The 55,341-nt window shown below is 71.4% G+C and carries 55 protein-coding genes and 1 tRNA gene (2 of these 56 only partly in view); 28 read left to right on the top strand and 28 right to left on the bottom strand.

The window, feature by feature from the left end; all coding sequences use genetic code 11:
• A protein-coding gene (locus IEX84_RS08770) for a CNNM domain-containing protein (RefSeq protein WP_188871928.1) crosses the window boundary here: on the top strand, positions 1-876 show its 3' portion. Its footprint begins 174 nt before the window's first position; only the last 876 of its 1,050 coding nucleotides appear in the window; its start codon lies beyond the left edge, outside the window; the stop codon is at positions 874-876.
• Positions 877-917: 41 nt separating this feature from the next.
• Here IEX84_RS08770 and IEX84_RS08765 read toward each other — a convergent pair whose 3' ends face one another.
• Both IEX84_RS08765 and IEX84_RS08760 read right to left on the bottom strand, forming a co-directional pair.
• A complete protein-coding gene (locus IEX84_RS08765; RefSeq protein WP_188871926.1) occupies positions 918-2,333 on the bottom strand; it encodes a receiver/sensor box histidine kinase in 1,416 nt (471 codons plus the stop codon).
• Positions 2,334-2,444: 111 nt separating this feature from the next.
• Positions 2,445-2,633, bottom strand: coding sequence for an HVO_2922 family protein (locus tag IEX84_RS08760; RefSeq protein ID WP_188871924.1), 189 nt, complete (start codon positions 2,631-2,633; stop codon positions 2,445-2,447).
• Between the two features lie 201 nt (positions 2,634-2,834).
• On the opposite strand from IEX84_RS08760, the gene IEX84_RS14720 reads away from it, so the two are divergent.
• Positions 2,835-2,960, top strand: coding sequence for a hypothetical protein (locus IEX84_RS14720; RefSeq protein WP_268237642.1), 126 nt, complete (start codon positions 2,835-2,837; stop codon positions 2,958-2,960).
• Positions 2,957-3,364 carry a metal-dependent transcriptional regulator gene (locus tag IEX84_RS08755; RefSeq protein WP_188871922.1) on the top strand — a complete coding sequence of 136 codons (408 nt, stop codon included), beginning with the start codon at positions 2,957-2,959 and terminating at the stop codon, positions 3,362-3,364. The genes IEX84_RS14720 and IEX84_RS08755 overlap by 4 nt, the downstream gene beginning before the upstream one ends.
• Positions 3,365-3,431: 67 nt before the next feature.
• Here the strand turns inward: IEX84_RS08755 and IEX84_RS08750 are convergent, their stop codons facing one another.
• The 3 genes from IEX84_RS08750 to IEX84_RS08740 form a co-directional block, all read right to left on the bottom strand.
• Positions 3,432-3,857, bottom strand: a complete 426-nt coding sequence (locus tag IEX84_RS08750) for a GtrA family protein (protein WP_188871920.1) — start codon at positions 3,855-3,857, stop codon at positions 3,432-3,434.
• Positions 3,858-5,300 carry a sulfatase gene (locus tag IEX84_RS08745; RefSeq protein WP_188871918.1) on the bottom strand — a complete coding sequence of 481 codons (1,443 nt, stop codon included), beginning with the start codon at positions 5,298-5,300 and terminating at the stop codon, positions 3,858-3,860.
• A gap of 286 nt (positions 5,301-5,586) precedes the next feature.
• Entirely contained in the window at positions 5,587-6,699 is a 1,113-nt protein-coding gene (locus IEX84_RS08740) for a pyridoxal-phosphate-dependent aminotransferase family protein (protein ID WP_188871981.1), read from the bottom strand.
• Between the two features lie 127 nt (positions 6,700-6,826).
• On the opposite strand from IEX84_RS08740, the gene IEX84_RS08735 reads away from it, so the two are divergent.
• The 8 genes from IEX84_RS08735 (at position 6,827) to IEX84_RS08700 (ending at position 16,429) form a co-directional block, all read left to right on the top strand.
• Positions 6,827-8,635: a vWA domain-containing protein gene (locus tag IEX84_RS08735; protein WP_188871916.1), complete on the top strand. Its 1,809-nt coding sequence runs from the start codon at positions 6,827-6,829 to the stop codon at positions 8,633-8,635.
• The gene (locus IEX84_RS08730; RefSeq protein WP_188871914.1) at positions 8,632-10,980 is read left to right on the top strand and encodes a vWA domain-containing protein; all 2,349 of its coding nucleotides are present in this window, start codon (positions 8,632-8,634) and stop codon (positions 10,978-10,980) included. Before IEX84_RS08735 ends, IEX84_RS08730 begins: the two co-directional genes overlap by 4 nt.
• On the top strand, positions 10,977-11,576 hold the full coding sequence (locus tag IEX84_RS08725; RefSeq protein ID WP_188871912.1) for a chromosome partitioning protein: 600 nt from the start codon (positions 10,977-10,979) through the stop codon (positions 11,574-11,576). Before IEX84_RS08730 ends, IEX84_RS08725 begins: the two co-directional genes overlap by 4 nt.
• 7 nt (positions 11,577-11,583) lie before the next feature.
• A complete protein-coding gene (locus tag IEX84_RS08720) occupies positions 11,584-12,510 on the top strand; it encodes a DUF7502 family protein (RefSeq protein WP_425342205.1) in 927 nt (308 codons plus the stop codon).
• On the top strand, positions 12,507-13,478 hold the full coding sequence (locus tag IEX84_RS08715) for an AAA family ATPase (RefSeq protein ID WP_188871909.1): 972 nt from the start codon (positions 12,507-12,509) through the stop codon (positions 13,476-13,478). Before IEX84_RS08720 ends, IEX84_RS08715 begins: the two co-directional genes overlap by 4 nt.
• Entirely contained in the window at positions 13,475-14,353 is an 879-nt protein-coding gene (locus tag IEX84_RS08710) for a DUF58 domain-containing protein (protein WP_188871907.1), read from the top strand. Before IEX84_RS08715 ends, IEX84_RS08710 begins: the two co-directional genes overlap by 4 nt.
• A 141-nt stretch (positions 14,354-14,494) precedes the next feature.
• Complete coding sequence (locus IEX84_RS08705) at positions 14,495-15,298, top strand: DUF7260 family protein (RefSeq protein ID WP_188871905.1); 804 nt, start codon at positions 14,495-14,497, stop codon at positions 15,296-15,298.
• 96 nt (positions 15,299-15,394) lie between these two features.
• Positions 15,395-16,429 (top strand): DHH family phosphoesterase, encoded by a 1,035-nt coding sequence (locus IEX84_RS08700; RefSeq protein ID WP_188871904.1) that lies wholly within the window; start codon positions 15,395-15,397, stop codon positions 16,427-16,429.
• 42 nt (positions 16,430-16,471) lie between these two features.
• Here IEX84_RS08700 and IEX84_RS08695 read toward each other — a convergent pair whose 3' ends face one another.
• Positions 16,472-17,833, bottom strand: coding sequence for a glutamate-5-semialdehyde dehydrogenase (locus IEX84_RS08695; protein ID WP_188871902.1), 1,362 nt, complete (start codon positions 17,831-17,833; stop codon positions 16,472-16,474).
• Positions 17,826-18,668: a glutamate 5-kinase gene (gene proB, locus IEX84_RS08690; protein WP_188871900.1), complete on the bottom strand. Its 843-nt coding sequence runs from the start codon at positions 18,666-18,668 to the stop codon at positions 17,826-17,828. The genes IEX84_RS08695 and proB overlap by 8 nt, the downstream gene beginning before the upstream one ends.
• A 132-nt stretch (positions 18,669-18,800) precedes the next feature.
• Here proB and IEX84_RS08685 point away from each other — a divergent pair, with 132 nt between their 5' ends.
• Positions 18,801-20,069: an outer membrane protein assembly factor BamB family protein gene (locus IEX84_RS08685; RefSeq protein ID WP_188871898.1), complete on the top strand. Its 1,269-nt coding sequence runs from the start codon at positions 18,801-18,803 to the stop codon at positions 20,067-20,069.
• Between the two features lie 61 nt (positions 20,070-20,130).
• Positions 20,131-21,324, top strand: coding sequence for a PQQ-binding-like beta-propeller repeat protein (locus IEX84_RS08680; protein ID WP_188871896.1), 1,194 nt, complete (start codon positions 20,131-20,133; stop codon positions 21,322-21,324).
• On the opposite strand, the gene IEX84_RS08675 is transcribed toward IEX84_RS08680, so the two are convergent.
• The 4 genes from IEX84_RS08675 to IEX84_RS08660 are packed head-to-tail and all read right to left on the bottom strand — an operon-like array spanning position 21,321 to position 25,158.
• Positions 21,321-22,349, bottom strand: a complete 1,029-nt coding sequence (locus IEX84_RS08675) for a presenilin family intramembrane aspartyl protease PSH (protein ID WP_188871893.1) — start codon at positions 22,347-22,349, stop codon at positions 21,321-21,323. The genes IEX84_RS08680 and IEX84_RS08675 overlap by 4 nt on opposite strands.
• Positions 22,350-22,389: 40 nt before the next feature.
• Entirely contained in the window at positions 22,390-22,614 is a 225-nt protein-coding gene (locus tag IEX84_RS08670; RefSeq protein ID WP_188871891.1) for an H/ACA ribonucleoprotein complex subunit GAR1, read from the bottom strand.
• On the bottom strand, positions 22,611-22,892 hold the full coding sequence (gene srp19, locus IEX84_RS08665; protein WP_188871889.1) for a signal recognition particle subunit SRP19: 282 nt from the start codon (positions 22,890-22,892) through the stop codon (positions 22,611-22,613). Before srp19 ends, IEX84_RS08670 begins: the two co-directional genes overlap by 4 nt.
• 46 nt (positions 22,893-22,938) lie before the next feature.
• Positions 22,939-25,158, bottom strand: coding sequence for a PGF-CTERM-anchored ABC transporter substrate-binding protein (locus IEX84_RS08660; RefSeq protein ID WP_188871887.1), 2,220 nt, complete (start codon positions 25,156-25,158; stop codon positions 22,939-22,941).
• A 59-nt stretch (positions 25,159-25,217) separates the two neighbouring features.
• Between IEX84_RS08660 and btuC the strand changes: the two genes are divergently transcribed.
• The 4 genes from btuC (at position 25,218) to IEX84_RS08640 (ending at position 30,816) form a co-directional block, all read left to right on the top strand.
• On the top strand, positions 25,218-26,237 hold the full coding sequence (gene btuC, locus IEX84_RS08655; protein ID WP_188871886.1) for a vitamin B12 ABC transporter permease BtuC: 1,020 nt from the start codon (positions 25,218-25,220) through the stop codon (positions 26,235-26,237).
• A complete protein-coding gene (locus IEX84_RS08650; RefSeq protein WP_188871885.1) occupies positions 26,238-27,404 on the top strand; it encodes a heme ABC transporter ATP-binding protein in 1,167 nt (388 codons plus the stop codon).
• 88 nt (positions 27,405-27,492) lie between these two features.
• Positions 27,493-29,718, top strand: coding sequence for a hypothetical protein (locus IEX84_RS08645; RefSeq protein ID WP_188871884.1), 2,226 nt, complete (start codon positions 27,493-27,495; stop codon positions 29,716-29,718).
• Between the two features lie 24 nt (positions 29,719-29,742).
• Positions 29,743-30,816, top strand: a complete 1,074-nt coding sequence (locus tag IEX84_RS08640; protein ID WP_188871883.1) for a lamin tail domain-containing protein — start codon at positions 29,743-29,745, stop codon at positions 30,814-30,816.
• Between the two features lie 891 nt (positions 30,817-31,707).
• On the opposite strand, the gene IEX84_RS08635 is transcribed toward IEX84_RS08640, so the two are convergent.
• Positions 31,708-32,952, bottom strand: coding sequence for an orc1/cdc6 family replication initiation protein (locus IEX84_RS08635; RefSeq protein ID WP_188871882.1), 1,245 nt, complete (start codon positions 32,950-32,952; stop codon positions 31,708-31,710).
• A gap of 663 nt (positions 32,953-33,615) precedes the next feature.
• Positions 33,616-35,010 carry an NAD-dependent succinate-semialdehyde dehydrogenase gene (locus tag IEX84_RS08630; protein ID WP_188871881.1) on the bottom strand — a complete coding sequence of 465 codons (1,395 nt, stop codon included), beginning with the start codon at positions 35,008-35,010 and terminating at the stop codon, positions 33,616-33,618.
• A gap of 162 nt (positions 35,011-35,172) precedes the next feature.
• On the opposite strand from IEX84_RS08630, the gene IEX84_RS08625 reads away from it, so the two are divergent.
• The gene (locus IEX84_RS08625) at positions 35,173-35,823 is read left to right on the top strand and encodes a nitroreductase family protein (RefSeq protein ID WP_188871880.1); all 651 of its coding nucleotides are present in this window, start codon (positions 35,173-35,175) and stop codon (positions 35,821-35,823) included.
• Between the two features lie 3 nt (positions 35,824-35,826).
• On the opposite strand, the gene IEX84_RS08620 is transcribed toward IEX84_RS08625, so the two are convergent.
• From IEX84_RS08620 to IEX84_RS08610, 3 genes are all read right to left on the bottom strand, one after another.
• Complete coding sequence (locus tag IEX84_RS08620; RefSeq protein ID WP_188871878.1) at positions 35,827-36,258, bottom strand: hypothetical protein; 432 nt, start codon at positions 36,256-36,258, stop codon at positions 35,827-35,829.
• Between the two features lie 115 nt (positions 36,259-36,373).
• Positions 36,374-36,446: transfer RNA gene (locus IEX84_RS08615), tRNA-Thr, on the bottom strand.
• Between the two features lie 302 nt (positions 36,447-36,748).
• Positions 36,749-37,732 carry a class I SAM-dependent methyltransferase gene (locus IEX84_RS08610; protein WP_188871876.1) on the bottom strand — a complete coding sequence of 328 codons (984 nt, stop codon included), beginning with the start codon at positions 37,730-37,732 and terminating at the stop codon, positions 36,749-36,751.
• A 146-nt stretch (positions 37,733-37,878) separates the two neighbouring features.
• Here IEX84_RS08610 and dph5 point away from each other — a divergent pair, with 146 nt between their 5' ends.
• Together dph5 and IEX84_RS08600 are read left to right on the top strand one after the other, a co-directional pair.
• Positions 37,879-38,688, top strand: a complete 810-nt coding sequence (gene dph5 / locus IEX84_RS08605; protein WP_188871874.1) for a diphthine synthase — start codon at positions 37,879-37,881, stop codon at positions 38,686-38,688.
• 96 nt (positions 38,689-38,784) lie between these two features.
• A complete protein-coding gene (locus IEX84_RS08600; RefSeq protein ID WP_188871872.1) occupies positions 38,785-39,081 on the top strand; it encodes a helix-turn-helix transcriptional regulator in 297 nt (98 codons plus the stop codon).
• Between the two features lie 78 nt (positions 39,082-39,159).
• On the opposite strand, the gene IEX84_RS08595 is transcribed toward IEX84_RS08600, so the two are convergent.
• The 3 genes from IEX84_RS08595 to IEX84_RS08585 form a co-directional block, all read right to left on the bottom strand.
• Entirely contained in the window at positions 39,160-39,945 is a 786-nt protein-coding gene (locus tag IEX84_RS08595) for a VOC family protein (RefSeq protein ID WP_188871870.1), read from the bottom strand.
• Between the two features lie 48 nt (positions 39,946-39,993).
• The gene (locus IEX84_RS08590; protein WP_188871868.1) at positions 39,994-40,470 is read right to left on the bottom strand and encodes a TIGR04206 family protein; all 477 of its coding nucleotides are present in this window, start codon (positions 40,468-40,470) and stop codon (positions 39,994-39,996) included.
• A 104-nt stretch (positions 40,471-40,574) separates the two neighbouring features.
• A complete protein-coding gene (locus IEX84_RS08585; RefSeq protein ID WP_188871866.1) occupies positions 40,575-41,690 on the bottom strand; it encodes an OBG GTPase family GTP-binding protein in 1,116 nt (371 codons plus the stop codon).
• 107 nt (positions 41,691-41,797) lie between these two features.
• Here IEX84_RS08585 and IEX84_RS08580 point away from each other — a divergent pair, with 107 nt between their 5' ends.
• Both IEX84_RS08580 and IEX84_RS08575 read left to right on the top strand, forming a co-directional pair.
• Positions 41,798-41,998, top strand: coding sequence for a VNG_1110C family protein (locus IEX84_RS08580; RefSeq protein WP_188871864.1), 201 nt, complete (start codon positions 41,798-41,800; stop codon positions 41,996-41,998).
• Positions 41,999-42,070: 72 nt separating this feature from the next.
• On the top strand, positions 42,071-42,550 hold the full coding sequence (locus tag IEX84_RS08575) for a 50S ribosomal protein L11 (RefSeq protein ID WP_188871862.1): 480 nt from the start codon (positions 42,071-42,073) through the stop codon (positions 42,548-42,550).
• A 334-nt stretch (positions 42,551-42,884) separates the two neighbouring features.
• Here the strand turns inward: IEX84_RS08575 and IEX84_RS08570 are convergent, their stop codons facing one another.
• The 4 genes from IEX84_RS08570 to IEX84_RS08555 all read right to left on the bottom strand — a co-directional run bounded on the left by IEX84_RS08570 (position 42,885) and on the right by IEX84_RS08555 (position 44,609).
• Complete coding sequence (locus IEX84_RS08570; RefSeq protein ID WP_188871860.1) at positions 42,885-43,223, bottom strand: CHY zinc finger protein; 339 nt, start codon at positions 43,221-43,223, stop codon at positions 42,885-42,887.
• Positions 43,223-43,879 (bottom strand): GTP cyclohydrolase I, encoded by a 657-nt coding sequence (gene folE, locus IEX84_RS08565; RefSeq protein WP_188871858.1) that lies wholly within the window; start codon positions 43,877-43,879, stop codon positions 43,223-43,225. The genes IEX84_RS08570 and folE overlap by 1 nt, the downstream gene beginning before the upstream one ends.
• A 77-nt stretch (positions 43,880-43,956) precedes the next feature.
• Positions 43,957-44,238, bottom strand: a complete 282-nt coding sequence (locus IEX84_RS08560) for a DUF7521 family protein (RefSeq protein WP_188871856.1) — start codon at positions 44,236-44,238, stop codon at positions 43,957-43,959.
• 5 nt (positions 44,239-44,243) lie between these two features.
• Positions 44,244-44,609, bottom strand: coding sequence for a winged helix-turn-helix domain-containing protein (locus tag IEX84_RS08555; protein ID WP_188871854.1), 366 nt, complete (start codon positions 44,607-44,609; stop codon positions 44,244-44,246).
• A 141-nt stretch (positions 44,610-44,750) separates the two neighbouring features.
• On the opposite strand from IEX84_RS08555, the gene IEX84_RS08550 reads away from it, so the two are divergent.
• Positions 44,751-46,205: an MFS transporter gene (locus tag IEX84_RS08550; RefSeq protein ID WP_188871852.1), complete on the top strand. Its 1,455-nt coding sequence runs from the start codon at positions 44,751-44,753 to the stop codon at positions 46,203-46,205.
• 29 nt (positions 46,206-46,234) lie between these two features.
• On the top strand, positions 46,235-46,465 hold the full coding sequence (locus IEX84_RS08545) for a ribbon-helix-helix domain-containing protein (RefSeq protein WP_188871985.1): 231 nt from the start codon (positions 46,235-46,237) through the stop codon (positions 46,463-46,465).
• Positions 46,466-46,508: 43 nt separating this feature from the next.
• On the opposite strand, the gene IEX84_RS08540 is transcribed toward IEX84_RS08545, so the two are convergent.
• Genes IEX84_RS08540 through IEX84_RS08530 form a run of 3 tightly spaced genes read right to left on the bottom strand, consistent with a single transcriptional unit; the run spans position 46,509 to position 48,894 of the window.
• A complete protein-coding gene (locus tag IEX84_RS08540) occupies positions 46,509-47,264 on the bottom strand; it encodes an SIR2 family NAD-dependent protein deacylase (protein ID WP_188871850.1) in 756 nt (251 codons plus the stop codon).
• Entirely contained in the window at positions 47,261-48,406 is a 1,146-nt protein-coding gene (locus IEX84_RS08535) for a pyridoxal phosphate-dependent aminotransferase (RefSeq protein ID WP_188871848.1), read from the bottom strand. Before IEX84_RS08535 ends, IEX84_RS08540 begins: the two co-directional genes overlap by 4 nt.
• A complete protein-coding gene (locus IEX84_RS08530; protein ID WP_188871846.1) occupies positions 48,403-48,894 on the bottom strand; it encodes an Lrp/AsnC family transcriptional regulator in 492 nt (163 codons plus the stop codon). The genes IEX84_RS08535 and IEX84_RS08530 overlap by 4 nt, the downstream gene beginning before the upstream one ends.
• A gap of 241 nt (positions 48,895-49,135) precedes the next feature.
• On the opposite strand from IEX84_RS08530, the gene IEX84_RS08525 reads away from it, so the two are divergent.
• Positions 49,136-49,441, top strand: coding sequence for a putative quinol monooxygenase (locus tag IEX84_RS08525; RefSeq protein ID WP_188871844.1), 306 nt, complete (start codon positions 49,136-49,138; stop codon positions 49,439-49,441).
• Positions 49,442-49,444: 3 nt separating this feature from the next.
• Here the strand turns inward: IEX84_RS08525 and IEX84_RS08520 are convergent, their stop codons facing one another.
• Both IEX84_RS08520 and IEX84_RS08515 read right to left on the bottom strand, forming a co-directional pair.
• A complete protein-coding gene (locus IEX84_RS08520; RefSeq protein WP_188871842.1) occupies positions 49,445-50,284 on the bottom strand; it encodes an NAD+ synthase in 840 nt (279 codons plus the stop codon).
• A 264-nt stretch (positions 50,285-50,548) separates the two neighbouring features.
• A complete protein-coding gene (locus IEX84_RS08515; protein ID WP_188871840.1) occupies positions 50,549-50,989 on the bottom strand; it encodes a GNAT family N-acetyltransferase in 441 nt (146 codons plus the stop codon).
• An 86-nt stretch (positions 50,990-51,075) separates the two neighbouring features.
• On the opposite strand from IEX84_RS08515, the gene IEX84_RS08510 reads away from it, so the two are divergent.
• The 3 genes from IEX84_RS08510 to IEX84_RS08500 all read left to right on the top strand — a co-directional run.
• Positions 51,076-51,237 (top strand): DUF7837 family putative zinc-binding protein, encoded by a 162-nt coding sequence (locus IEX84_RS08510; protein WP_188871837.1) that lies wholly within the window; start codon positions 51,076-51,078, stop codon positions 51,235-51,237.
• 76 nt (positions 51,238-51,313) lie between these two features.
• Complete coding sequence (locus IEX84_RS08505; RefSeq protein WP_188871835.1) at positions 51,314-52,939, top strand: Hvo_1808 family surface protein; 1,626 nt, start codon at positions 51,314-51,316, stop codon at positions 52,937-52,939.
• Between the two features lie 102 nt (positions 52,940-53,041).
• Positions 53,042-55,341, top strand: partial view of a glycoside hydrolase family 3 protein gene (locus IEX84_RS08500; protein ID WP_188871833.1) — the 5' portion only. The gene runs 43 nt beyond the window's last position; only the first 2,300 of its 2,343 coding nucleotides appear in the window; its start codon is at positions 53,042-53,044; its stop codon lies off the right edge, out of view.

The raw sequence follows: 55,341 nt of genomic DNA, 5'->3' as shown, positions 1-55,341 counted from the left end.
GAAGTCTACCTGACGACCTGTCAGGTCGGCATCACCGGCTCCAGTATCGCGGTCGGGATAGTCGCCGAGCCCGCGCTCGCCGCGCTCTTCGAGCCGTACGTCGCGGGGACGGCGCTCGCCTCGGTGGGTGCCGGGGCGATTCTCGCCTTCGCGCTCATCAACCTCCTCCACCTCACGCACGGTGAACAGACCCCGACCTACCTCGGCGTCGAGCGCTCGCGCACCGTCTGTCGGTACGGCGCGACGCCGCTCTACTGGTTCAATCGGCTCATCTCGCCGCTCATCACGCTCGGCGACTCGGTCGCCAAGGGGACGCTGAAGCTCTTCGGCGTCGAGATGACCGGCGCGTGGCTCGAAACCGAGGCGGACGTCCTGGAGTCCCGCGCGGACCTCCGCAACCGCCTCGACTCGCTCCTCACCCGCGGCGAGCTCCCGGAGGAGCGCCGCGAGGAGGTGATGAACGCGCTCGACGCGGACGAACTCGAAATCAGCGAAATCATGGTGCCGGCGTCGGATATCGTGGCGATCTCCGTGTCGGCGGACGTGGAGGAGAACCTCGAGCGAATCCGCAGTAGCCCGCACACGCGGTTCCCGCTCGTCGGCGACGACCTCACCGACTTCCACGGTATCGTCTATTCGCCGTCGATAATCGACCACTACGAGGGCCTGAAGGCGGGAACGACGTCGTTCGAGGAGATCGCGGCCCCGCCGATGACGCTCGCCGCGGACACGAGCGTCAGCGACGCGTTCGACCAGTTCCAAGCCGAGGACCAGGAGATCGCTCTCGTCCTCCGTGACGGGAGCGTCGTCGGCCTCCTCACCGCCACGGACGCGCTCGAAACCGTAATGGGGAACTTGGAGGACCCGCTCGACTGAGCCGCCGTCGTCCCCGTCCGCCGTCTCCGCCGCTCGTCACGCTACGCGTCGCCGACGACTATCTCGAAGCGCGCGCCGCCGTCCGTCCCCTCCCGAACGTCGAGCGACCAGCCGTGGCCGTCGACGATTCGCTCGACGATTGCCAGCCCGAAGCCGCTCCCAGTCTTCGCGGTCGTGTATCCCTTCTCGAAGACCCGTTCGCGCTCGCTCGCGGGGATGCCGGGGCCGTCGTCCTCGACGTAGACGCCGCGGTCGTCCGCGAGGACGCCGGCGGTAATCGTCACGTCGCTCGAACCGTGTTCGACCGCGTTCCGAATCAGGTTCTCGAAGGCCTCCATCACGCGCGTGACGTCGCAGTCGAGCGCGATGCTGCCCGTGACGTCGAGCGAGCTCCCGGGCGCGTGGACGTTCTCGTAGCTCCCGGTTATCAGCTCGGCGAACTCGGCGCACTGTCGCTCTCCGACCCGTTCGCCCTCGCGGGCGCGTTCGAGGAGGTCCTCGACCAACGCGTCCATGCGGCCGAGCGCGTCGAGCGCCGTCCACAGGCGCTCGTGGTCGTGTTCGTCCGCCACGAGGCGGACGTTCCCGTCCGCGACGTTCAGCGGGTTCCGCAGGTCGTGGGCGACGGTGCCCGCGAACTCCTCCAGCTGGTCGACCTTCTCGACCAGTTCGTGCTGGTACACCTTCCGGTCGGTGACGTCGCGCGAGAGCCCGACAATTGACACGACGTCGCCGTCGTCGTCCCGGATGGGGCGACAGCGCGACTCGACCCAGAGCTGGACGGCGTCGGACTTCTCGACGCGGTACTCGACGACCTGCGGTTCGCCGCCCGAGGCGTGCTCCATCGCCACCTGCACGCGCTCCGCGTCGTCGTCGTGGACCCGCTCCAGGAACGACGCCGGGTCGTCGCGGAGGGTCTCGGTCGACTGGCCGAACAGCGCCTCGTGTCGGTCGTTGATGAACTGGAGCTCCGACCAGTCCGCGGAGAACACCCACAGCACCTGCTCGGTGACGGAGACGATTTCGCGGAGTCGCCGGTCCGTCCGCTCGGCCTCGCGCTGCGCGCGGCGGTGCTCGACGGACGTGGTGATCTTCCGTGCGAGCAGCGGGGCCTGATTCCCCACGGCTTTCTGGATGACGTAGTCGGTGACGCCGGCCTCGATGCTCTCGCTGGCGACCGTCTCGTTTCCGGTCTCGGTGAAGAGAATGAAGGGGAGGTCTGGGTGCGTGTCGCGGACGTCGCGGAGGAACGCGACGCCGTTCGACGCTTCGAGGTGGTAGTCCGAGAGGACGCAGTCGACGGCCACGTCGTCGAGGAGCTCCCGCCCGCGAGCCGCCGTCTCCGCGGTGACGACGTCCAGACGGGGGTCCTCGTTGCGCAACTGGGTGTCGAGCAGGTCCAAGAGCTGCGGGTCGTCGTTCACGTACAGGACGGTGATACGGTCCTCGTCCGCCATGGATACTCCTTGGCGAAATGCGGGGTTAACGATTCCCCCTGCATCGACGCGACCACCGACGCCGAAGGTGGTCGCGGCTCACGGCCGGGGTCGAGTCCGCGCCACCCGCTCTCACCCGTCGACGTCGACCACCTCGGCGTCGGGTGCGTTTCGCTTGACGCTCTCGATACCCTGCGTCGCCTTCTGCCTGGAGGCGTACCCCTCGCCGGAGTCCGCGATGACGTTCCCGTTGTCGTGGACGAGACGCCAGCGCCACTCCCCCGCCGCGTCCGTGAAGACCTCGAAGGTCGCATTGCTCATCGGTACCACGTACCGAGCGAATCGGCAAAACGGTTCGGGCGACCCCGCCGCAACACCGCGCTCCCCGCGACGCGCGACCGTCGATTTTTAGGCCGTCCTAATAACCGAAGAGACTATATGGATTTAGGAGGGCCTAAAAATTATGCGTGACGACGGCGGGAGAAACGGGTCGAGACGACGCGAGCGCCTCGCTATGGGGGGATGACGGGACGACGTCGGCGCGACGGGCGACTCTGGGCCGCGCTCTTCTGCCGGCTGTTCGGCGACGGGAGCGAGGAGGCCGCGGACGACGACGCGACGACTGCGACGGCGGGTGACGGCGCGTGACGGTCGCCACGCGCTACCTGCTCGCGGTGTACGAGCTCGCGGGGACGACCGACGAGCGCGTCTCGACGAGCGCGCTCTCCGACGCCGTCGGTCGCTCCCGGCCGACGACGACGGAGGCCATCCAGCGGCTCGACGACCACGGTCTCGTGGAGTACGAGGCCTACCAGGGCGTTCGACTCACCGACGCCGGGCGCGAGCGGGCGGCGTCGCTCCACGAGGAGTACGAGGTGCTCAACCGATTCTTCGACGACGTGCTGGACATCGAGGACGCCGACGACGAGGCGGCCGAACTCGTCGGCATCGTCAGCCCGACCGTCCTCGCGCGCCTCGACGAGGCCGTCATCGCCCCCGTCGCGGACCGTGCGGACGCGGAGGACGTGGAGGACGTGGCGTCGTCGGAGTGACGACGGGGACGGGACGTGCCGGCTGCGAACCCCGACGCCGGGCGTCCCGTGGCGACTTCGCTCGCTCTCACGCGCCGCGCCACGTCAGTCGCGTGTCGAGGACGTACCGATAGAGACCGCTCACGAGGATGGCGACGACGTTCGCCCAGAGGTAGGTGACGCCGCGGAGTTCGACGAGGGCGGCGAGGACGCCGAGCTGGATGGGGATCGCCGTCCCGCGGATGACGTTCGTCGTGAGGAGCCCGCGGGCGTACTCGCGCAGCGTCGTGTGGCGGTGCTCGCGGAACGTCCAGGCGTTGTTGAGGACGTACGTGAGGAGGATCGTACACTCGATGGCGACGGTCGCGCCGACGAGGTAGTGCCACGCGAGGACGTCGACGAGCAGCCACAGGAGGACCAACTGGACGCCGGCGGCGAACGCGCCGACGGCGACGAACCGCCGGAGGCGGACGGCGTGTGGCCCCTGGGTGAGCCCGCGGAGGAGCGCGCGCATCTATCGGTAGCCGAGGGCTTCCAGGTGCGCTTCGAGGTCCGCGTCGGCGTCGCCCTCGGCGTCGCTCGCGTCGGCGCTCGCCTCGCGGAGCGATGCGGCGTGGTCCTCGACGGCGGGCCGGAGCCGCTCGATGGCGGCGGCGGCCTCGGGGGCCGGGTCGACGGACAGGTCCTCCCGCTGGTCGGGGTCGCTCGGCCGGTGATAGAGCTCGTCGGCGTCGGCGTCGGCGTCGCCCTCGGCGTCGACGTTCCGGATGTAGGTCCAGTCCCGGTCGCGCGCGCTCACGAGGAGGTCGCCGTCGGCGAGCGAGCGTGGAATCGGCTGGCTCGTGACCTCCTCGCCGCGGACGGCGACGGAGACGACGGGGTCGTCGCGCGGCGTCTCGCCGTCGGCGACCGTCGGGACGAGCGAGTCGCCGGTCCACGCGGGGTCGGGGTCGGCACCGAGGAGGTCCGCGACGGTCGGCGGGACCGCATCGAGGCCGACGTGTTCGGCGACGCGCCCGCCCTCGGCGCCGGGGACGTCGACGATGAAGGGGACGCGGACGAGTTCGTCGTAGAGCTTCGGATAGTGAGCGAGGTGGCCGTGTTCTTGGAACTCCTCGCCGTGGTCGCCGACGACGACGATGGCGGTGTCGTCGTAGTGACCGGTGGCGGCGAGCGTCTCGCGGAGGCGGCCGATGCTGGCGTCGACCTGCCGAACCGCGGCCTGGTAGAGCGTGCGCAGTTCCGCGAGGGTGCGTTCGTCGACGTCGAGGCCGAGGCCGGTGCGGACGTGCGCGTGGAGCATCCGGTGGGTGCCGACGCGGTCGCCCGACACCTCGCGGATGTAGCGCGGCGCGGGGACGTAGGGCGTGTGGGTGTCCATGTAGTGGACCCAGCAGAAGAAGGGCCCGTCGGCGTCCGCGATGAACGACGTCGCCGCGTCCTCGACGTCGAAGAGCCGCGAGGCGTCGAGGAACGGCCGGTCGTCGGCGTCGCCGCCGAGCCACGCGCGGAGGCGTCGCGCGGGCGACGTGGCGAGTTGGACCCACGCCTCGACGGTCGGGTGCGTGGCGAGATAGCGTCCGTAGCGCCCGCTCCCGGAGCCGGTGACGAACGCGTCGAACGCGTCGAAGCCGTCGTCGTACCCCCAGTGTTCCGTGAGGAATCCGTTCGCGGCGTTGAACCCGCCGGTGGCGACGCCGTCGTCGGCGAGCGTCTCGGCGAGCGTCGGCGACTCCGTGACGCCAATCGCGCCGGTGTCGGCGAAGACGGGCCGCGAGGCGAGGATGGACGGGAAGGAGAAGGGCGTCCAGTTGCCGGTGGCGAACGCGCGCTCGAAGACGGTGCCGTGGGCGGCGAGGTCGTCGAGGACCGGCGTGTGCCGTCCCTCGTCGTACGGGCCGACGGCGTCGGCGCGTAGGGAGTCGACGGTGACGAGGAGGACGTTCGAGATGGTCATGGTCGGCGAGCGGACGGCGGTTGCGCCCCTCCGGACGCCGCGGTCGCCGCCCGCGTGATACGGCCCGATACTCGATAAACGAGTTTATAGTACCCGGTTCTTCGCGAGCGTCCCGTCACCGAGCGGGTGGGCTGAGGCGCGGTGCGGTGAGGCACGGTGCGTCGGGACTGCGCGGCGTCGAAGCTGCGGTGCGTCGAAGCCGCGGTGCGGTGAGACACGGTGCGGTGTGTCGAAGCTGCGGTGCGTCGGGACTGCGGTGCGTCGAAGCCGCGGTGCGTCGGACGGCCTAGAGGTCGGCGACGTCCTCGATGGCGTCCGTGAGCGCGCGGATGCTCTCGACGTCGTGTTCGCCCATGTGGCCGATGCGGAAGGTCTTCTCGCCGAGCGCGGAGCCGTAGCCGTTGGAGAAGACGTAGTCGTACTCCTCGCTGACGGCGTCGATGGTCGCGGCGACGTCGATGCCCGCCGTGTTCTCGATGCAGGAGACGGTCTGGGACTCGTAGCCCGCCTCGGGGAAGACGTCGAAGTGCTCTCTCGCCCACTCGCGGGTGTACTCGGCCATCTCCCGGTGGCGCTCGCTGCGGGCCTCGTGGCCCTCCTCCAGCATGTGCTTCATCTGCTTGCGGTAGGCGAGCATCACCGGAATCGCGGGCGTCGAGTGTGTCTGGCCCTTCCGGTCGTAGTAGTCGAGCGAGCGCTGGAAGCCGCCGTACCACGACGCCTCGTCCTTCTCCAGTTCGCGCTCGTAGGCCTCGTCGCTGACGACGCAGACCGCGAGGCCGGGCGGCATGGCGAAGGCCTTCTGGGTCGAGGCGAAGATGACGTCGATGCCGTGCTCGTCGATGTCGACGTAGTCACCGCCGAGCGCGGAGACGGCGTCGACGACGAAGTACGTGTCCGGGTACTCGGCGACGACGTCGCCGATCTCCTCGATGGGGTTGCGCACGCCCGTCGAGGACTCGTTCATCACGCACGTCACGACGTCGTAGTGCTTGTCGCTCGCCTCGAGGTGCGCGCGGACGTCCTCGGGCTTGATGGCCTCGCCCCACTCGTACTCCAGTCGGTCGACGTCCTTGCCGAGGCGCTCGGCGACGTTCGCGTGGCGCTCGCTGAACGACCCGCAGGTCGGCACGAGGATGTTCTCGTCGACGAGGTTGAGCGTCGAGGCCTCCCAGAACTCCGTGCCGGAGGCCGTGAGGACGACGACCTCGTTGTCGGTGCCGAGGAACTCCTTCGTGTCCTCGACGATGGTCGTGTAGAGGTCGGTCATCCGGTCCATCCGGTGGCCGAACATCGGCTGGGCCATCTCGTCGATGACGTCCTCGCGGACTTCCGTCGGGCCGGGGATGTACAGCGTCTTGTCGGGGTAGTCGCCCGTGTATTCGCGTTTCTCGGTCACGAGAGTCACCTGATGTCGGCAACTCCGGCGGCCCGGGGTATGGTAGTTGTGATTGGGGCGTGCACCGGGCGCGCCGGCCGGTGGGAGTAGTGGACACGCTCAATAGCCGGCGGGCCGACGTGTCGGTATGGCCCTCGCGGACGTCCTCCTCGCCCCGATGGGGTTGCTGGCCCTCCTGGCCCTCCTCCCGGTCGTCCTCCTCTACCTCGTCAAGCCCGACCCCGCACGGCGCGACCTCCCGACGCTGCGCTTCCTCGTCGGGGGCGAGCGCGACGCGGAGACGCGCCCCCGCCTCGCGCGCCTCCGGCGAAACCTCCTGCTCGTCCTTCAGGTGCTCGCGCTCGTCGCGCTCGCCCTCGCGCTCGCCGCACCGTACGTCACCGTCCCGGCGAGTTCGACCGTCGAGCAGACCGTACTCGTCGTCGACGGGAGCGCGAGCATGGGCACCGAGACGGACGGGGCGACGCGCTTCGCCCGCGCGCTCGACGCGGCGCGCGCGGACGTGACGGGGACGACATCCCTCGTCGTCGCCGGCGGCGAGAGTCGGGTCGTCCTCCGGCGCGGCGGGTCGGCGGCCGCCCGGCGCGCGCTCGACGACCTCCGCGTGACGGACGCCCCGGGCGACCTCCGGAGCGCGCTCTCGCAGGCGGCGGCAATCGCGGACGCCGACGCCCGAATCGTCGTCTACAGCGACTTCGCGGACGACTCGGCGTGGGACGACGCCGTCACGTCGGCACGGGCGCGCGGGCTCGCGGTCGACCTCCGGCAGTTCGGCGGCGGCGGCGACGCGAACGTCGGCATCGTCGGGCGAACCTTCTCGGGGCGGAACGTCACGGTCACGGTGAAGAGCTACGCCGAGGCGACCGTCGAGCGGTCGGTGACGCTCGGCGACCAGCGCCGGACGCTGACGCTCGCGCCCGGGGACGTGCGGAGTACGACGTTTACGGTGCCGGGCGGCGGTGGGACGGTCGCGCTGACGCCCGGGGACGCCTTCCCGACCGACGACGCCGTCCCGGTCGCCGCGCCCGCCGACCCGACGGTGGACGTCCTCCTGCTGACCAACGACCCCGACGAGTACCTGACGACGGCGCTCTCGGTGAACGACGAGGTGGCGTTGACGGTCGAGCGCCCGCCGACGGCCGTCGAGGGCACCTACGACGTCGTGATATACGACGCGCTTCGGCCCGAGCGCCTGCTGGCCGGGAACGTCCAGGTGGGCCACGAGACGCTCGCGCGCGGCGGCGGCGTCGTGGTCCGCGCGCAGACCGACGACATGCCGGTCGAGTCGTACGGCGACCTCCTCATCGTCTCGCCGGACGGCACCGCGCGGAACCCGACGCTCGCGCCGTCCGCGGAGAGCGAGTTGACCCGCGGGCTCTCCTTCCCGCCACCCGAGCGCTACCTGACGGGGAGCCTCCGCGAGGGCCGGACGCTCGTGGCGACGAGCGACGGGACGCCGCTCGTGGCGATAGCGGAGCGCGGCCCGGGACGCGTCCTCTACGATGGCTACCTCCCGGACGCCTCGGCGTTCAAGTACGACTACGAGTATCCGGTGTTCTGGAAGCGCGCGGTCGCACACCTCGCCGGCCGCGAGAGCCTCGCGGCGTCGAACCGTGAGACGGGGACGCGACTCGCCTTCGAGGCCCCGACGACCGTCGGGACGCCGACGGGGACGGTGAACGCGACGAGCGTGCGCCTCGATGAGGCGGGCTACTACACCGTCGGCGACCGGCGCTACGGCGCGGCGCTGACGAGCGAGTCCGAGTCCGCGGTGGCGACGACGCCGCTCGCGGCCCGCTCGGGTGACGACGCCGCGCCGCCGACGCGCGTCGAGCGCAGCCCCGTTCCGCGGCCGCTCACGGGGTACGTCGCGTTCGCCGCACTCCTGTGCTGTCTCCTCGAACTCGCCTACCTCCGGCGGGAGGGCGACCTGTGACCGTCACGGTCGCCGGCGTCACCGGTGGGCTGACGACGCCGCTCGCGCTCCTCGGCGTCCCGCTCGCGCTCGTCGCGCTCTGGGCGCTCGTCGCGTATCGGGCGGACGGGACGGCGTCGCGCCGCAGTCGCCTCGCGCTGTGCGCCTCGCGCGCCGTCATCGTCGTCCTCCTCGTCGGCGCGGCCGCGGGTCCGTACACCGTGGCGAGCGCGGAGACGCCGGGCGACCCGCACGTGACGCTGTTGACCGACCGCTCCGACAGTATGAACGTCACGGACCCCGTGGACGGACTCACGGATGCCATCGAACGGGAGGGCGTGCCGGTGACGACCGCGACGGTCGGCGAGGGCACCCGCTCGCGCATCGGCGACGGCATCGCCGCGAACCTCCAGACGGACGGGAGCGTCGTCGTCGTCTCGGACGGGCAGGTGACGGGCGGGCGGAGCCTCGCCGCCACCGCGGAGCTCGCGCGCTCGCTGAACGCGACGATCAGCGCCGTCGACGTCACGCCCTCGCGGACGGAGCGCCACGTCCGGGTGAGCGGCCCCGCGAAGACGAGCGTCGGCGTCGAGAACAGCTTCCTCGCGAGCGTCGACGGCGTCGAGACGGACGGCGACGTCGCGCTCCGCGTCACGGTCGACGGCACGGAGGTCGTCTCGCGGACGCTCGACGGTGACGGCGACGTCGCGTTCTCGCACACCTTCGAGACGACCGGTTCGCACCGCGTCACGGCGACCATCGCGGGCGACGACGTCTACGACGTCAACGACGTCCACCGGCGCTCAGTGACCGTCGTCGAGCGCCCGCGCGTCCTCTACGTCTCCCGGGGCGACTACCCGCTCCGCGACTACCTCGGAACGCTCTACGACGTGGAGACGGCCTCGTCGGTCCCGTCGGACCTCGACCCCTACTACGCCGTCGTGGTGCAGAACCTCGCGGCGGGCGAGCTGGGGAACGCGGAGGCGCTCCAGCGTTTCGTCATCGACGGCGGCGGCCTCGTCGTCGCGGGTGGCGACCGGGCGTTCGAGCACGGCGACTACGCGAGCAGCGCCGTCGGGTCGATGCTCCCCGTGACGAGCGGGGCGGCGGGCGGGTCGCGCGCGAACGTCGTGCTCGCCGTCGACATCTCGGGGAGCGCGCAGGGCGGCCTCGGGACGCAGAAGGCCATCGCGCTCGACGTCCTCGACCAGCTCGGCGACTCCAACAGCGTCGGCGTCGTCGCGTTCAACAGCCAGGCGTACCGGATCGCGGACCTCCGGCCGCTCGGGGAGACCCGCGAAGAGACCCGGACGCTCGTCCGCCGACTCACCGCGGGCGGCGCGACGGACATCGCCGCGGGCCTGCGCGGCGCGGACGAACTGCTCGGCGAGGAGCGCGGTACCGTCATCCTCGTGAGCGACGGCTTCGCCAACCGCGAGGCCGCGGTCCGCGCCGCCTCGCAACTCGGCTCGGCGGGCACGCGCGTCATCAGCGTCGGCGTCGGCGAGTCGACGGACGAGGGCACCCTCCGCGGCATCGCCGACGCCTCCGGCGGGACGTACTACCGGGCGGACGAGACGAACCGGCTCAGCCTCCAGTTCGGCGACGCGACGCGGCGCTACCGGGGGTCGGGGCTGACCGTCGTCGACCCGAACTCGTTCGTCACGGCGGGCGTCACGCTCCGCTCGAACCCCGGTGCGGCCAACGCCGTCACCGTGAAACCCGGCGCGGACTACCTCGTCGCCACGGCGGACGGGACGCCCGCGGTCGCGTCGTGGCGCTACGGTCTCGGGCGCGTGCTCACGGTCACGGCCCACGACACCGACAACAGTCTCGACGGCCTGCTCACCCGGCCGGACTCGCTGCTCGTGACGAAGGCCGTCAACTACGCCATCGGCGACCCCGAGCGAAAACGGAGCGGCGTCACGGACGTCGCGGACACGCGCGTCGGCGAGTCGACGACCGTCACCTACCGGGGGGCCGAGCGCCCGAGCGCCGACGGCCTCGACTTCCGCGCGGTCGGCGACGGCGTCTACCGGGCGACGGTGACGCCGAGCGACCCAGGCTACGCGAGCGTGCTCGGCGCGACGTACGCCGCGAACTACCCCGCGGAGTACGGCGCGTTCGGCCCCTCGCCCGCGCTCTCCGCGGCCGTCGACGCGACCGGCGGGCGGACCTTCGAGCCGGACGACGGCGCCGCAATCGCGTCGTTCGCCCGCGAGCAGTCCACGAAGGTCCGCACCGTCCGGACCGACTGGGGGTGGCTCTGCCTCCTCGGCGCGCTCCTCGTGCTCACGGGCGAAATCGTCGTCCGGCGGCTGCTCGTCTACCGCGGCACGGCGACGAACCGGGGTGGGCTGCCGTGACGGCCATCGGGAGCACGCTCAACGTCGCCCTCGTCGGCCTGCTCTGTCTCTCGGTCGCCGGGACGGGCGGGGCAACGCTGTTCTTCCAGCACTCCGCGGCGGACCTCGCTTCGCAGAACGACCGCCTCGAAACGCAGAACGAGCAGCTCCGCGAGACCCTCAGCGAGACGCGCTCGACGCTCGACGAGACGCGCGACCGCCTCCGGTCGCTCAACGAGAGCGTCGAGCGCGCCCGCGGCGACGTCGAGCAGGTCTCGGGCGAACTCGAGGACACGGAGTCGGACCTCTCGACCGCGCGCGAACAGCTCTCCGAGACCCGCACCGACCTCCGGCGGGCGAACGCCCGCGTGAACGACCTCCAGAACGAGGTCGACGACCTGGAGGAGACGAACGAGGAGCTCGCGGACGAGAACGACGACCTCCGCGCGGAGAACCGGAACCTCCAGTCCACGAACGAGGACCTCCGCGAGCGCGTCGACGACCTGAACGACCAGATCGACGACCTGAACGCGCGGATCGAGCGGCTGAACGACCGCATCGACGAACTGGAGAGCCAGCAAACCGCGCGGCTCAGCGCGCCCCCGGGGGTGGCGTGACGTGACGATGGCCGACGGCGCGGCCCCGGACGCGGTCGACGACGCGGCCGCCGCTGGACACGACGACGGCCGCGGGGCGACCGACGCGAGCGACCGCATGGCCGCGGCGCTGCGCGACGTCCGCCGCGAGGGGCGGAAGGTCGCGGCGATCTACGCGACGAGTGATGCGGTGTTGCTCGCGCTCCTCGCGGACCTCGCGTGCGCGACGCTCGCGGTCGTCCCCGAGCGTGTCGCACTCCCGGCGGCCACACCGATCAGCGCGCTCCCCGTCCCGATACTCGTCGCAGCGCTCTGCGGCGTGTTCGTCTTCGGGGTCGAGTACACGCTTCGGATACGACGGCCGCTCGTCGAGCAGTTCGAGGCCGCGAACCCAGCGGTGCGAGAGGCGTTGCGGACCGCGCGCGACGCCGTCGCCGCGGGCAGCGACACGCGGATGGCCGCGCGCCTCTACGAGCGGGTGCTCGCCGACCTCCGGGAGACGTCGAGCGTCGCGCTCCTCGACGCTCGCCGCGTCGCCGCGACGGTCGTCGCCGTCGTCGTCGTGAGCCTGCTCTGCGTCCACGCCGCCGTCGCCGGAATCGCGTTCGACGTCGGGGGCGGGCCGGGCCCCGCGACCGCGGGCACGGGCGGCGGTGGTGGTGGCGGCGCGAGCGACGAGTACGGCGGCCTCCGGAACGGTTCGGGCGTCCTCGGCGACCCGACGGACGTCGCGGCGGGCGACGACGCGCTCGACGCCTCCGTGGACGCGAGCGGCGGCGGGACGGGCGGCGAGAGTCGGGACCCCGAGTCGTACGACGCGGGCGGCTACGCCGGCGGCTCGGACGTCGCGGTCGAGAGCCAGCAGGCCGGCTACGACGACCCGGGCGGCATCGAGGACGCCGAGTTGATCCGCGAGTACACCCTGCGAATCAGAGCCAATCAGAGCCAGCCATGACCGACACCGAGGACGAACCTGACACCGAGACGGACATCGACGCGCTGCAGGGACGAATCGACGCGGTCCGCGAGGAGATCGGGAAGCAGATCGTCGGCCAGCGCGAGGTCGTCGACCAGCTGCTCGTCTGCGTGCTCGCCGACGGCAACGCCCTGCTGGAGAGCAACCCCGGTCTCGGGAAGACCTCGATGGTCCGGGCGCTCGCGGCGGCGAGCGACCTCTCCTTCTCGCGCGTCCAGAACACCCCCGACCTGATGCCCTCGGACATCACGGGCACCGAGATCATCCGCGAGGACGGTGCGGGCCGCGAGTTCGTCTTCGAGGAGGGGCCGATATTCGCCAACGTCGTCCTCGCCGACGAGATAAACCGCGCGACGCCGAAGACGCAGGCCGCGATGCTGGAGGCGATGCAGGAGGGACAGGTGACGGCCGCCGGTGAGACGCACGCCCTCCCCGACCCCTTCTTCGTGCTCGCCACGCAGAACCCCATCGACCAGGAGGGGACGTATCCGCTCCCGGAGGCCCAGACGGACCGCTTCCTGCTGAAGATCGTCGTCGACTACCCCGAGCGCGACGAGGAACGCGAAATCGTGCGGCGCTACACGGGCGACGTCCGCCCCGACCCCGTCGAGCGGGTGCTGACGAACGCGGAGATACGCGAGGTCCAATCGCTCGTCCGCGAGGTACCGATTTCGGACGACATCCGCGACGGCGCAATCGACCTCGTGCGTGCGACCCGCGAGGGCGACGACGTCGAGTACGGTGCGAGCCCCCGCGCGAGCATGGCGCTCGTCCGGACGGCGAAGGCCCGCGCCTTCCTCGCCGGGCGCGCGCACGTCAGTTGGGAGGACGTCGCGGCGATGGCGCGGCCCGTGCTCCGCCACCGCATCCGCCTCGACTTCCGCGCGGAACGCGAGGGGCTGACGCCGGACGACGCCGTCGGCCGCCTGCTCGACGAGCGCGCATGATCGACCCCGCCTTCCTCGACGAACTCGCGCGCTTCCGGGCGTCGCTCCGCCGCGAGACGTCCGCGCGCCGACAGGGCGAACAGCGCTCGCCGTACGCGGGCGAGGGGCTGACGTTCGCGGATTACCGGCGTTACGCGCCCGGCGACGACACCCGCCTCATCGACTGGCGGCTCTTCGCGCGCACCGAGGAGCTGTTCGTGAAGGTCTTCGAGGCCGAGCGCAACCTCACCGTCCACGTCCTCGTCGACGCGAGCGCGTCGATGGATTACGGTGACGGCGACACGCGCAAGTTCGACTTCGGCGCGAAACTCGGTCTCGGCTTCGCCTACCTCGCCGCCGAGGAGCACAACGACTTCCGGTTCTCGCTCTTCGGCGAGCGCCCCGAGCGCCTCGATACGGGCCGGTCGTCCCGGAGCGAACTCCTCGCGCTCGTCGACCGGCTGAACGACACGACGCCGTCGGGCGAGACGGCGTTCGTCGACGCCCTCGACGACTACGCGGCGACCATCGGCTCGAAGTCGCTCGTGGTCGTCGTCAGCGACTGCCTCGTCGACCCCGCGGACGTGGCGTCGGGGCTCGCCGCGCTCTCGCGGAACGACGTCGTCCTCGCGCAGGTGCTCTCGCCGGCCGAACTCGACCCGGAGCCGACGGGCGATACGGTCTTTCGCGACCTCGAAACGGGCGCGACGGAGCGGGCGTATTTCGGCGGGCGACGCACGGCCCAGTACCGCGACCGACTCGACGACCACGTCGCCGCCGTCGCCGAGCGTGCCCGCGACCTGCGGGCCGACCACGCCCTGATCGACACCGGACAGGACTTCTTCGACGCCTTCGCCGCGCTGCGGGCCGACCCGGACGCGGCGGCGCGGCGCTGAGGCGCGACGGAACGCGTGACGACGCACGGGGCGGCGACGCGCGCCATCAGTGCGGGGGTGTCGCGGGCACTCGTGAGGGCTATTGAGACCGCCGTACTCCTCCTAGCAAGCTACACCCGTGCCACCGTCGTCGCCCGACGTATGGCGACGCGCGCAGACACACGCGGGACGGACGAGGAGCGGGAGCCAACCGGTGACGTCGGCTTCGAGCGCGCGCGGCGGGCGCTCGAACGCGAGCGCGACGTGCTGACTGCGGAGTGCGACGCCTTCGACGCGTTCGCGCGGCGCGTCGGCGCGCTCGGGACGACAGAGGCAGCGAGCGACGCCTACGACGGCCTGCTCACGGAGGGGCGCGGCGACGGGCGGGCGGGCTCGCGGGTCCGCGAGGCCTACGCGGAGACGGTGATGGCCGTCCCGCACTACGACGAGGAGTACGGCGAGTCGTACCGCGCGCACCTCGCGGCGGAGTTCGGGCCCGCGCTCGCCGCCGCGCTCCGCGACGAACCCGGCCTCCCCGCGTTCCTCCAACAGCAGGTCGTCGCGGCGGCCCGCGAGGCCGAGGCGAGTCGCGCGGCGGTCCTCGACGCGCTCGAACGCGAACGCGCGGCCCTCGACGCCGCCGCGGACGCCCTCACCGACGTCGAAACGGAGCGCGCCGTCGTCGACTCCCGACCGTTCGCGTCCTGCGAGCGGGGCGAACTCGCCCGACTGCGCGCCGACCTCGCGGACCTCGCGGCGCGCTGCGAGTCGCTCGCGGAGCGCCGACAGAGCGGCGACCTCCGCCCCGAGCGACGGATTCCCCCGTCGCTCGACGCGCCCGGGTTCGAGGAGTACGTCTACGACGGGTTGGCGACGACGTACCCCGTGCTGTCGGCGGTCGCGCGGGAGAGCGAGCGCGTCGAGCGGACGCGCGCGGCGATAGAGCGGGTGCTCGGCGCGCGCTGACGGGCGGGCGCGTCGGCGGCGAGTCGGGCGTCAGCCCCGGCCCGCGCGACCGCGGCGGCCACCCACCACTATGCGTCCCGGACTCCTACCCCGCGTATGACCGCCGCCACCGACCTCCGCGACCTCCTCGCCGGGGCGACGGAGCTCACCATCGTCTGTCACAACAACCCGGACCCCGACTGCCTCGCGTCGGCGCTCGCGCTCGGGCGCATCGCCGCCGCCGCGGGCGTCGACGAGCGACGCATCCTCTACAGCGGCGAGATATCCCACCAGCAGAACCGGGCGTTCGTCAACCTCCTCGACGTCGACCTCGCCACCCTCGACCCGGAGAGCGTCCGGGACCGCGAGGAGGGGTCGCTGCTCGCGTTCGTCGACCACGCCGTCCCGGGCGCGAACAACCGCGTCCCCGAGGGGACGCCGGTCGACGTCGTCATCGACCACCACCCGCACGACGCGCTCGACGCGCGCTTCGTCGACCACCGCGAGGGCGTCGGCGCGACGGCGACCATCCTCGCGGAGTACGTCCGCGAACTCGACGTCGACCTCGACGGGACGCTCGCCACCGCGCTCCTGTTCGCCATCCGCCGCGAGACGCTCGGCTTCCTCCGCGGCGTGACGCGCGCCGAGTACGACGCCGCGGCGTTCCTCCACGAGGCGGCGGACGCCGACCTCCTGCGTCGTCTCGCCTCCCCCGCGGTCAGCGGCGCGACCGCCGACGCCATCGCCACCGCCATCGAGCACCGCACGATTCGCGGGTCGACGCTCCTCTCGAACGTCGGCCGGACGAGCGAGCGCGACGCCCTCCCGCAGGCCGCGGACTACCTCGCCACCCTCGAAGGCGTCGAGACCGCCATCGTTTTCGGCATCGTCGAGGACACCGTCCAGCTCAGCGCGCGCTCGACGGACTCCCGTGTGCACGTCGGGGACGCGCTCGGGGACGCCTTCGCGGACGTCGGGAACGCGGGCGGCCACCGCGAGATGGCGGGCGGCGAGATACCGCTCGGCATCTTCGCGGACGACGCCGCCGACGGCGACGCGCTCTGCGACCTCGTCGCGACGGTCGTCACCGCCCGGCTCGCCGACGCCTTCGGGCTGGAGGGGGTCGAAGGCGAGGAGGAGACGGAGGAGTAGGGAGTGGGGAACGGAGCGGACGGCAAAACGGGGGGAGAAGCGTTATGCGGAGTCGGAGCGGTGGCCGGGAACCCACTCGCCGTCGAACTCCTCGTGGAGGAACGGCGTGGGGTTCTCGCCGGCGTAGGAGGCGACGAGCTGGCCGTCGCCCTCCAGGTAGTACTTGTAGGTCGTGAGGCCGTCGAGGCCGACGGGACCGCGGGCGTGAATCTTGCCCGTGCTGATGCCGACCTCCGCGCCGAGGCCGTAGCGATAGCCGTCCGCGAAGCGCGTCGAGGCGTTGTGGAAGACGGACGCGGCGTCGACCCGGCGCATGAAGTCGCCGGCGCGGTCGGCGTCGTCGGTGAGTATCGACTCGGTGTGCTTCGAGCCGTTCGCGTTGACGTGCTCGACCGCGGCGTCGAGCGAGTCGACGACCTTCACGGCGAGCACGAGGTCGCCGTACTCCTGCGTCCAGTCGGCCTCGCGGGCCGCCGCGACTTCGACGTCCGCGTCGGCGTCGGCGGCGATGTCGCGCGTCCGCCGATCACCGCGGAGTTCGACGCCGGCGTCGGCGTAGCGTTCGAGCATCCCGGGGAGGAAGTCGGCGGCGACCGACTCGTGGACGAGCAGGGTCTCGACGGCGTTGCAGACCGCGGGGTACTGCACCTTCGCGTCGAGGGCGACGTCCGCGGCCATGTCGAGGTCGGCGTCGCGGTCGACGTAGACGTGACAGACGCCCTCGGTGTGCCCGAGGACGGGAATCTTCGTGTTGTCCTGGACGTACTGGACGAACGCCGAACTCCCGCGGGGCATCACGAGGTCGACGGCGTCGTCCATCCCGAGGAGGGTGTCGACGTCCTCGCGGGCCTCGATGAGCTGCGCCCAGCCGTCGGGCATGTCGGCGGTCGCCTCGCGGATGACGTCGTAGAGGACGCGATTGGAGTGCGTCGCCTCGCTGCCGCCCTTGAGGATGACGGCGTTGCCGGACTTCAGGGCGAGCGCGGCGATCTGGACGAGCGCGTCCGGCCGGGACTCGAAGACGGTGGCGACGACGCCGATGGGGACGCCGACCTTGTAGAGTTCGAGGGCGTCGTCGAGGCGTCGCGCCTCCAGGGTCTCCCCGAGCGGGTCGTCCTGTTCGGCGACGCTGCGCACCATCTCGGCGATGCTCTCGACCTTCGCGGCGTCGAGCGTCAGCCGGTCGACGAACGACTGGGTGTAGTCGCCCGCCGCGAGTTTCTCCTCGGCCGCGGCGACGTCCGTCTCGTTCGCGTCGAGAATCTCGGCCTCGGCGTCCTCGATGGCGTCCGCGAGGGCGTGGAGCGCGGCACTCCGGTCCTCGTCGTCGACGTTCGCGAGGTCGAGCGCGGCGGCCTCCGCGGCCTCGACCTTCGTCTCCGTGGATGGGTCGCTCTCACTCATCATCGTCACCGTCGACCGGGAGGAATATCGTTCCAACGGGTTCGCCGCGCGCGACGCGTTCGAGGACGTCCGGGGCGTCCGAGGCCGCGATGATGGCGGGCGAGCCGTGCTCCGCGACCTGGCGTGCGCCCTGCACCTTCGTCTGGATGCCGCCGAACGCGCCCGTCGCCGTCTCGTCCACGAGGTCCTGAATCTCGTCGTAGTTCTCGCCGACGGCCGCGACGCGCCGCGCGTCGTCGTCGCGCTTCGGGTTGCCGGTGTAGACGCCGCCGACGTCCGTGAGCGTCACGAGGAGGTCGACGTCGATGCCAACCGCGAGCGACGAGGAGAGCATGTCGTTGTCGCCGATGCGTATCTCCTCGGTGGCGACCGCGTCGTTCTCGTTCACGATGGGGACGACGCCCCACTCGAAGAGCGTCTCGATGGTGTTCTGGAGGTTCGTGTAGCGCTCGGGGTCCTCCAGGTCGTGTTGGGTGAGGAGCAGTTGGGCGACCTGCGTGTCGTAGCGCGCGAAGCTCTCCGTGTAGCGGTGCATCAGACGTCCCTGCCCCACGGTGGAGAGCGCCTGGGACTCCTCAACCGTCTCGCGGTCCTCGTCGATGTCGAGCATCCCGATGCCCGCGCCGACCGCTCCCGAGGAGACGAGGAGGACCTCCGTGCCGCGCTCGCGGAGCGCCGCGATGTCGTCGACGAGCGTGTCGAGTTTGGCGTCGTCGAGGTTCGAGTCGTCGTCCGTGAGCGAGTTCGTCCCCGCCTTCACGACGACGCGCTCGGCGTCGGCGGCGAGCCGTCGCGCGGTCGTCGCGTCCGGTGCGGCGTCGACGGCGTCAGACACGCCCGCCCACCCCGGCGTCGGTGCGGTCCGTGTGCGTCATTACGTCGACCCACGCGCCGAAGCGGTCATACACCCTTTGGTTCCGCCGACCGCGACCGAAGGCACTTACCGAACCCGGGTGAATCGAGCCATGTGACACGTCCCCGAACGCGACGCCGCGCCCTCCGAGCGCTCGGCACCGGTTTCGTCGCGGCCCTCGCCGGCTGTGCGGACGGCAGCGGTGACGGGAGTGGTGCGACGACGAGCACCGAGTCGACGCGAACGACCGCCCGCGGCACGGGCGCGGGCATCGACGAGCGCGAGACGACGGAGCCACCCGGCCAGCCCGCACTCGCGCCGGCGGGCACGTGGCCACAGCCCCGTTTCGACGCCGCGAACGCCGCCGCGAACCCCGATAGTGCGGGCCTCCGCGACGGCGAGCAGTACTGGCGACTCGACGCCGGGAACGCCGTCGTGCTCGCCGACGGGACGCTCTACAACACCTATCGGCGCGAGCAGGCCCACACCGACCTGACGCGGCGCGAGCCGGCGACGATGGCCGTCTCGTCGCGCACGTCGCTCGTCCAGTACGGCGTGAACGGCCCGCCGGTCGTCGCGGACGGGCGCGTCTACGTCTCGACCTTCATCGAGGTGTTCTGTCTCGCCGCCGACCGCGACGCGGTGCTGTGGCGCGGTCCGGAGATGGACGGGGTCGAGTGCCCGCCAGCCGTCGCGGACGGGATGGTGTACGTCAACAGCGCCGGCTTCGAGGACGTTCCCGCCCACCTCCGCGCGTTCGACGCCGCGGACGGCACGGAGCGCTGGCGCTACGACACCGCCGCGGAGACCAAGGGCACCCCCGCAGTCGCGGACGGGACGGTGTACGTCGCGGCGCGCGACGGTCTCCACGCCGTCGACGCCGCGAGCGGCGAGCGGGTCTTTCGCCAGTCCGCGGTCGCCGACCCGTGGTCGACGCCGGTCGCGGCGCACGGCGCGGTGTACGCGTTCGGCGGCGACGGGAACGATTCGCTCGTCGCGGTGGACGCCGCGAGCGGCGACGTCCGGTGGCGGACGGCGCTCTCGGGGATGGGGAACGCCCCGCCGGTCGCGGACGCGTCGCGTCTCTACGTCGGCACCGAGTCGGGGGTCGCGGCGCTCGACCCCGCAGACGGGTCGGTCGCCGCGCGCCTCGGCGGTAGTGGCACACCGGCGGCGCTCGCCGGCAACGTCGTCTACGCGGCCGACCGCGGGACGCTCCGCGCGCTCGACCGGGACGGCGGCGGCGAACTGTGGGCGCACGAGACGGAGCGGGTGCAGGTGACGGACGTAATCTCGCAGTCCATCTACAGCGTCACGCCCGTCGAGGGCGCGGTGTACGTCCACGCCGCGGACGGCTTCCACGGTTTCGGGCCGCCGCGCTAGACTCGGTGCCGCGCGTTCGGGCACCCGAAGACACTTGCTCGCGCCGCGTGCAGGCAGACGCGTGACACGCCCCCGAACGCGACGCCGCGCCCTTCAGGTGCTCGGCACCGGCCTCGCTGCGACGCTCGCCGGCTGTGGTGGGGGTGGCAGCCGAACGGACGCGGGTGTCTCGGCCGAGCCCCCCGGCTCGCCCGCTCTCGACGCCGCCGGGACGTGGCCGAGCCGTCGGTACGACGCCACGAACGCCGCCGTCGCGGACGGGACAGGTCTGCCCGATATCGAGACGTACTGGATACTCGACGCAGGCGACGTCCCCGTCGTCGCGGACGGCGCGCTCTACAACTGGCAGACAGACGCATCGCGGACGGCGCTCACACGGCGCGAGTCCGGAACGGCCGCAGCGGTCGAACGCGTTTCGCTCGGCGATGTCGACACGAACGGTCCCCCGACGGTCGCCGCCGGTGGCGTCTACGGAACGGATGCGGAGCGGGCGTACCGCGTCGACGTCGCGGGCGACGCGATCCGGTGGCGCGGCCCCGAGATGTCGGGAATCGAGGTGTCGCCGACAGTCGCCGACGGAGTCGTCTACGTTCGCACCGGCGGCGACGAGAACACCGACGCCCACCTCCGCGCACTCGACGCCGAGACGGGTGCAACGCGCTGGCGACACGGGACCAGGGGAGAAGCCAGCTCGCCGGTCGCCGTCGCCGACGATACGGTCTCCCTCACGGACCGCGACGGACTGCACGCGCTCGATACGCGGAACGGCGAGACGCGATGGCACCGTCCGCTCTCGGACGTTGGAGGGAGCACGCCGGTCGTGTCGAACGAAACGGTGTTCGTCGTCGACGACGCCGCCGGTCTCGTCGCGGTCGACGCCCGGACCGGCGAGGAACGGTGGCGAGCGCTCGGCGATACCGCCATCGCCGGCACGCCCGTCGTCGCGGACGACGCCGTGCACGTCGGTGGCGACCCCCTCGTCTCGCTCGACCCGTCGGACGGACGTGTCGCCACCGAGTTCGAGGCGGCGGGCCGTCCGGTGGGACGTCGCGGTGGCACGCTCTACGCCGTGGACCGGGACACGCTCCGGGCGTTCGACGTCGCGGATGGGCGCCAACGCTGGTGGTACGGAACGGGGTCAGCGAACGTCGGGGACACGGTCGTCCGCGGTATCGACGGCGTCACGCCCGTCGACGGTGCGGTGTACGTCTCCGCTGCCGACGGGCTCCACGGAATCGGTCGGCCGCAGAGCTAGAGATACGGGCCGAGGCCGAGCGCCGAGACGAGCGAGAGGCCGGAGGCGAGCGCGCCGACGAGATACCCCAGAATCGCGCCGCCGTTGAGGAGCGGGAGGCCGGCGTGCGCGCGGCCCTGCAGGACCATCCGGAGGAGGACGAGGAGGCCGAGGGTCGTGCCGACGACGGCGGTCGCGGCGGGGAGCGGCACGCCGGCGACGTGCGGGACGTCGGTGACGAAGAAGGCCGCGGAGGCGACCATCACGGTCGGCATCACGGCGTCGCCGAGCCCGATCATGATGCTGTCGCGGCCGTCCTCGCCGTGCGTCTCGGCCTCGCCCTCGTACTCATCGACGTCCGTCTCCGTCCCGGTCGATTCGTCGCCGTCGTCGTCGCTGTCGGTCCCGACCGCGTCCTCCTCGTCGCGTGCGGCGACCTCGGCGGCGCGCTCGCGGAAGGAGTAGCCGCGTACGGTGGGGTAGACGAGGAGGACGGGGACTTTGAGCTCGACGACGCCGGAGGCGAGCGTGAGCATGTGCTCGGTGCCGTAGACGCTGATGGCGTCGTAGACGGCGAGCGCGCCGAGGAGGACGATGGCAGGGAGGACGCCGAAGCTGATGCCGAAGAGCGCGCCCGCGCCCGCGCCCATCACGACGCCCGCGAGGTCGATCACCCACCACTCCGGGTAGACGTAGAGGGCGACGACGAGGACGCCCGCGGCGGCGTAGGGGAGGACGTTCACGCCGGCGACGGCCACGCCGGGGAGGACGCCCGCGACGTACGCGGTTATCATTGCGCCCGTGAGGACGATGAAGGCCCGGAGGACGCGTTTGCCGCCGTACTTCAGCGCGACGAGAATCGCGGCCGTGGCGACGAGCAGGACGCCGACGTAGAAGGCGCTGTTGAGCGGGTTCTGCGGGTCCTGCACGGTCTGATAGCCCGCCTGCTTGAACGGCTCGACGAGCGCGAGCGCGCCGAACTGGACGGCGAGGAAGGTGACGACGATGCCGCCGCAGGCGGCGAGCACGCCCTGTCGCTGAGTCATACCGGCGAAACCCGCCCGCGACCCTTCGCCCTTTCGCTCGCTACCGGACGTAGAGTTTCGCGCCGAGGAGCTCCGCGGGCGTCGCGTCGTCCGGCGTCACCGCGAGGTAGGGCTTCGAGACCGGCCCGAAGACGTCGACGACGCGCCCGACGTCCGCGAGTCGTTCGTCCACGACGTCCGCGCCGATGTCGGGGTGGTCGTCGCCGGGACAGCGGACGATGGCGAGCCCCTGCGCGCTCCGGACGACGTCGCCGGCACGCTTCATTCGCGGAGCGTGGCGACGTACGCGCCGACGGCCTGCAGGAGGTCGGACTTCCCGGCGTCGTCCGCGTCCTTCACGAGGACGCGCCCGGACTCCGTCCACCCCCGTCGGGGGTAGGCCTTCTCGCGTTCGATGACGGCGTCGTAGCCGACCTGCCCGACGGCCTGCGCGATCTCGTCCACCGTCGGGTCGTCGACGGCGAGCGAGCGGGGGACGCGGCGGCCCTCACGACGCGAGAGGGTCGCGTCGAAGTACGCGGGCCAGATGACGTTCTCGACCATACCGGGACTAGTCGACGCCGTGGGTAAAACGTGTCGGAGGCGCGCGTCAGCGCCGCCGCAGCAGGCACGCGGCGAGCGCGACCGCCAGCGCCGCGACCGCCGGTCCGAGGCCGGGCGACGACCCCGAGGACGTGCTCGTCGCGCTCGTCGTCGCGTTCGCGGTGGTCGTCGTAGTCGTCGCGTTTGTGGCCGTCGTCGTCACGCTGTCGTTCTGCGACGCCGACGACGTGCTCGTGGTTGTCGTCTCGGTCGTCGTCGTCTCGCTTTCGGCGGCCGTCGCGTTCGTCGACCCGATGGCGAACGCGGAGAACCCGGGCGTCGTCGCCACGTACGCGCTCCCGTTCAGGTGCTCGGTCGGGAGCGGCCCCCACGACGCGTTGTGATAGCGATAGAGGGCGACGTCCGCCGGGTCGGTGCCGTTCGGGAGGTCGGCGGGCGCGACGCTAAATCGTAGGGTCGCGTTGTCGAGGTCGTCCGCGTCGACGCCGGAGACGTTCGCGCTGAAGTACCGCATCGGCGTGGCGTTCGGCGCGTCGAGCGCCGGGGTGGCGTTCGGTGCCGTCGCCGTCGGGTCGCTCGCGGTGAACGACAGTTCGCTCGCGTTCGTGCCGGCGCGCAGCGAGACGGTCGCGCCCGTGAGCGCCGTGACGGTCGCGTTCGTCGCCGCAGCCGTGGCGTTGGCCGTCGCGTTCGCCACCGTCGCGTTCGCCGTGCTGACGTTCGTCGCCGTCACGTTCGTCGTCACGTTCACGCTCGTGTTCGCGTTCGCCGCGCTGGCGTTCACGAGGTCGAAGGAGACGGCCCCCGTGGCGTTGCGGACGGTCGCGGTGACGCTCCCGTTCGAGCGGGTGATGGAGACGGGCGAAGCCGCGTTCGCCGCCCCGTCAGCGCTGCTCTCGTTCGCCGTCTCGTTCGTCGCCGCGTCATTCGTCGCCGCGTCGTCCTGGAGGTCCACCCAGTCGACGTCGTCGTCATCGTCGTCGTCGTGGTAGGTGCGACCCGTGTCGTGGACGGCCGCCCACGCGTCCGGGTGGACGGTCTCCGCGATCTCCTCGATGGCGTAGACGACGCGCGGCGCGGGCTGGCTGAGGTAGTTCGCGTTCACCGCGACGACGCGGTCCTCGCGGTAGGCTTCGGTCTGGTTGATCTCCTGGGTCTTCGGGAGGAGGTTCTGCGCCTCACCGTGCTCCGGCAGCGAGTACGTGGCGAGGAGCCACTCCGGCGACTGCTTCAGGATGAACCCCTCGCTGTACGGTTTGTAGCCCGTGATGCCCGCGTCGAGCGCGACGTTCCGCGCGCCGCCGAGGCGCATCACGTCCGAGACGAACGTCCCCGACCCGGCGGTGTAACTCCCCGCCATCGGGTAGAACATCGTCGGCGCGCTGTCGGCTCGGTCGCGGACCTCCTCGACCGTGTTGAGCCGGTCCTGCATCCAGCTCACCGTGTCCTCCGCGCCCGCGCAGTTCCCGACGAGGTGGCCGGTCAGCCGCGTCTTCGCGTAGATGTCCTCGATGCTCCCCGCGGCCTCGAACTTGTAGACGGTGATGCCCGCCTGCCGCAGTCGCTGGGCCGTCGTGTTGCTCTGGATGTTCGCCAGTAACACCATGTCGGGCGATTGCGCGACGATGGATTCGACGTCCGCCTTCCCGAAGTCTCCGGGGATGTCCGGCTTCGCGCTCGCGTTGTTCAGGTACGCGATGTAACTCGAGTGTTGGATGCCGACGACGCGGTCTTGCGCGCTAATTTCCCAGAGCGTCTGCGTCGCGCTCGGGCCGATGGCGACGATGCGCTCCGGTGCGCCCTCCACGCTGACGTTCGTCCCCGTCGCGTCCGTCGACGAGAACGGGTACGAACAGGTCGAGGGAACGGTCGAGTACGTGGTGTTGTTGGTCGTCGTTGTCTCGTTCGTCGTAGTGGTGTTGTCGGTCGTCGTTGTCTCGTTCGTCGTAGTGGTATTGTCGGTCGTCGCTGTCTCGTTCGTTGTGGTAGTGTTGTTAGTCGTCGCTGTCTCGTTCGTTGTGGTAGTGTTGTCAGTCGTCGCTGTCCCGTTCGTCGTAGTGGTGTTGTCGGTTGTCGCTGTCTCGTTCGTTGTGGTAGTGTTGTCAGTCGTCGCTGTCTCGTTCGTCGCAGTAGTGTTGTTCGTCGCGGCCGTCGGCACGTCGATGGTCGACGGCGCGTCGTCCCCGGTCGCGGCGAGCGCGCCGCCGGTCGGGCCGGCGAGCGCGGCGACGAGGACGAGCGCGACGAGGCACAGCTGTCGTTTCATGTCCTCCCGTCACCGCCTGTTCAATAAGTATTTACCTACTGCAAGTCGACTTGTCACCGATGCCACTGGGTCGGCTCCGCGTCGCCGCGTGGACGAGCGCCCTCGCCGTCCTGCTCGTCGCCGTCTGCGTCGCCGGGGCCGCGATGGGGACCATCGACATCCCGCCGCGGTTCGTCGTCGCCAGCGTCCTCAACGCGCTCGGCGTCTCCACCGGCGTCGCCGTCCCCGACCCGTACCCCTTCGTCGTCACGACCCTCCGGATGCCCCGCGTCGCCCTCGGCGCGGTGGTCGGCGCGGGCCTCGCCGGCGCGGGCACCGTGATGCAGGGCTTCTTCCGCAATCCGATGGCCGACCCCGCGATAATCGGCGTTTCCTCCGGGGCGGCCGCGGGCGCGGTGGTCGTCATCGCCGCCGGCGTCGTCCTCCCGCTCGGCCTCCCCTTCGCCGCCTTCTGCGGCGCGCTCCTCGCCGCCTTCGGCGTCTACGCCATCGCCACCGAGGGCGGCCGGACCCCCGTCGCCACCCTCCTCCTCGCCGGCGTCGCCGTCCAGACGTTCCTCGGCGCGGTCGTCAGCCTCCTCCTCGTCCGCACCGACGACCACAGCCTCCGCGAGGCCATCGTCTGGCTGATGGGCAGCCTCCGGAACACGCTGTGGAGCGAGGTCGCCGTCGCCCTCCCCGTCGTCCTCCTCGGGCTCGCCGTCCTGCTCGCGTACGCCCGCGACCTGAACGTCCTCCTGCTCTCCGAGGAGGACGCCCACGCGCTCGGAATCGAGGTCGAGCGCACCAAACGCATCCTCCTCGCCGTCTCCGCCGTCGTCACCGCGGCGTGCGTCGCGTTCGTCGGCATCGTCGGCTTCGTCGGCCTCGTCGTCCCCCACGTGATGCGCCTCCTCGTCGGCCCCGACCACCGCATCCTCCTCCCGACGAGCGCGCTCGCCGGCGGCGTCTTCCTCGTCGCCGTCGACACGACGACGCGCCTCGGCGCGACCAGCCTCCCCGTCGGCGTCGCCACCGCGTTCGTCGGCGCGCCCTTCTTCCTCTACCTCCTCCGCAAACGCGAGGTGCACGAGCTCTAGATGGACGCGCGCGACCTCACCGTCTCCCTCGGCGGCACCGAAATCCTCGACGGCGTCTCGCTCGCCGTCGAGTCCGGCGAGCTCGTCGGCCTCGTCGGCCCGAACGGCGCGGGCAAGACCACGCTCCTCCGGACGCTCGCCGGCTACCTCACCCCCGACTCGGGGTCGGTGCGCGTCGATGGCGACGACGTGCACGCGCTCGCCTCGAAGGCCGCGAGCCGCCGCGTCGCCGTCGTCCCCCAGTCGAGCGCGTTCTCCTTCGACTTCGCGGTCCGCGACGTCGTCGCCATGGGTCGTCACCCCTACCGCTCGCGGCTCCGGCCCGCCGACGACGCGGACGGTGCGACGCACGTCGAGGACGCGCTCGAACGCTGCGAGCTCACCGACCTCGCCGAGCGGCCGGTCACGGCGGTCAGCGGCGGCGAGCGCCGGCGCGTCCTCCTCGCCCGCGCGCTCGCGCAGGACACGCCCGTGACGCTCCTTGACGAACCCACCGCGGGCCTCGACGTCAACCACCAGGTCCGCACGCTCGACCTCGTGCGCGACCTCATCGACGAGGGGCGACGCGCCGTCGCCGCGATTCACGACCTCGCGCTGGCCGCGCGCTACTGCGACCGCCTCGTCGTCCTCTCCGGCGGGCGCGTCCACGCCGCCGGCCCCCCCGCGGAGGTGGTGACGCGCGACGCGCTCCGCGACGCCTTCGACGCGAGCGCGGCCGTCGGCACCGACCCCGTGACCGGCACGCCGTCGGTCACGCCCCTCACCCACCCCGGCGAACGGGACGCGCGCGTCCACGTCCTCGGCGCGGGCGACGCCGCCGTCGGCCTCCTCGACCCGCTCGTGGTCGCGGGCTACCGCGTCACCGTCGGCCCCGTCGTGGACGGCGGACTCGACCACGAGGCCGCGCGTCGCCTTGACCGTCCCGCGGTGACGACGCCGCCCTTCGGGTCCGTGAGCGACGAGGCGTTCGAGCGCGCCGCCGCGCGCGTCCGCGAGGCCGACGTCGTGGTCGTCCCCGAGGGCGCACGCGAGGTCGGCGCGAACGCGCGCCTCGCGGCGCTCGCGGACGCAACCGTCGTCGTGAGCGGCGACGACGCGGCGCTCCGGGAGGCCGTCGCGGACGCGCTTCGGGGGAGGGAGACGGGTGTGCGGACGCGGACCGAGTGAGCGGGACGGTGGTTCCGGGGCTCGCGGAGCGCCTGTTGTACCCGAGCGAGTGGATACGCCTTTGCCGCCGGCGACCGGAGAACGGGCCATGCAGCGACAGGCGTGGCGGGCGGCGCTCGTCGCGGTCGTGCTCCTCGCGGCGTGTGCGCCCGCGGGCGTCGGCGTCGCGGGTGCGGCGGGCGACGACGGCGTCATCACGCGGACGACGACGTTCTCGTTGACCCCGGAGACGCCCGGCGAGGTGGACGCGACGGTCGCCTACGACGTTCCGGACCCCGTCACCGGGCTGACCGTCTCGCTCCCCTCGGAGGGGACGGCCGTCACCGTCACCGATACCGACGGCTTCGCGGCGACGGCCGACGGCGGCTACCGGTGGGACGGCGAGACGGCGCGGCCGACGCTGACGCTCGCGGTGGACGCGAACCGGACGCGGACGAGGTTGGACGCCCGCGAGGCGAGCGCGGCGCGTTCAGCGACGGCGAGTGCGGCGAGCGCGAGTGACGCGGGCGCGACGACGGCCGAACCGCCGACCGTCGAACCGACGGCAGCCGACGGCGCGGACGCATCGAGCGCCGGCTACACGTTCGTCGATACGGGGTCGTGGGCGCTCGTCCCCGTCCCGCGCGTCGGGACGCAGTGGCGCTGGCGGGGCGGCGACGTGACGCTCGACCGGGAGACGCGCGTGGACGGCGCGGGCGTCGCCGGCGAGAACGTGGTGTACCTCGGCCCGAGCGAGACGTACGAGCGCCGCGCGGCCGGGCAGTCGCTCCGCCTCGTCGTCCCCGCGGCGGCGTCGCTCCGCGAGTCGCCCGGCGAAATCCTCGGCGCGCTCGTGTCGGCCTCGCGGACGCTCGCGGTCGGCGAGCGCGACCCGACCGTTCGGCTCTTCGCCGCGCCGACGGGCGTCCGCTGGGCGACGGAGGGCCTGGAGTACGGCGGGAGCGACGCGTGGGTGCGCGCCGACGCGCGCCTCGACGTCGCCGCGGACGTCTGGGTCCACGAGTACGTCCACACCCGCCAGGCGTTCGAGACGACGACCGGAACGCGGTGGCTGACCGAGGCGAGCGCCGAGTACTACGCCGCGTACCTCGCGCTTGCGGACGAGCGGATCGGCTACGACGCCTTCCGGTCGCACCTCGCGCGCGGGACGCGGGCGTCGGTCGCTGACGCGGTGCTCGCCGAGCCCTCGACGTGGGTCGCGTCCGCGGACTACCGGAAGGGCGCGCTCGTCGTCGGGGCGCTCGACCGGCGCATCCAGCTCGCCACGGACGGCACGCGGAGTTTCGCCGACGTCTTCGCGCGCCTGAACGACGCGGGGACGGTGACGGAGACCGACTTCCTCGACGCCGTCGCGTCGGTCGGCGGCGACGACGTCCGCGACGCCGCGGCGCGCTACACGCGGACCGAGGCGGTGCCCGAGACGTGGTCGGCGGCGGACTACCGGCGCGCCTTCGGGACGACGCCGTCGCGGATCACGTACGCGCTCGGGGACGACGGCTACGCGGTCGCGGGCCCGTGGCGGAACGCGACGGCCGGGTCGGTGCCGACGCTCGCGGTCGGCGAGACGCTGACGGTCCGAGCGACGGTGCGAAACGCCGGCGACCGGGCGGGCGCGTACGAGGTGGCGATTCGGCGGAACGCGAGCGGCGGGACCGGTGGGGACGCGAGCGGCGGAACGAGTGGCGGACCGTCAGCGGACGGGACGAACGACGACGCGTCGACCGACGGCGAAGTGCTCGACGCCGCGGGCGGCACGCTCGACCCGGGCGCGACGGCGTCCGTCTCGGTGTCCGCGGCGGCGCGCGACGCCGGCGACTACGTCGTCGAACTCGGTCCGCGGGCGGTACCGGTTCGCGTCGTGCGGCCCACAGAGCCCCGCGTGGTCGACGTCTCCGCGAACCGGACGCGGGCGGGGGCGGGCGAGCCCGTGGGCGTGCGCGCGACGGTCGAGAACCCGACGGCCGTGCCGGCGAACGCGACCTACGACGTGGCAATCGACGGCGAGCGGCGCACGACGTGGACGCCGCACCTCGTGGCGAACGAGACGCGGACGGCGACGTTCGTCGTGACGTTCCCCGACGCGGGGACGCACACCGTGACCGTCGCGGACCGGACCGTCTCCGTCGCGGTCGCGGCGGGCGACGGGACCGGGAGTGAGACGGGCGGTGTGGGTGACGGGACGGGCGGCGTCGGCGACGAACACGACGGTTCGGGTGCGGGGACGACCGGTGGTGCGCCCGGCTTCGGTCTCGGCGTCGCGCTGGCCGCGCTCTTGCTCGTGGGCGCGCGCCGCGTCCGCGGCCGGGGTCGTTAAGGAGCGAGGCCCGAAACGACCGCCGTGAGACGCGAGACCGGAATCGCGCTCGCCCTCTGTCTGCTCTGCGCGCTGGCCGGCTGCGCGACGGGCGGAACGGGCGGCGCGGGGACGACGGCGCTCGACCGGACGGCGAACGGCGCGACGACCACCGGGACCGCCGGCGCGGGCGCGAACGGGACGGTGGGCGTCGGTACCGACACGGGGTTCGCGGGGACGCTGAACGCCACCGTGGTCGACGTCGCGGACGGCGACACCGTCGACGTGCGCCTGGCGAACGGGAGCGAGGAGACGATTCGGCTGGTCGGCGTCGACACGCCCGAGGTCTGGGTCGAGAACACGCCCCGCGAGTTCCGCGGGCTGGCGAACACGTCCGCGAACCGCGACTGCCTCCGCGGGTGGGGGCACGAGGCGAGCGACTACACGGCTTCGCGCCTCTCCGGGGCGGACGTCACGCTCGCCTTCGACCCGAACACCGACCGTCGGGGCTACTACGGCCGCCTGCTCGCGTACGTCTACGTGAACGGGACGAACCACAACGCGGCGCTGATCGACCGCGGCCTCGCGCGGGTCTACGACGATAGCGACTTCTCGCGCAAGCCCGCGTTCCAGCGCGCGGAGGGCGCCGCCTACGAGAACCGGACCGGCCTCTGGACGTGCGCGACGGGCGCGACGGACGGCGGGACGAGCGGCACGGACGACAGCGCGGGTGGAACGGACGACGGCAGCACGAACGAGGGGTCTGCGGACGGGACGAGCGCGAGTGACGGCCCCATCGCCGTCGACGTCCACGCCGACGCCGCGGGGCGGGACGACGAGAACCTGAACGACGAGTACGTCGTCCTGCGGAACACGGGCGACGCGACGCTCGACCTCGGGGGCGCGCGGGTGAGCGACGCCGCAGACCACGTCTACACGTTCCCCGACGGCGTGACGCTCGCCCCGGGCGCGTCGCTCACGCTCCACACCGGCACGGGCACCGACGGTGGGGGCGACTACTACTGGGCCGCCGGGAGCGCCGTCTGGAACAACGGCGGCGACACCGTGACCGTCCGCGCCGCGAACGGGACGACGCTCGCCACGCACACGTACGAGTGACGGCACGGCCGGCGCGTCAGCGTGAGTGACGCTGCGGCCGCCGCGGGCGTCGCGTCGTCGCTGTCGCCACGAAAATGCCGTCGTCGCGCCCGCGAGAATACCGTCGTCGTGGACGCGCGCCGACCGCAGTAGATGAGTTTTGGGTGAGTCGATGGGGCACACACCCCACCGCTGCAAGTGTTCTCGGGTGCGGTGTGGGTGGGGGCGATGGTCGGTCGGGGATGGCCGGGGGGACACCACCGCTGCAAGTGTTTCGCGTATCGACGCGGGAGTGGGTGGGGGGGAGGGGTGAATGGGTGAGTAGGTTGGTAGGTGGTGGATAGGCGGGTAGGTGGGTAGGTGGATTGGTGAATGGAACCGGCGGGCACGGAGCGAGTCGCCCCCGGGGACACCACCGCTGCAAGTGTTTCGGCGTGAGAGTGGGGTGGGAGGGTAGCGGTGGGAGGGCCGACGGCGGTGACCGCGACGGCCGAGAACGGCGTCGTCCCATACCGTCGCCATAGGTGGTGAACAGCGGGGAATACGCCCCACCACACGACGGGATACCGCGGCCATCGCAGCGACGAACTAGCTCCCACACGCTCTTTCTCTCGCCTCTCGTCTCCCACCCCCATCTTTCTTCACTCCTCATCTCTCGCTTCCCTTCCTCGTCCCCCCTTTCTTCTCTCTCTTCTAGCTAGACGCTAGCTAGTAATAGTAGGAGTAATAATTGTACCTACCCCAAGAGCTATTCACACTAAAAGAGCTCCGCGCTCTCCGGGGGCGAACGATGGCTCGGCTTTCGACTCCTGATACGGGCCGTCTATCGGCCGCTCGGCGTCGTCGAGTGGGTCGGTATCGGCGGTCGAGGCGGCGTCGCCGGTCGCTCGTCACCGCGCGTCGAACCCGGCGTTAGGACGCGTCGATGAGTCCCTGCCGGACTGCGGCGGCCCGGAGACGGTCGGTGTCGAGGTTCCCCGTGATGGCGAGGCCATCGAGGGTCGTGACGACCGCGTCGAGGTCGACGCCGAGTTCGTACTCGTAGTACGCGCCGCCGCTGCGGCCCTCGTTGCGCTCGTGTCGTTCGAGGATACCGAGCATCACGAGGTCGGAGAGGTGCGCGTGGAGGCTCCGCATCGCCAGCGGGTCGTGGTCCGTGCTCGTCGCCACGTCCTCGTAGCGGTCGTAGATCGTCTGGCGGCGTACCGGCATCTCCTCGCCGAACACCGTCAGCGCCGTAATCGTGTAGAGGGTGAGGTGGTCGTGGCTCGTCAGGTCCTTCATCGACTCCTCGATCTGGCGTTTCTCCAGCCGCGCGCGGGCGTTGCGAACGTGGTGTTCGGTGACGCTCTCGTCGCCGTTCCGCCGCGCGAGGTCGCCCGCCTCGAAGAGGAGGTCGAGCGCCTGTCGCGCGCTCCCCCTGTCCTGGGCGGCGAGCGCCGAGCAGAGCGGGACGACGTCCTCGGAGAGCACGCCGTCCTCGAACGCGAGCGCGGAGCGCTTCTCGAGGATGTTCCGGAGTTCGTTCCCGTCGTACGGCGGAAAGTGAATCTCGCGCTCGCAGAGCGTGTCCTCTACTCTGGGGTCGAGTTGCTCGCGGAACTTGAAGTCGTTCGAGATGCCGATGATGCCGACTTTGGCGTCGTGGAGGTTCTCGTTCGAGCGTGCCCGCGGAATCTGGTAGAGGAGGCTGTCGTCGTCGCCGATGTAGTCGATCTCGTCGAGGACCACGAGTATCGTTCCCCCGACGTTCTCCAACTCCGCCCAAAGCATGTCGTAGACGGCGTCGCGGGGATAGCCGGTCGTCGAAATCTCCTCGCCCTCAGTGCGGAGCTCGTTCACGAGGTTGACGGCGACGCGGTAGGAGGAGGTGAGGTGTTCGCAGTTGAGGTAGACCGTCGTGACGTCGAGGTCGTCGTACTGCTCGGCGTCGCGTTCGAGGTGCGAGAGGAGGTACTTCGTGGCGACCGTCTTCCCGACGCCGGTCTTTCCGTAGAGGAAGATGTTCCGGGGCTGCTTGCCGTTTATGACCGGCTGGAAGTACGCCTTGTACTCCTCTAGCTCCTCGTCGCGCTCCTCGATCCGCTCGGGTTGGTAGTCATCGCGGAGCACGTCTTCGTCGTCGAAGATCGCGTGGGTCCGCTCGAACACCGTCATGCCCCGACGGAGTCACCCGGTCGGCTAAAACCCACCGATGCAACTGTTACAACTGTCGCGTCTGTTTCGTCCGTTCTGTCCACCCCCGACGTACCTCGTCCACTCCCGTCACCCTCTCCCGATACGTCCCGCTCTCCCCCATCCCCTTCTTTCGATGCGTCCCGTCCACTCCTATCCCCCCCACTCCCAACCCCCACCCATCGCGACGAAACACTTGCAGCGGTGGTGTGTGGGGGGCGACGCGTTCGGCACGCCGCGACGACGGCGTGGGACACGAGACTGTGCCGTGCTCGCGGGTGACGGCGTCTCTCCACGCGTTTCGCCCTCACACGCGTCGCCGCGTTCGCTCGCCCCCTCTCTTTCTCCAACGTTCCTCACCCTCACCCCCACTCTCCCCTCTTTTCTTCCTTCTCTCCCTCACCCCCACTCTCCCCTCTTTTCTTCCTTCTCTCCCTCACCCCCACTCTCCCCTCTTTTCTTCCTTCTCTCCCTCACCCCCACTCTCCCCTCCTTTCTTCCTTCTCTCCCTCGCCCCTGTCCCTCACGTCGAAACACTTGCGGCAGTGGTGTGTGGGGGCAACTCGGCCCCGCCGCGCACGCTCCCGCGGCCGGGTCACGCTCGCTCGCGTCTCACCGGTCGTTTCTTCGGCCCGGAGAACCCCGTCACTCTCCCGCGGGCCCGTCAGCCGGTTCTTCGGCGTCCTGTACCCAGACGGTCTTGCGGTTCACGAACTCGTGGATGCCCATCGCGCCGAGTTCGCGCCCGTAGCCCGAGTCACCGACCCCGCCGAACGGCAGGCGGGGGTCCGACTTCGTGAGTTCGTTCACGAACACCGTGCCGCTCTCGATTTCGCGGGCGACGCGCGTCCCACGCTCGCGGTCCGCCGTCCAGACCGACCCGCCGAGCCCGAGGTCGGTCTCGTTCGCGAGGTCGATTGCCTCGGCCTCGTCCGCGACCTCGAAGACCGGCGCGACCGGGCCGAAGACCTCCTCTTCGGCGACCGCCGAATCGCGCGGGACGTCCGTCAACACCGTCGGCGGGTAGAAGAACCCCTCTCGGTCGAGCGGTTCGCCGCCGAGTTCGACGTGTGCACCCGCCGCGACGCTCCGCTCCACCTGGTCGTGGAGGTCGTCCATGAGGTCCGCGCGGGCCTGCGGGCCGAGGTCGACGTCCGCCGTCGGGTCGCCGACGTCGAGGGCGTCCATCTCCGCGACGAACGCCTCGACGAACTCGTCGTAGACGTCGGTGTGGACGACGAAGCGCTTCGCGGCGATGCAGGACTGCCCCGAGTTGATAGTCCGGGCCCGCGCGCCCGTCGCGGCCGCGGCCTCCACGTCCGCGTCGTCGAGCACGACGAAGGGGTCGCTCCCGCCGAGTTCGAGCACCGTCTTCTTCAACTCCGCGCCCGCCGTCTCCGCGACGGCGCGACCCGCGCGCTCGCTCCCCGTGAGCGTCACGGCCTTCACGCGGTCGTCCTCGACCACGTCGTCCACGAGGTCCGAGCCGACGAGGAGCGTCTGGAAGACCCCCTCGGGGTAGCCGGCCTCGCGGAAGACCTCCTCGATGGCCGCGGCGCAGCCGGGGACGTTCGAGGCGTGCTTGAGGAGCCCGACGTTTCCCGAGGTGAGGTGGGGCGCGGCGAAGCGGAACACCTGCCAGAACGGGAAGTTCCACGGCATCACGGCCAGAATCGGCCCGAGTGGCTCGTACGCGACGAACGAGTCCACGCCCGGCTCCGTGCCGATGTGGTCGTCCTGGAGGTGTTCGCCCGCGTGCTCGGCGTAGTAGTCGCAGACCCACGCGCACTTCTCGACCTCCGAACGCGCCGCGGCCAGCGGCTTGCCCATCTCCTCGGTCATCAGCTCCGCGTACTCCGTCTCGTTCTCCCGGAGGACGTCGGCCGCGTTCGAGAGCAGGTTCTCGCGCTCCGCGAGCGGCACGTCTCGCCACGTCTCGAACGTCTCCGCGGCCGTTTCGAGGGCGGTTTCGACCTCGGCCTCGTCGTCCGCCTCGACCACTCCGAGCGCCTCCCCGGTCGCGGGATTCACGCGGTCCATATCGGCCGCAGGGTCGCCCGGCAGTTGTAGCTACGGGCGCCCGTCACGCTCGCCGCGACTCGGACCGACCACGCCACGGCCGTTCCCCGCTCACACGACCCATACCGGCGAGAAAGACGGCTTCCCCGTGTGGGATATGGGACACTCTGCGTAGCTTCGACCATGACACGACAGTCGCCCGCCAGCGAGGACGCACCGGACGCCGAGTTCCCCGCGGCCGTCGAGGCCATCCGCACCCGCCGCTCGGGGCACAACTTCGACCCCGATGGCGACGTGAGCGAGGAGACGCTGCGCGAAATCGTCCGCGACGCGACGTTCGCGCCCTCCGCCTTCAACCTCCAGCCGTGGGAGTTCGTCGCCGTCCGCGACGACGAGCGCCTCGACACCCTCGTCGACCTCGCCTTCGGCCAGGACCACCTCCGCGACGCCGGCACGGGCGTCGTCGTCGTCGGCCACACGGAGAGCGAGCGGAACGCCGAGCGCGTCTACACCGAGTGGGCCGAAGCCGGCCGCATCACCGAGGACGACGCAGCGGAGCGCATCGCGCAGGCGGAAGCCGACGACCCGGACCGCGAGTTCGCCATCCGGAACGCCAGCCTCGCCGCCGAGAACTTCCTCCTCTCCGCGCACGCCCGGGGGCTGAAGGCCACGCCGATGACCGGCTTCGACTTCGACGGCGTCGCCGACTTCCTCGACCTCCCCGACGACCAGATTCCCGTCGTCCTCATCGCCCTCGGCGAGAGCGGCGGCGACGAACCCGAGCGCCTCCCGCGGCGCTCCGTCGACGACGTCCTCCACATCGACGACTACTGAAACTCAGAACGTCGCGCGCCGGTCGTCCGCGCTCGCGTCGCCGGCGCGTGGCGCGTCACGCCCCTCGGTCACCGCGTCCCGCTCCTCGGACGCCACGTCCCGCGCTACCGCATCACGCGCTCCGACGTGCCCGTCGTTCGACTCCGCCGCCTCGATTGCCGCGAAAACGTGGTCGTGGAGGACGCCGACGTCGAACCCGACGCGCTCGTCCTCGCGGAGGGCGTACTCGCCCGCCGACTCCACGACCGGCTCGCCGTCCGTCCACCGCGCGATGGCGTGGTGGCCGACGAACGACGCCGTCGTCACGTCGACCCGGTCCGTCCCGAGTTCGACCGAGCGGACCGCGTCGTTCCGCAACGCCGCACGCGCGAGCGTGGCCGCTTCGTCACGTTTTCCCGAGCCGTGCAGCGCCGCGATCCGCTCCTCGACACTCATTACGCATCGGTCGCCCCCATCCGATATAGCGCTGTCTCCTCAGCACGTCGGGTCGAGGCCACGAAACGGACACGGCGACGAGCGGCGTCGCTCAGAAGCGTAGTGAAGTGAGGAGAGCCGGAGGAGGGATTTGAACCCTCGACCTATTCCTTACGAAGGAATCGCTCTGCCAGCTGAGCTACTCCGGCGCACGTCGCCCGCGTCGGGCGCTCGTACTCACTTCTCCGTAGCCGCATGGAAGGAATAAGGCTTGCGAATCGGGGGCGGTCGGCGGGGCACTCGCACGCCACGGCGTCGCACGCCGACGCGCCGTCGCGTCGCTCGCGGGTCGCCGTGCTCCCCGCTCGTACTGGACGCGGAACGTCACTTCGTTCAGTGCCGCGTGGTCTCACGGCTACGCCGTTCGAGTTGACGTGGTCCCTCTCGGGACCACGCGTGCTCGCGTCTCACGTCCGTTCGCGCTCGCTCGTTCGGCGACCGTTCCCTTCGGTCACCGTCGCCTGAGCCGCACGTCGAGACAGACGTTGTACTCGTGTGGCGCGTACGAGCGGACGGTGTGACGCGTCTCCACCGTCACGTCGTAGTCGGGTTCGGCCGCGGCGCGAATCGCGGCCTCGCCGGGTTCGTAGCGCGCGTCCTCGTGTTGGATGTCGTAGTAGTGGAGGAGGCACTCCTCGCCCGCGAGCGCGACGGCGGCGTCGAGGAACTCCTGTGCCGTGTGCGGGAGGTTCATCACGAGGCGCTCGGCCCACCCCGCGTAGTCGGCCGTGAGGTCGCGCACGTCGCCCGCGTGCGCGGTGACTCGGCCCGCGACGTCGTTGCGCGCGGCGTTCGCCCGGAGGTAGTCGATGGCCGTCTCGTTGATGTCGGCGGCGACCACTTCGGCACCCGCTTTCGCCATGGGAATCGCGTAGGGACCGACGCCCGCGAACATGTCGAAGGCGTGCTCGCCCGCCTCGACCTGCTGGACGACGCGGTGGCGTTCGGTGGCGAGGCGCGGCGAGAAGTACACCTCGGCGATGTCGAGGGCGAACTCGCAGCCGTATTCGCGGTGGACGGTCTCCGTGCTCTCCCCGACGAGGACGTCCCAGTCGCGGACGCGCGTCTCGCCTTTCACCTTCGAGGCGCGGTTGACGACGGTCTCGGCGCGGACGTTCGACTCGACGATGGCGTCCGCGATTCGCGCGGCGCGCGCCGGGTCGTCCTCGTCGAGGATGACGACGTCGCCGAGGCGCTCGTACGACGGCTCGAAGCCGAGCACGTCCGCGGGCGAGGTGGGGGTCTCGCGCTCGGGGACGTCGCGCTCGACGACCGCGAAGTCGTCCGGGACGGCGTCGGAGTCGACGACGGGGATGTAGAGCGCGCCGTCGTCGACGACGATGTCGTAGGACTCGTCGACGAGGTCGGCGTCGGCGAGGCGGCGGCGCGTCGCTTCGCCCTCCTCGGTCGGGACGCGGACGCAGGGCGCGTACATATGCGAGAGTGCGCGCCGGGCGGCCTTACGGCTGGCGTTCCCGCGGGCACGGGGGCTGGTCGGTGACCCCTCGCGTCCGACGTCCCGGCGCGTCGCCCACGCGGCGCAACGAAACCCGTATCCACGCCGCGACCCCACACCCGCGTATGCTCACGTTCGTCGGACTCGGCCTCTACGACGAGTCCTCCATCACCGTCGAGGGGCGGGACGCCATCGCCGACGCGGACGACGGCGCGGTCTTCGCGGAGTTCTACACGAGCCACCTCGTCGGCGCGGACGTCGCCGACATCGAGGCCTATCACGGCGTCGAGGTCGACGTGCGGGACCGCGCGGGTGTCGAGCAGGAGCCCGCCCCCATCTTCGACGCCGCCGAGTCCGGCGACGCCGTCTTCCTCACCGCGGGCGACACGATGATCTCGACGACGCACGTCGACCTGCGCCTCCGCGCCCACGAGCGCGGCATCGAGACGCGCGTGATACACGCCCCGACGGCCGAGTCCGCCGCGTCCAGCCTCACGGGCCTCCAGAACTACCGCTTCGGGAAGGCGACGACGCTCCCCTTCGAGTGGGCGCACGGCGCCGACGTCGTCCCCGGCTCGGTGACCGAGACCATCGAGGACAACCGCGCTCGGGGGTTGCACACGCTCTGCTACCTCGACATCAAGGTCGGGCGCGGCCCCGAGGGCGCGGACCCCGACTTCGAGGAGTACATGAGCGCGGACTACGCCGCCGGCCTGCTCGCGGAGGCCTGGGACCCCGACGCGCTCGGCGTCGTCGTCGCCCGCGCCGGCAGCCCGGACCCCACCGTCCGCGCGGACCGACTCGCCGCGCTCGCGGACGCCGACTTCGGCGACCCGCTCCACATGCTGATCGTCCCCGGCGACCTCCACCACGTCGAGGCCGAGGCCCTCCGCGGGCTCGCCGGCGCGCCCGCCGACCTCACGACGGCCGAGTGACGGGCGAGGGCGCGGGTCCGTGCGGGTCGGTTCGGCTCCCGGCACCCGGCCCGGATCACAATAAGTTGATAACACCGCCCGCGAAACTGTCACTCGATGCGGACACTCCACGCCCTGCAACGTGAGATGCTCGTGCTGGTCGTCGACTACGGCGACCCGTGCGGGCAGGACATCAAACGGGAACTGGAGGCGTACCACGACGCCGAGATTCGGAGCGAGCAGCTCTACCATCACCTCGACGCGCTCTGCGAGCGCGGCTTCGTCGAGAAACGCCACGCCGACGGCCGAACGAACGCCTACGTCGTCACCGAGGAAGGGAGCCGCTGGCTCGAACGCCAGCGCCACTGGGTCGCCGAACACGTCGGCCCCGCACCCCTCGACGAGGGGAGCTAACGGGGGCTCGCTCGCGCCTCTCGGTCGGCGACGGCCGCCGACCGCGCGTTCCCGTTCACCGACAGGTACCGAGAGCCGTTAGTCGTCCATCACGTCGGTGTCGGGGGTCACGACCTCGATCTCGTGACCGTCCTGGTCCTTCGTGAACGCGTAGTTCCAGTCGCAGGACTCGGGGTCCCGGTAGTCCTCGGCCTCGCGCTCCATCAGTTCGTCCCACGCGTCGCCGAGGTCGTCGGCGCGCACCGCGAGGTGGCCCCAGCCGTCGGCGTCCTCGTAGGTGCGCCCGTCGTAGTTGTAGGTGAGCTCGACGGTCATCGCGCGCTCGCTCGCCCCCGCGGGCTTCACGAAGTAGTTGGCGAACGAGTCGGACTCCCAGCGGCCGTCCGGTTCGTACTCGAACTTCCGCGTCCAGAAGCCAAGCGCCTCGTCGGCGTCCTCGACGCGGATCATCGTGTGGTCGAGGCTCCACTTCTGGCCGTGGTCGCGCTCGACGATCTCGACCTCGTGGCCGTCCGGGTCCGTCACGAAGGCGTAGGAGCCGCCGCAGGACTCGGGGTCCCGGTAGTCCTCGACGCCCTCGTCCATCAGCTCCTCGTAGGCCTCGAAGACGTCCTCGACGCGCACGGCGATGTGGCCCCACGCGTCGCCCATGTCGTACTCGCTCGTGTCGTGGTTGTACGTCAGTTCGAGGACGGCGTCCTCCTCGCCGCGGTCCTCGGGGCCGAGGTAGACGTTGGTGAACGTCTCGGCCTCCCAGCGGCCGTACTCGACGTAGTCGAGGTGGTTCTGGTACCACTCCAGCGACTCCTCGAGGTCGCCGACGCGCATCATCACGTGATCGAGCACGTAGTCACTCTCGCTCATGGTCGAGGCGTGGACCGCGGAGGCGTTAAGCGTACCGGCGTCGGCGGTTCAGGCCTCTGCCGGCCGGAGGTAGACGAGGCGTCGCAGGCCGTCCCGGTAGCAGAGCGCGGCGACACCCCAGCAGAGCAGGGGCGCGACGGGGAGCACGAGGAGGTCCGAGCGCGACCCCGCGAGGCCGAGGCCGTAGAGCAACTCCGCCCCGCCGCTCATCACGAGCAGGCCGGCGGTGACGCGGCGGTCCTCGCGGCCGAGCAGCCCGAGCGCGGCGCTCCCGAGCGCGCACGCGTAGAGGAACGCCCCGGTCGGCCACGCCTGTCGCCAGTAGGTGTCGATTATCGCCACCGCGAGATAGCGCGGAAGGTACGTGAAGCGCTCGCCGAGCGGGCCGAGGAGCGGTCCGAGGCCGTAGGCGAAGAAGGCCCCGTACTGCACGCCGGCGTCCCCGCTCCAGCGGATGACCGTCCACGGGAGCGCGCCGACGACGCAGAGGAGGAGGAGGCGACGGGCGGCGCGACGACGCGACATACGCGGGCTTCGCGCGCCCGCGACGAGGGTCTTTCGGTCGTTCGGCGGCGGCACACGGCACGCGTGTGCCGTCGCGGGCTTCCGGCCCCGGTCGCGTGGACGCCCTATCGGCGAACGATGAGCCGGAGGACGTCCTCGTCCTCGAGTTCGTGGTCGCGCCCGACCTGCTGGTCGTCGTGTTTCGCGGAGGGGCCGGTGACGCGCGCGAACCGGAATCGGTCGTCCATGTCGCCACCGAGCTTATCGAGGGCGTCGTCGACCGTCTCGCCGCGTCTGAGGATGAGCGGTTCGTCGTAATCGACGCCGCGACCCGGCTTGTCCATGTAGACCCGGATGAGGTCGAGTTCGGTCCAGAGGCGCTCCTTGAGGGCGTCGAGGCCCTTCTCCTCGTGTGCGCTGATGAAGACCGCGTCCTCGTCGGGGTCGATGTCGCGCTCTTCGAGGGCGGCCTTCACCGTGTCGACGTAGGAGGGCTCGATGAGGTCCGTCTTGTTGACGACGGCGAGCGAGGGGAGGTAGACGCGGTTGTCGAGGACGCCGTCGACGAGCTCGTCGACGTCCGGGTTCCCGCGAATCGTGACGTCCGCGTTCACGTATCCCTGCTCGCGGAGGACCTGTCGGACGGTGTCGTGGTCGAGGTCGAGGTCCCCGGAGGTGTTCACGTCGATGCCGCCCTTGATCTTCTTCGAGATGCGGACGTGGGGCGGTTCGGTGTCGAGGCGAATCTTGTTGTCGTAGAGTTCGTCGTAGAGCCGGTCGTACTGCTCGATTTCGAAGGCGGAGAGGACGAAGACGACGAGGTCGGTCGAGCGGATGACGGAGAGGACTTCGCGCCCGCCCCCGCGCCCGCCCGCGGCTCCCTCGATGAGCCCGGGGACGTCGAGAATCTGGATGTCCGCGCCGCGGTACTTGAGCATCCCGGGGTTGACGTCGAGCGTCGTGAACTCGTAGGCGCCGACCTCGCTGTCGGCGTTCGTGAGGGCGTTGACGAGCGTGGACTTGCCGACGGAGGGGAAGCCGACGAGCGCGACGGTCGCGTCGCCCTGCTGTTTGACGGAGTAGCCCCCGCCGCCACCGGAGCCGGCCTGCTGGGCCTCGAGCTTCTCCTTTTTGTCCGCGAGCTTCGCCTTCAGCCGGCCGATGTGCGCTTCCGTGGACTTGTTGTACGGAGTGTTGGCTATCTCCTCTTCGAGTTCCTCGATCTCCGCCTCCAGTCCCATTGGTCGAACGTGGGCCGTCTCGCCGGAAAGCACTTTCGTCCGGGCGTCGCGCGGGTCTCTCACTATCTTCGACACGTTTATTCGGCGGCTCGGGAGACACGACCGGTATGGGTGACCCGTCGCGCTACCGGGACAGCACGCAGATCGTCCTCCCGGTCGAGGTGCTCGACGGCCTCGATGCGTCCCTCGACGAGCGCTTCACCGTGACGCTGTTCGAGCGCGACGGCGTCGTGCGGATAATCGGGAGCCCGGTCGAGATTCGTGCGGTGAGCGACTACCTCGCGCGACAGGGCGTCAGTCTCCCGTGAGGGGGCGACGCACGGCCCGCGTGAGCGGCGACTTTCGAACGGTTTAAATCCGACGCGCGATTGCGTCCACGCATGGCTGATACCATCGAAGTGCTCGTCCCCGGCGGGCAGGCCAACCCCGGCCCGCCCCTCGGCCCGGAGCTCGGTCCCACGCCCGTCGACGTGCAGGCGGTCGTCCAGGAGATCAACGACCAGACCGCGGCCTTCGACGGCACGGAGGTCCCCGTCACCGTCGAGTACGAGGAGGACGGCTCCTTCTCCATCGACGTCGGTGTTCCGCCGACGGCGGAGCTCATCAAGGACGAGGCCGGCTTCGAGACCGGGTCCGGCGAGCCCCAGAACGACTTCGTCGCGGACCTCTCCATCGAGCAGCTGAAGTCCATCGCCGAGCAGAAGCAGTCCGACCTGCTCGCGTACGACACGAAGAACGCCGCGAAGGAAGTCGCGGGCACCTGCGTCTCGCTCGGTGTCACCATCGAGGGCGAGGACGCGCGCGGCTTCAAGGCCCGCGTCGACGACGGCGAGTTCGACGACGTGCTTGCCGAGGCGTAAGCCGAGGCAAGCATTAGTGAGGCGCGCGAGCGTCTCACGCAATCTCGCGGAAGCGTAAGCGACGTGAGGGATGGCGAATCTCCGATTCGCCCCCGTGCTTGCCGAGGCGTAAGCCGAGGCAAGCATTAGTGAGGCGCGCGAGCGTCTCACGCAATCTCGCGGAAGCGTAAGCGACGCGAGGGCGAGCGGGACGCGGCGTCCCGCTCACCTCTTCGCTCACGAGCGCGACGCGTTCGTGGGCACTTTTACTGTCGCATCACCCGGAGCCGAGGGTATCGCCGTCCGTCCCGTTCCGCGCGCTCCTTTCCGCCTGCCACCGCGTCGAGCGGCGCGGCTACCGCTCGGCGAAGTACCGACTCCAGTGGCGTTTATAGCCGGGGTTGAACGCGTGTCCGCACGCGGGGCAGGCGTCGTCGCAGTCGGCGTACTCGCGGACGGTGAGCGTCGCCCCGCAGGCCCCGCAGAGGACGGCGGGGTCGTCGAAGGCGTCGCGCGGGACGACCTCGTGGTCGTGGTCGGCGACGGCGTCGTGACAGGCGCGGCAGGGGTAGTACGTGTCGCAGCACGCGGCTCGGACGGCGACCACGTCGCGTGCGGTGTCGTAGTGCGCACAGCGGGTCTCGGGGTCGACGTCGAGGCCGCGGACGACCGTGTCGCCGACGGTGCGCTCCATCAGCGCTCGGCGGCGATGGCGTCGCGGAAGCGCTCGCGCTCGTCCGTGGTGAGGTCGCCGACGGTCGCGCGCGAGGTCGTGGTCGTGTGCGCCTCGACGCCGCGCATCGCCTCGCAGAGGTGGGTCGTCGAGAGCTCGACGGCGATGGCGTCGGGCCCGATGGCGTCGTCGAGACCCTCCGCGATGTCGCGCGTGAGGCGCTCCTGGACGGTGAGTTTGCGGGAGGCCCACTTGACGTAGCGCGCGAGCTTCGAGAGGCCGACGACCTCGCCGTCGGGCCGATAGGCGACGTGCGCGACGCCGTGGAAGGGGAGGAGGTGGTGTTCGCAGAGCGAGTAGACGGGGATGCCGGTCTTCACGACGAGGTCGTCCGTCTCGGTATCGAAGGTCCGCATCGTCGGGCGCTCGTCCTCGCGGTAGCCTCGCGTGAGTTCCTCGTAGGCGGCGGGGACGCGGCGCTCCCACGTCTCCACGAGGCCGTCGCGGCCGGGGTCCTCGCCGATGGCGTCGAGGAGGAGGCGGGTCGCGTGCGCGAGTTGCTCGCGGTCGACCGGCCCGTCGTCGTGCGTACCGTTGCCGTCCCAGCCGTCGTGGGTGCCGTCGCGCTCGTCGTCCGTGCCGTCGTGCTCGTCGTGAGTGGGCGTTCCGTCGGTCATGTCCGTGGCGTCCGCGTTGTGCCGCGTTCGTCCTTCGCCGGTGAGAAGCCGTCGATTCCGGCGCGAACGTGGCCGATTCAGTCCTCGGCGTAGAGCGAGTAGAGGATGACGGCGAAGCCGACGCCGGTGAACCCGCTCTCGACGACGAGCGCGAGCATCGGGTCGACGTGGAGGAGGGTGTCGACGAAGCCGGCGATGAGCGCGCCGACGGTGACGACGCCGAAGCCGAGCGCGAGCAGGCGGATGGAGCGCGAGTGGGTGCGTATCGACGCCTCGTAGGCGAAGTACGTTATCGCGCCGCCGAGGAGCAGCGTCACCGTCTTGAGGACCGTCACGAGGGTGGCGAGTCCGATTCCCATCGGGGTCACGTCTCCTTTTGCACCTCCGCCCAGATGTCCGCGAGGCGCTCGGACGGGCCACGCGCGGGACGCTCGACGTCGAGGTCGAGGTCGTGGTCGTCGTCGAACGCGATTTCGAGGGAGTCGAACGCCGTCCGATAGCGCGAGCGGTGTCGGCCGTCGGAGCGGACCTCCGTCTCCTCGTCGACGAGCGTCGCGTCGGTGAGCAGTTCGAGTTTCCTGTAGGTCGTCGAGAGTGGCACGTCGCACGCCTCCGAGAGTTCGTTCGCCGTCATTGGTTCTTCGAGCGCACGGAGGAAGGCACGACAGTCCGCGTCGTTGAGCGCATCCAGGACGCGCGCGAGGTCGAGGTCGTCGTCGGATGCACTCATGCTGTCCCCGTGCGGGTCGTCGGGCGGACGTACGCACCCGACCCTTAGGTATCGACCGGTTCGCGTCGCCGCGGTCGCAACCGTCTTGGCGCAGGCGGGTGCACGCCGCGGTATGGACGACCGGAACGGGGGAGGAGTGCGGTGAGCGCGCCGGAGGCGGCGGCCGCGAGCGTGGAGACGGATGCGGGTGCGGACGCGGGCGCGGACGCGAGCGACGCCGTCCGGGGTGACGATGAGCCCGGCGGCGGGACGAACGGGGTCGAGCAGCCGCGACGCGCGCTCGCCACCGTACTCGCCATCGTCTTCATCGACCTCCTCGGCTTCGGCATCATCGTCCCCATCCTCCCCTACTACGTCCGGAGCTTCGGGGTGAGCGACGTCTACATCGGCCTGCTCGCGGCGTCGTACTCGCTGTTGCAGTTCGTCTTCGCGCCGCTGCTCGGCCGCCTCAGCGACGAGCACGGCCGACGGCCGGTGTTGATGCTCTCGGTCGCGGGGAGCGCCATCGCGTGGACGCTGTTCGGCCTCGGCGCGGAGTTCGAGGCCCTCTTCGGCGTCGCCGGCGGCGTCGGTACGCTCTTCGTCGCGCGGATGGTCGCCGGCGCGATGGGCGGGAACGTCGCCACCGCGCAGGCGTACGTCGCGGACGTCACGACCCGCGAGAACCGCGCGGGCGCGCTCGGCCTCATCGGCGCGGCGTTCGGCCTCGGCTTCGTCTTCGGGCCGGCGCTCGGCGGCCTCCTCGCCAGCGACCCCGTCGTCGCCGCGGCCCGCGACGGCTTCCCCGCGTTCGTCCCCGCGACGCGCTTCAGCCTCCCGAGCTTCGCCGCCGCGGGCCTCGCCGTCCTCGCCTGCGCCGCCACGTACGCCTTCCTCCCGGAGCCGTCGCGCCACCGCACCGCGTCCGCGGAGCGAACCGGCGTCGTCGCCGGTTTCCTCGACGCCGCACGCTCGCCGACCCTCCGACCGTACGTCCTGACCTTCCTCCTCGTCTCCGTCGCCTTCTCGGGGATGCAGGTCGTCTTCGTCCCCTTCGCGGCCGACACCTTCGGCTACGGCGAGGCCGAGACGGCGCTCCTCCTCACGTACATCGGGGTGCTCGGCGTCGTGAATCAGGCGGTCGTCGTCGGCCGCCTCTCGCGGCGGTACCGCGACGACGCCCTCGCCGTCGTCGGCGCGCTCGCGCTCGTCGCCTCGCTCGCCGTCGTCCCGTTCACGCCCGCGCTCGGTGCCGCGCTCGTCCCGCCGTCGCTCCTCGCCGGCGCGCCCGCGTGGCTCACGCCCGCGCTCGTCGCCCTCCTCGTCGACCTCGCCCTCCTCTCCGTCGGCAACGGCCTGCTGAACGTCGCCCTCACGACGCTCGTCTCCGCCGCCGCGCCCGCCGACGAGCAGGGCGCGGCGTTCGGGGTCACGCAGAGCGCGGGGAGCCTCGGCCGGACCGTCGGGCCGCCCGCGATGACCGCCCTCTACGTCCTCGCGCCGTGGCCGCCGTTCGTCCTCGGTGCCGTCCTCGCCGTCGGCGTCGTCGCCGTCCTCGTCGGGACCGTCTACGGGCACTCGCGGGACGCGGGCGACGCGGCCGGGCCGGAGGGTTGAAACGTCGCGCGCGGGAACCACCCGTCACGATGCCCACCGCCGAAGTTGACCTCCCGAGCGACCTCGAAGTCGAGATCGACCGCCTCGTCGACGAGGGCGAGTTCCTCAACCGCAAGGAAGCCGTCGAGGAACTGCTCTCGACGGGGCTGAACGTCTACGACGTCACCTCGGGGAACGACGAGGAGGCCGAGATGGAGGAGTTCGAGGCGGAGATGCGCGAGACGAGCGAGCGCTCGCTCGGCGACGAGTACGAGTTCTAAAGAAAACAGCGAGAGTTCCACGGGTCACCCGACCCGTGGTCGTTTACGCGAGTCGATCCGCCATCGTCGGGAGGACGTCCGTGACGTCGGCCCGGCAGACCGCGAGCGCCGCGTCGTCGTGCGGCGTCGCTTCGTCGTTCACGATGCAGAGCGTGCCGTCCCGCGCCGCGATCTCGGGGAGCGTCGAGGCGGGTGCGACGGTGAGCGACGACCCCGCGACGAGGAAGGCGTCCGCCTCGCGGGCGAGCCGTCGCGCCTCGCTGAAGCAGTCGGGGAGGCGTTCGCCGAACAGTACCACGTCCGGCTTGAGGAGGCCGCCGCAGGCGCAGCGCGGTGGCTGATCGCCGTCATCGTCGCGGACGCGCTCGCGGACGTCACCCGTCGGGACCGTCTCGCCGCAGTCGACGCAGACGGAGCGCCGGGCGTTCCCGTGGATCTCGAGGAGGGTATCCGTCCCGGCGGCCGCGTGGAGGCCGTCGACGTTCTGCGTGATCACGGCGTCGAGGACGCCCGCGTCCTCCAGCGCGGCGAGGGCGTCGTGGGCGGCGTTCGGCGCGACGTCCGGCGGATACATCGCCTCGTGGAGGTCGACCCGATCGACCCAGAACCCGGCGGGGTCGCGCTCGAAGCGCTCGATACGGAAGTCCGCGGGGTCGTACGCGCCGTTCCAGACGCCGTTCTCGCCGCGGAACGACGGGATTCCGGACGCGGTGCTGACGCCCGCGCCGGTGAACGCGACCGCGGTGTCGGCGCAGGCGAGTGCGTCCGCCGTCGCCTCGACGGCCCGCGCGGCACTCATCGGTGCTCGGCGAGGAAGTCCTCGATGCGGTTGGTCGCCTCGCGGAGTTCGGGGAGCGAGCGCGCGTAGGAGACGCGGACGTGGCCCTCGCCGCCGTCGCCGAAGACGCGCCCGGGGACGACCGCGACCTCGGCCTCGCGGAGGAGTTCCTCCGCGAACGCCTCGTCGTCGCCGGGGACGGACGGGAAGACGTAGAAGGCCCCGCGGGCCTCGAAGCACTCCAGACCCATCTCGCGGAAGCGCGAGAGCACGAAGCGCCGCCGCCGGTCGTACTGCTCGCGCATGTCGACGACGGCGTCGTCACAGCTCTCCAGGGCTTCGAGCGCGGCGGCCTGCGCGGTCGTCGGCGCGGAGAGCATCGTGTACTGGTGGATGCGGTTCATCCCGTCGATGACCTCCGGGGGCCCCATCGCGTAGCCGAGGCGCAGCCCCGTCATCGCGTAGGCCTTCGAGAAGCCGTTGAAGACGACGGTGCGCTCGCGCATCCCGGGCTGGGTGGCGATGCTGTCGTGTTCTCCCTCGTAGGTGAGCGCGGCGTACACCTCGTCGGAGAGCACGAAGAGGTCGTGCTCGCGGGCGAACTCCGCGACCTCGGCGAGCCCCGAGGCGTCCATTACGGCGCCCGTCGGGTTGTTCGGGTAGCAGAGCACGAGGAGGTCGGCGCGTTCGGCGCCGGCGCGTTCGAGGGCGTCGTAGGTGAGGCGGAACTCGTCCTCGGCGCGCGTCGGGACGCGCAGGACCTCGCCGCCCGCGAAGGAGGCGTCCGGCCCGTAGGAGATGTAGGCGGGTTCGGCGACCGCGACGACGTCGCCGGGGTCGACGAGCGCGCGCATGGCGAGGTCCATCGCCTCGCTGACGCCCGTCGTGACGAGTATCTCCTCGTCCGCGCCGTACTCGTGGCCGTAGCGCGTCACGTGGGCCTCGATGGCCTCGCGGAGGTCGCGCCGCCCGCGGTTCGACGTGTAGGAGGTCTGCCCGCGCTCTAAGGCGTCGATGGCGGCCTTCCGGGCGGGCCACGGCGCGCTGAAGTCGGGTTCGCCGACGCCGAGCGAGACGACGTCATCCATCTCCTCTGCGATCTCGAAGAACCGCCGGATGCCCGACGGCGGCGTTCGCTCCGCGCGCTCGGAGAGGCGGCTCATGGGGAGTAGGAGAGCCGGTCGTCCGTCTCGCCGTCGTCGAACTCGATTCCGTCGTCCTTGTAGGTCTCCATGACGTAGTGCGTGACCGTCTGCGTGACTTCGGGGATCGGCGCGATCTCCTCGGAGACGAAGCGCGAGACGGCGTTCATCGTGTCCGCGCGCACCTCCAGGGCGAAGTCGTAGTCGCCGCTGACGAGCTGGAACGCCGTCACCTCGGGGAATTTGGCGATCCGCCGCGAGATGTCCTCGTAGCCCGTCTCGCGGTCGAGCTCGACGTTCAACTCGACCTTCGCCTCGACGATCCCGTCGTCGAGCGCCGCCCAGTCCACGACCGCGGTGTAGCCGCGCACGACGCCCGCGTTTTCGAGGGCCTCGACGTGGGCCTCGACGTCCTCCGGGGCGAGGTCGAGTTGTCGGGCGACGTCCTCCGCCGTGTACCGGGCGTCCTCGCACAGGAGGTCGAGGACGCGTCTGCGCTCGTCGTCCATACTCGCGTGCAGAACGCGTCCGGTCTTAGGGTTGTCCCTCCGCCCGCCGTCCGCCTCCACCATCCGTCCGCTGTCCACCATCCACCGTCCGCTGTCCACCATCCACCGTCCGCTGTCCACCATCCACCGTCCGCTGTCCACCATCCACCGTCCGCCTCCGCCCACCGCTCGCCGCTCCCGGTGACGGCCGCGACCACCGCCACCCGACGGCTTTTCGGCCTTCTCCGCGTAGGGTCGCACGATGATCGTCGTCCACGCGACCTTCCCGATAGACCCGTCCCGCCGCGAGGAAGCGCTCGACCTCGCCCGCGACGTCGTCGCGGCGTCCACCGAGGAACCCGGCGTCGTCGACTACCGCGCCGCGGTCGACGTCGAGGACGAGAACGTCCTCCGGTTCGTCGAGCGCTACGAGGACGCCGCGGCCGTCGAGGTCCACGAGGAGAGCGAGCACTTCCGGGCGTTCGCCGCCAGCCTCCCCGACGTCCTCGCGGGCGAACCCGAGGCGACACGCTTCGCGGTCGACTCCGCGACTGACGTCGAGTTCTGAGGGTCAGCGCAGACCCGGCGTCGGCGCCGGCCGGCGCTTGTGCGCGCTCGCTTCGTGTAGGTCGGCGAGGCGCGCGACCGTCTCCTCCGTCGCTTCGACCCGCGCCGCGGTCGCGTCGACGTCGAGCCCGTCGTCCACCAGACAGCGGAGGACGGGGTCGATGACCGAGTAGGGCGCGCCGAGTTCCTCGCGGTCCGTCTGGCCCGCCCAGAGCCCCGCGGTCGGCTCCTTCTCGACGAAGCGCGGGTCGAGGACGAGCGCCTCGGCGAGCGCGACGACCTCCGTCTTGTACAGGTCGCACAGCGGCGCGCGGTCGACGACGCCGTCGCCGCCCTTCGTGAAGTAGCCGAGCAGGTGCTCGGAGCGGTTGTCCGGGCCGAGCACGAGCAGGTCGCGGGCGTTCGCGGCGGCGTAGAGCCGGAGCATCCGGGCGCGGGCGCGGACGTTCCCCGCATCGCGCTCGTCGAGGGCGACGGCATCCCCGCGGACGGCCTCGACGTGGGCCTCGATGGACTCCTCGTCGTAGTCGACGCCGAGCGACTCGCAGAGGTCGCGGGCGTCGACCATGTTCTGCGGGTCGCTCGGCGCGCCGGGGAGGACGAGGCCGTGGACGCGCTCCGGGCCGACGGCGTCGACGGCGAGGCGCAGCCCCACGGCGGAGTCGAGGCCGCCGCTGACGCCGACGACGTAGCCGTTCGCGCCCGTGTCGGCGAGCCCGTCGCGGAGGAAAGCGGTGATGCGCTCGGCGGCGCGGTCGGGGTCGATGCGGCCCCGCGTCGCGTCGGCGGTGGGGTCGGTACCGTGACCGGTGTCGGTGGAAGCGCCGCGGTCGGAGTCTGCCACACCGACCCACGGCGCGGGGTGACCGTAGGCGTGGCGGCTCGCGCGCTCGCCGGGCACCCACGAGGCCTCCCTCCGCGTCGCCCAGCGCACGCTCCTCGACGCGGTGTTCGACGCGGACGCTAACGAGTACGGTAAGGGTCGTCTTCCCCGTTCGGTGTCTCCGTCCACGTGCGGTCGGCCACAAAGGGGGACCGTGGGACTCGGACGGCGGGCGGTCCGTCGCCCGACGACCGTTTCGTGTGGCTCGCTCGTTCGCGTGGTCCGCTATCCGTCGAGCGCGCGCTTCATCGTGACGTGCGGGATTCCGGCCTCGTCGAAGACGTCGCCGACGCGTTCGTAGCCGCGCGCGGCGTAGAAGTCCGCGGCGCTCGTCTGGGCGTCGAGCACCGCCCGGTCGTGGCCCGTCTCGCGCGCGTGGGCCTCGACCGCGTCCATCAGGCGCGCGCCCCACCCCTCGCCGCGGTGGGCGTCGCGGACGGCGACGCGCTCGATCTTCGCCGCGCCCGACTCGGCCGTCCGGTAGCGCGCGGTGCCGACGGCCGCGGGGTCGCCCTCGACGCGCGCGAGGAAGTGCGTCGCCTCGTCCTCGTGGTCGTCCACCTCGACCGACGCCGGAACGCCCTGTTCGTCGACGAAGACGGCGTACCGGACCGCGAGCGCCTCGCGGAATCCCGCCGCCGTCTCCACTACGTGGACGCCGTGCATATCCGACGGCAGGCGGTCGGGACGGAAGACCCTATCTGTCCCGCCGAACAGTTATGGCCGTTCGGCGACTCGTCTCGGCCAAGCGAATGACCGACGCCGACGGGACCGACGGGGCGCTGGGTCGCTGTCCGGAGTGCGGGGCCGACGTCCCCGCGAGCGCGGTGCTCATCGAGTACGAGGACGACGATGGCGAAGCCGCGTACGCCGCCTGCCCGTCCTGTGAGACCGTCGTGAAACCGCGCTCGTGACGCCCGGCGGGCCCGTCGGGACCGGACGGGGCCGTAACCCACAGCGGTTTTGCCGCGCCCCCCGAAGGACGAGTGGATGCGCACACGACTCAGGACGCTGTTCGTCGTCGCCCTCCTCGTCGCGTCGAGCGCGGCGACGGCGAGCGCGACGGCCGCGGGCGCGTCGGGCGTCGACCGGGTGAACGCGAACGCGAGCGCGGGCGTGAACACGACCCCGGCCTCGACCGCGAGCGCGGCTTCGACCGACGGCCCCGCGCCCGCGCAGACCGACGACGCGGGCGACGCGAACCGGTCCATCGGCTACGTCGACGGCTATCGGTACGACACCGCGATACGGGTCGATCAGTCCGACGGACTGAGCGACGCGGAGATTCACGCGTACGTCCGGCGGACGATGGCGCGCGTCGAGCGCCTCCGCGGGCACGACTTCGAGAAGCCGGTCCCCGTGAACGTCATGTCGCGCGCCGAATACCGCGCGAACACGTCGAGCGCGCCGACGAACGCGACGCACGCGCGGTGGAACCAGCAGGTGTGGGAGGCCGCCCTCATCGTCGGCTCCGACACGAACCTCTCCGCGGCGATGTCCTCGTACTACTCCGACAGCGTGCAGGGGTTCTACTCGCCGAGCGACGACGCCATCGAGATAATCGTCCCCTCGGGGAAGCGGGCGTACATCGACCGCGCGACGCTCGCCCACGAGTTGACCCACGCCCTCCAGGACCAGACCTACGACCTCGCCGAGTCGAAGTACGGCGGCGAGACACAGGACACCCAGCTCGCGACGAGCGGGCTCATCGAGGGTGAGGCCCGGTACGTCCAGAACCGGTACACGGAGCGCTGTACGAACGGGACGTGGCGCTGTGTCGCCACGCCCTCGACGGGCGACTCGTCGTCGTCGTCCGACTCTGGAGGATCGGCTGGCTCGTCGCCCCCCGTGAGCCTCCAGTACACGCTCTACTTCCCGTACGCGAGCGGACCCGGATACGTCCACGAGCTGCTCGAACGCGGCGGCTGGGACGCCGTCGACGCCGCGTGGCGGGACCCACCGACGACGACGACCGAGATCATCCACGGTGAAGCCCCCGCGGTGCGGGACGTGACCGTCGACCGCGACGCGGCGACGAACGGCTGGCGGACGTACGCGGGCGTCGGCGCGAACGGGACCGGGACGGACACGCTCGGCGAGGCCTCGATATTCATGGGTCTCTGGTGGCAGAGCGCGCGCTACGACGCGGGCGTCGTGCCGACGGACATCCGCGCGGACGACGGCTACCGGACGTTCCGCTACGCCGCGCCGGCCTCCGCGGGGTGGGCGGGCGATACGGTCCTCCCCTATCGGAACGGCGACGCCGACGGCTTCGTCTGGAAGAGCGCGTGGGAGACGGACGCCGACGCGGGCGACTTCGCGGACGGCTACGTCGCGGCGCTGAAGGCCCACGACGCGGCCCGGGAGAACGGGACGTGGGTCGTCCCCGAGGGCGACGGCTACCGGGGTGCGTACCGCGTCGTCCACACGGCTGAGACGGTGACGGTCGTACACGGGCCGGACGTCGCGGCGGTGAACGACATCCGGCCGTCGCTCGCGGACAGCGAGAGCACTGCAGGAACGTCCGGCGGGTCGTCGCCCGGGTTCGGCCTCCTCGCCGGCGCGTTCGCGCTCCTGGGCGCGCTCCTCGCCGTCGTCCGCCTGCGACGCCGGTAACGCCGCCCGCGCTCGTCCCCTCGCCTCGCGCGGTCTATCACCATCGTTGCGTACAGAGATAGTAATGTTTTTACAGTACGTATTACCACTCCACGATGGGACATGTCTGATAACAACACGCACTCGCGGCGACGGTTCCTCCAGGCGACGGGCGCGCTCGGCGCGGCCGCCGTCGCGGGCGGGGCCGAGAGCGTCAGCGCGCAGGAGATGCAGACGTACGGCGACGGTTCGCGCCCGGCACCGCCGGAGACGGACGTCGAGGCCATCCTCTCGGAGCTGAGCGTCGAGGAGAAAATCGGACAGATGATTCAGGCGAACGTCTCGACGGTCGACGCGAGCGAGGTCGCGTCGCTGTTCACGGACTACCACGTCGGCTCGCTCCTCACCGGCTCCGCCTACCCGCCGTCGCGCGACCCCGTCGAACTCGCGAAGGGCGTCAACGCCCTCCAGGAGTACGCGATCAACGAGGGCAACGGCGTGCCGTTCGTCTACGGCCTCGACACCGTCCACGGGAACGTCACCGTCGAGGGCTCGACGGCCTTCCCCCACAACGTCGGGATGGGCGCGACCCGCGACCCCGAACTGATGGCGGCCGCCGCGAAACACACCGGCGACTCCGCGGCCGCCGTCGGCGCACACTGGGGGTTCGCCCCGACGAGCGGAATCGCCCGCGACCCCCGCTGGGGACGGTTCTACGAGACGCTCTCCGAGGACCCGCACCTCGCGGGCGAACTCGGCGCGGCGGCCGTCCGCGGCCTCCAGGAGGGCGACGCCGACCACGGCGGCGTCGCGGCGAGCGTGAAGCACTTCGCGGCGTATAGCGAACCGCAGAACGGCGACGACCGCAGCCCGGCCCGCATCCCGGTGCGCGACCTCGTGGAGAACCACTTCGTCCCCCACCACATGGGCCTCCAGGAGGAACCCCTCACCGTGATGGTCAACAGCGGCTCGGTCAACGGCGTCCCCGCCCACGCCTCCTCGTGGCTCCTCACCGACGTCCTGCGCGACCGGATGGGTTTCGAGGGCCTCGCCGTCTCCGACTGGAACGACTTCCACCGAATGGTCGACATGCACGAGTACGCCCCCGACCTCCGAGCGGCCGTGAAAGCCGGCGTCAACGCCGGCGTCGACATGGCGATGCTCTCCGACATGGCGCACGTTGAGGAGTTCTACACGGCGCTCCTCGACCTCGTCGAGGCCGGCGAGGTACCCGAGTCGCGCATCGACGAGGCCGCCCGCCGCTCGCTCGAACTGAAGGCCGAACTCGGCCTCCTCGAGGACCCGTACGTCGACCCGACGCGCGCCCCGGACGTCGTCGGCGGCGCGAAGGACGCCGCCCGCGAGGCCGTCCGCGAATCCCTCACCCTCCTGAAGAACGAGGGCGACGCGCTCCCGCTCTCCCCGACGCAGAACGTCGTGCTCGCCGGGCCGAACGTCGACGACGTCCGGGCGCAGTGTGGCGGGTGGACCATCGGCTGGCAGGGCCTCCACGCGGACGACGCGAAGCCGTGGGCGACGACCATCGCGGAGGGCGTGCGCTCGCGCGCCGTCGGCGGCGTCGCCGTCCACGAGACCGGCTACACGTTCAACCGCTGGAGCGACGACGAGTGGTCGCTCGACGCCGGGACGAAGGCCGCCATCGTCGCGGACGCGAAGGCCGCCGACCGCGTCGTCCTCGTCCTCGGCGAGGGCCCGTACGCGGAGGGGTTCGGGAACACGGACGAGCTCGCGCTCCCCGCCGCCCAGCGCGAACTCGTGGACGCCGTCGCCGACCTCGACACGGAGGTCGTCGGTCTCCTCGTCGCCGGCCGGCCGCGCGGGACGAGCGAGACGCTCGCCAAACTCGACGCCTTCGCCATGGCGTACTACCCGGGAAGCGCCGGCGGTGCCGTCGCGGACGTCCTCTACGGCGACGCCGACCCCGGCGGCCGCCTCGCCTTCCGCTGGCCGGACGGCGTCGGGCAGGTCCCGAACTACTACAACCAGTACCACCCCGCGAAGGACAACGCGGACGCGCTCTTCGACTTCGGTGCGGGAGAGAGCTACACGGAGTTCGCGTTCTCCGACCTCACCGTCTCGCCGTCCACCGTGGCGAACGCCGCGCGCACGGGGACGGCGACCGCGAGCGTGACCGTGACGAACACCGGCGACCGGACGGGCACCGCGCTCGCCGAGGCCTACTACACGGAGGCGTACGGCTCCGTCCAGTATCCGCGCCGCAAGCGCCTCGGCTCCGAGAAGGTCGAACTCGCGCCCGGGCGCTCGCAGCGCGTGACCGTCGAGTTCCCGCTCGCCGCGCTCGCCGTCGTCCCCGGCGAGGTGCCGGGCGACGCCGACCCGGTCGTCGAGGCCGGCGACTTCACCGTCGAACTCGGTGGCGAGACGACGACGCTCACCGTCGA

It is taken from the genome of Halarchaeum rubridurum (genome assembly GCF_014647115.1).
GTDB lineage: Archaea > Halobacteriota > Halobacteria > Halobacteriales > Halobacteriaceae > Halarchaeum > Halarchaeum rubridurum.
This window is presented reverse-complemented; position numbering and strand designations above follow the sequence as displayed.

Coding starts and splice junctions, on each gene's coding strand:
- IEX84_RS08765 (WP_188871926.1), bottom strand. CDS start 2,333: ATGGCGGACGAGGACCGTATCACCGTCCTGTACGTGAACGACGACCCG.
- IEX84_RS08760 (WP_188871924.1), bottom strand. CDS start 2,633: ATGAGCAATGCGACCTTCGAGGTCTTCACGGACGCGGCGGGGGAGTGG.
- IEX84_RS14720 (WP_268237642.1), top strand. CDS start 2,835: ATGACGGGACGACGTCGGCGCGACGGGCGACTCTGGGCCGCGCTCTTC.
- IEX84_RS08750 (WP_188871920.1), bottom strand. CDS start 3,857: ATGCGCGCGCTCCTCCGCGGGCTCACCCAGGGGCCACACGCCGTCCGC.
- IEX84_RS08745 (WP_188871918.1), bottom strand. CDS start 5,300: ATGACCATCTCGAACGTCCTCCTCGTCACCGTCGACTCCCTACGCGCC.
- IEX84_RS08735 (WP_188871916.1), top strand. CDS start 6,827: ATGGCCCTCGCGGACGTCCTCCTCGCCCCGATGGGGTTGCTGGCCCTC.
- IEX84_RS08720 (WP_425342205.1), top strand. CDS start 11,584: ATGGCCGACGGCGCGGCCCCGGACGCGGTCGACGACGCGGCCGCCGCT.
- IEX84_RS08715 (WP_188871909.1), top strand. CDS start 12,507: ATGACCGACACCGAGGACGAACCTGACACCGAGACGGACATCGACGCG.
- IEX84_RS08710 (WP_188871907.1), top strand. CDS start 13,475: ATGATCGACCCCGCCTTCCTCGACGAACTCGCGCGCTTCCGGGCGTCG.
- IEX84_RS08705 (WP_188871905.1), top strand. CDS start 14,495: ATGGCGACGCGCGCAGACACACGCGGGACGGACGAGGAGCGGGAGCCA.
- IEX84_RS08700 (WP_188871904.1), top strand. CDS start 15,395: ATGACCGCCGCCACCGACCTCCGCGACCTCCTCGCCGGGGCGACGGAG.
- IEX84_RS08695 (WP_188871902.1), bottom strand. CDS start 17,833: ATGAGTGAGAGCGACCCATCCACGGAGACGAAGGTCGAGGCCGCGGAG.
- IEX84_RS08675 (WP_188871893.1), bottom strand. CDS start 22,349: ATGACTCAGCGACAGGGCGTGCTCGCCGCCTGCGGCGGCATCGTCGTC.
- IEX84_RS08670 (WP_188871891.1), bottom strand. CDS start 22,614: ATGAAGCGTGCCGGCGACGTCGTCCGGAGCGCGCAGGGGCTCGCCATC.
- srp19 (WP_188871889.1), bottom strand. CDS start 22,892: ATGGTCGAGAACGTCATCTGGCCCGCGTACTTCGACGCGACCCTCTCG.
- IEX84_RS08660 (WP_188871887.1), bottom strand. CDS start 25,158: ATGAAACGACAGCTGTGCCTCGTCGCGCTCGTCCTCGTCGCCGCGCTC.
- btuC (WP_188871886.1), top strand. CDS start 25,218: ATGCCACTGGGTCGGCTCCGCGTCGCCGCGTGGACGAGCGCCCTCGCC.
- IEX84_RS08650 (WP_188871885.1), top strand. CDS start 26,238: ATGGACGCGCGCGACCTCACCGTCTCCCTCGGCGGCACCGAAATCCTC.
- IEX84_RS08645 (WP_188871884.1), top strand. CDS start 27,493: ATGCAGCGACAGGCGTGGCGGGCGGCGCTCGTCGCGGTCGTGCTCCTC.
- IEX84_RS08635 (WP_188871882.1), bottom strand. CDS start 32,952: ATGACGGTGTTCGAGCGGACCCACGCGATCTTCGACGACGAAGACGTG.
- IEX84_RS08630 (WP_188871881.1), bottom strand. CDS start 35,010: ATGGACCGCGTGAATCCCGCGACCGGGGAGGCGCTCGGAGTGGTCGAG.
- IEX84_RS08625 (WP_188871880.1), top strand. CDS start 35,173: ATGACACGACAGTCGCCCGCCAGCGAGGACGCACCGGACGCCGAGTTC.
- IEX84_RS08620 (WP_188871878.1), bottom strand. CDS start 36,258: ATGAGTGTCGAGGAGCGGATCGCGGCGCTGCACGGCTCGGGAAAACGT.
- IEX84_RS08610 (WP_188871876.1), bottom strand. CDS start 37,732: ATGTACGCGCCCTGCGTCCGCGTCCCGACCGAGGAGGGCGAAGCGACG.
- dph5 (WP_188871874.1), top strand. CDS start 37,879: ATGCTCACGTTCGTCGGACTCGGCCTCTACGACGAGTCCTCCATCACC.
- IEX84_RS08600 (WP_188871872.1), top strand. CDS start 38,785: ATGCGGACACTCCACGCCCTGCAACGTGAGATGCTCGTGCTGGTCGTC.
- IEX84_RS08595 (WP_188871870.1), bottom strand. CDS start 39,945: ATGAGCGAGAGTGACTACGTGCTCGATCACGTGATGATGCGCGTCGGC.
- IEX84_RS08590 (WP_188871868.1), bottom strand. CDS start 40,470: ATGTCGCGTCGTCGCGCCGCCCGTCGCCTCCTCCTCCTCTGCGTCGTC.
- IEX84_RS08585 (WP_188871866.1), bottom strand. CDS start 41,690: ATGGGACTGGAGGCGGAGATCGAGGAACTCGAAGAGGAGATAGCCAAC.
- IEX84_RS08580 (WP_188871864.1), top strand. CDS start 41,798: ATGGGTGACCCGTCGCGCTACCGGGACAGCACGCAGATCGTCCTCCCG.
- IEX84_RS08575 (WP_188871862.1), top strand. CDS start 42,071: ATGGCTGATACCATCGAAGTGCTCGTCCCCGGCGGGCAGGCCAACCCC.
- IEX84_RS08570 (WP_188871860.1), bottom strand. CDS start 43,223: ATGGAGCGCACCGTCGGCGACACGGTCGTCCGCGGCCTCGACGTCGAC.
- folE (WP_188871858.1), bottom strand. CDS start 43,879: ATGACCGACGGAACGCCCACTCACGACGAGCACGACGGCACGGACGAC.
- IEX84_RS08560 (WP_188871856.1), bottom strand. CDS start 44,238: ATGGGAATCGGACTCGCCACCCTCGTGACGGTCCTCAAGACGGTGACG.
- IEX84_RS08555 (WP_188871854.1), bottom strand. CDS start 44,609: ATGAGTGCATCCGACGACGACCTCGACCTCGCGCGCGTCCTGGATGCG.
- IEX84_RS08545 (WP_188871985.1), top strand. CDS start 46,235: ATGCCCACCGCCGAAGTTGACCTCCCGAGCGACCTCGAAGTCGAGATC.
- IEX84_RS08540 (WP_188871850.1), bottom strand. CDS start 47,264: ATGAGTGCCGCGCGGGCCGTCGAGGCGACGGCGGACGCACTCGCCTGC.
- IEX84_RS08535 (WP_188871848.1), bottom strand. CDS start 48,406: ATGAGCCGCCTCTCCGAGCGCGCGGAGCGAACGCCGCCGTCGGGCATC.
- IEX84_RS08530 (WP_188871846.1), bottom strand. CDS start 48,894: ATGGACGACGAGCGCAGACGCGTCCTCGACCTCCTGTGCGAGGACGCC.
- IEX84_RS08525 (WP_188871844.1), top strand. CDS start 49,136: ATGATCGTCGTCCACGCGACCTTCCCGATAGACCCGTCCCGCCGCGAG.
- IEX84_RS08515 (WP_188871840.1), bottom strand. CDS start 50,989: ATGCACGGCGTCCACGTAGTGGAGACGGCGGCGGGATTCCGCGAGGCG.
- IEX84_RS08510 (WP_188871837.1), top strand. CDS start 51,076: ATGACCGACGCCGACGGGACCGACGGGGCGCTGGGTCGCTGTCCGGAG.
- IEX84_RS08505 (WP_188871835.1), top strand. CDS start 51,314: ATGCGCACACGACTCAGGACGCTGTTCGTCGTCGCCCTCCTCGTCGCG.